Annotated in this window: 48 protein-coding genes and 1 pseudogene (1 of these 49 running past the window's edge); 19 read left to right on the top strand and 30 right to left on the bottom strand. The window is 67.5% G+C overall.

Going from position 1 to position 57,671, the window contains the following annotated elements:
- The 7 genes from ASG88_RS21670 to ASG88_RS21640 all read right to left on the bottom strand — a co-directional run.
- Nucleotides 1-244, bottom strand: the 5' end (the start) of a protein-coding gene (locus tag ASG88_RS21670) for a DoxX family protein (RefSeq protein ID WP_056889545.1). 293 nt of this gene lie to the left of the window's left edge; 244 of the gene's 537 nt are visible here — the first part of the coding sequence; its start codon is at nucleotides 242-244; its stop codon lies off the left edge, out of view.
- 3 nt (nucleotides 245-247) lie between these two features.
- The gene (locus tag ASG88_RS21665; protein WP_082600893.1) at nucleotides 248-1,414 is read right to left on the bottom strand and encodes an acyl-CoA dehydrogenase family protein; all 1,167 of its coding nucleotides are present in this window, start codon (nucleotides 1,412-1,414) and stop codon (nucleotides 248-250) included.
- Between the two features lie 28 nt (nucleotides 1,415-1,442).
- A complete protein-coding gene (locus ASG88_RS21660) occupies nucleotides 1,443-2,549 on the bottom strand; it encodes an acyl-CoA dehydrogenase family protein (RefSeq protein ID WP_056889544.1) in 1,107 nt (368 codons plus the stop codon).
- Between the two features lie 2 nt (nucleotides 2,550-2,551).
- On the bottom strand, nucleotides 2,552-3,538 hold the full coding sequence (locus tag ASG88_RS21655; protein WP_082600892.1) for a DUF2889 domain-containing protein: 987 nt from the start codon (nucleotides 3,536-3,538) through the stop codon (nucleotides 2,552-2,554).
- 97 nt (nucleotides 3,539-3,635) lie between these two features.
- Complete coding sequence (locus ASG88_RS21650) at nucleotides 3,636-4,967, bottom strand: amidohydrolase family protein (RefSeq protein ID WP_056889542.1); 1,332 nt, start codon at nucleotides 4,965-4,967, stop codon at nucleotides 3,636-3,638.
- Nucleotides 4,964-5,830, bottom strand: coding sequence for a CoA transferase (locus ASG88_RS21645; RefSeq protein ID WP_162259887.1), 867 nt, complete (start codon nucleotides 5,828-5,830; stop codon nucleotides 4,964-4,966). The genes ASG88_RS21650 and ASG88_RS21645 overlap by 4 nt, the downstream gene beginning before the upstream one ends.
- Before the next feature lie 419 nt (nucleotides 5,831-6,249).
- The gene (locus ASG88_RS21640; protein WP_200956548.1) at nucleotides 6,250-7,236 is read right to left on the bottom strand and encodes an enoyl-CoA hydratase/isomerase family protein; all 987 of its coding nucleotides are present in this window, start codon (nucleotides 7,234-7,236) and stop codon (nucleotides 6,250-6,252) included.
- A gap of 239 nt (nucleotides 7,237-7,475) precedes the next feature.
- On the opposite strand from ASG88_RS21640, the gene ASG88_RS21635 reads away from it, so the two are divergent.
- The 3 genes from ASG88_RS21635 (at nucleotide 7,476) to ASG88_RS21625 (ending at nucleotide 10,178) form a co-directional block, all read left to right on the top strand.
- Entirely contained in the window at nucleotides 7,476-7,772 is a 297-nt protein-coding gene (locus ASG88_RS21635) for a hypothetical protein (protein ID WP_056889540.1), read from the top strand.
- A gap of 12 nt (nucleotides 7,773-7,784) precedes the next feature.
- Nucleotides 7,785-9,287 (top strand): class I adenylate-forming enzyme family protein, encoded by a 1,503-nt coding sequence (locus ASG88_RS21630; RefSeq protein WP_056889539.1) that lies wholly within the window; start codon nucleotides 7,785-7,787, stop codon nucleotides 9,285-9,287.
- A gap of 126 nt (nucleotides 9,288-9,413) precedes the next feature.
- Nucleotides 9,414-10,178 (top strand): TetR/AcrR family transcriptional regulator, encoded by a 765-nt coding sequence (locus ASG88_RS21625; protein ID WP_056889538.1) that lies wholly within the window; start codon nucleotides 9,414-9,416, stop codon nucleotides 10,176-10,178.
- A 10-nt stretch (nucleotides 10,179-10,188) separates the two neighbouring features.
- Here the strand turns inward: ASG88_RS21625 and ASG88_RS21620 are convergent, their stop codons facing one another.
- From ASG88_RS21620 to ASG88_RS21610, 3 genes are all read right to left on the bottom strand, one after another.
- On the bottom strand, nucleotides 10,189-11,142 hold the full coding sequence (locus ASG88_RS21620) for an MBL fold metallo-hydrolase (protein WP_200956547.1): 954 nt from the start codon (nucleotides 11,140-11,142) through the stop codon (nucleotides 10,189-10,191).
- 86 nt (nucleotides 11,143-11,228) lie between these two features.
- Nucleotides 11,229-12,485 (bottom strand): acyl-CoA dehydrogenase family protein, encoded by a 1,257-nt coding sequence (locus tag ASG88_RS21615; RefSeq protein ID WP_056889536.1) that lies wholly within the window; start codon nucleotides 12,483-12,485, stop codon nucleotides 11,229-11,231.
- Between the two features lie 15 nt (nucleotides 12,486-12,500).
- Nucleotides 12,501-13,631 (bottom strand): acyl-CoA dehydrogenase family protein, encoded by a 1,131-nt coding sequence (locus tag ASG88_RS21610; RefSeq protein ID WP_056889535.1) that lies wholly within the window; start codon nucleotides 13,629-13,631, stop codon nucleotides 12,501-12,503.
- Nucleotides 13,632-13,770: 139 nt separating this feature from the next.
- Between ASG88_RS21610 and ASG88_RS21605 the strand changes: the two genes are divergently transcribed.
- The 5 genes from ASG88_RS21605 to ASG88_RS21585 are packed head-to-tail and all read left to right on the top strand — an operon-like array spanning nucleotide 13,771 to nucleotide 17,822.
- Complete coding sequence (locus ASG88_RS21605; RefSeq protein WP_235534961.1) at nucleotides 13,771-14,661, top strand: AAA family ATPase; 891 nt, start codon at nucleotides 13,771-13,773, stop codon at nucleotides 14,659-14,661.
- The gene (locus ASG88_RS21600; protein ID WP_082600886.1) at nucleotides 14,658-15,398 is read left to right on the top strand and encodes an alpha/beta fold hydrolase; all 741 of its coding nucleotides are present in this window, start codon (nucleotides 14,658-14,660) and stop codon (nucleotides 15,396-15,398) included. Before ASG88_RS21605 ends, ASG88_RS21600 begins: the two co-directional genes overlap by 4 nt.
- Entirely contained in the window at nucleotides 15,392-16,813 is a 1,422-nt protein-coding gene (locus ASG88_RS21595; protein ID WP_056889533.1) for a vWA domain-containing protein, read from the top strand. Before ASG88_RS21600 ends, ASG88_RS21595 begins: the two co-directional genes overlap by 7 nt.
- 50 nt (nucleotides 16,814-16,863) lie before the next feature.
- Nucleotides 16,864-17,388, top strand: coding sequence for an FAS1-like dehydratase domain-containing protein (locus ASG88_RS21590; protein WP_056889532.1), 525 nt, complete (start codon nucleotides 16,864-16,866; stop codon nucleotides 17,386-17,388).
- A gap of 14 nt (nucleotides 17,389-17,402) precedes the next feature.
- Entirely contained in the window at nucleotides 17,403-17,822 is a 420-nt protein-coding gene (locus ASG88_RS21585) for a MaoC/PaaZ C-terminal domain-containing protein (protein ID WP_056889531.1), read from the top strand.
- 78 nt (nucleotides 17,823-17,900) lie between these two features.
- On the opposite strand, the gene ASG88_RS21580 is transcribed toward ASG88_RS21585, so the two are convergent.
- The 5 genes from ASG88_RS21580 to ASG88_RS21560 form a co-directional block, all read right to left on the bottom strand.
- Complete coding sequence (locus tag ASG88_RS21580; RefSeq protein ID WP_056889530.1) at nucleotides 17,901-18,836, bottom strand: VOC family protein; 936 nt, start codon at nucleotides 18,834-18,836, stop codon at nucleotides 17,901-17,903.
- A 40-nt stretch (nucleotides 18,837-18,876) separates the two neighbouring features.
- Entirely contained in the window at nucleotides 18,877-19,221 is a 345-nt protein-coding gene (locus ASG88_RS21575; RefSeq protein WP_157559890.1) for a DUF4286 family protein, read from the bottom strand.
- 14 nt (nucleotides 19,222-19,235) lie between these two features.
- Nucleotides 19,236-20,681: a carboxyl transferase domain-containing protein gene (locus tag ASG88_RS21570; protein ID WP_082600884.1), complete on the bottom strand. Its 1,446-nt coding sequence runs from the start codon at nucleotides 20,679-20,681 to the stop codon at nucleotides 19,236-19,238.
- Nucleotides 20,671-21,525 carry a 3-hydroxyacyl-CoA dehydrogenase family protein gene (locus tag ASG88_RS21565; RefSeq protein WP_056889527.1) on the bottom strand — a complete coding sequence of 285 codons (855 nt, stop codon included), beginning with the start codon at nucleotides 21,523-21,525 and terminating at the stop codon, nucleotides 20,671-20,673. The genes ASG88_RS21570 and ASG88_RS21565 overlap by 11 nt, the downstream gene beginning before the upstream one ends.
- Before the next feature lie 152 nt (nucleotides 21,526-21,677).
- Entirely contained in the window at nucleotides 21,678-22,850 is a 1,173-nt protein-coding gene (locus tag ASG88_RS21560; protein ID WP_056889526.1) for a thiolase family protein, read from the bottom strand.
- Between the two features lie 164 nt (nucleotides 22,851-23,014).
- On the opposite strand from ASG88_RS21560, the gene ASG88_RS21555 reads away from it, so the two are divergent.
- Complete coding sequence (locus tag ASG88_RS21555; protein ID WP_056889525.1) at nucleotides 23,015-23,782, top strand: SDR family NAD(P)-dependent oxidoreductase; 768 nt, start codon at nucleotides 23,015-23,017, stop codon at nucleotides 23,780-23,782.
- Between the two features lie 60 nt (nucleotides 23,783-23,842).
- Here ASG88_RS21555 and ASG88_RS21550 read toward each other — a convergent pair whose 3' ends face one another.
- Complete coding sequence (locus ASG88_RS21550) at nucleotides 23,843-24,685, bottom strand: crotonase/enoyl-CoA hydratase family protein (RefSeq protein WP_235534960.1); 843 nt, start codon at nucleotides 24,683-24,685, stop codon at nucleotides 23,843-23,845.
- A gap of 109 nt (nucleotides 24,686-24,794) precedes the next feature.
- Here ASG88_RS21550 and ASG88_RS21545 point away from each other — a divergent pair, with 109 nt between their 5' ends.
- The gene (locus tag ASG88_RS21545) at nucleotides 24,795-26,828 is read left to right on the top strand and encodes an MFS transporter (protein ID WP_082600880.1); all 2,034 of its coding nucleotides are present in this window, start codon (nucleotides 24,795-24,797) and stop codon (nucleotides 26,826-26,828) included.
- Here ASG88_RS21545 and ASG88_RS21540 read toward each other — a convergent pair.
- The 5 genes from ASG88_RS21540 to ASG88_RS21520 are packed head-to-tail and all read right to left on the bottom strand — an operon-like array spanning nucleotide 26,812 to nucleotide 31,584.
- Complete coding sequence (locus ASG88_RS21540) at nucleotides 26,812-27,639, bottom strand: alpha/beta fold hydrolase (protein ID WP_082600879.1); 828 nt, start codon at nucleotides 27,637-27,639, stop codon at nucleotides 26,812-26,814. The two genes, ASG88_RS21545 and ASG88_RS21540, sit on opposite strands and share 17 nt — an antisense overlap.
- Before the next feature lie 3 nt (nucleotides 27,640-27,642).
- Nucleotides 27,643-28,410, bottom strand: coding sequence for an SDR family NAD(P)-dependent oxidoreductase (locus ASG88_RS21535; RefSeq protein ID WP_056889659.1), 768 nt, complete (start codon nucleotides 28,408-28,410; stop codon nucleotides 27,643-27,645).
- Between the two features lie 11 nt (nucleotides 28,411-28,421).
- Nucleotides 28,422-29,714 (bottom strand): acyl-CoA dehydrogenase family protein, encoded by a 1,293-nt coding sequence (locus ASG88_RS21530; RefSeq protein WP_056889522.1) that lies wholly within the window; start codon nucleotides 29,712-29,714, stop codon nucleotides 28,422-28,424.
- Between the two features lie 51 nt (nucleotides 29,715-29,765).
- Nucleotides 29,766-30,527, bottom strand: coding sequence for an SDR family NAD(P)-dependent oxidoreductase (locus ASG88_RS21525; RefSeq protein ID WP_056889521.1), 762 nt, complete (start codon nucleotides 30,525-30,527; stop codon nucleotides 29,766-29,768).
- Nucleotide 30,528: 1 nt separating this feature from the next.
- A complete protein-coding gene (locus ASG88_RS21520) occupies nucleotides 30,529-31,584 on the bottom strand; it encodes a phosphotransferase family protein (RefSeq protein WP_056889520.1) in 1,056 nt (351 codons plus the stop codon).
- 207 nt (nucleotides 31,585-31,791) lie between these two features.
- On the opposite strand from ASG88_RS21520, the gene ASG88_RS21515 reads away from it, so the two are divergent.
- Nucleotides 31,792-32,421, top strand: a complete 630-nt coding sequence (locus ASG88_RS21515; protein ID WP_056889519.1) for a TetR/AcrR family transcriptional regulator — start codon at nucleotides 31,792-31,794, stop codon at nucleotides 32,419-32,421.
- 3 nt (nucleotides 32,422-32,424) lie between these two features.
- On the opposite strand, the gene ASG88_RS21510 is transcribed toward ASG88_RS21515, so the two are convergent.
- Together ASG88_RS21510 and ASG88_RS21505 are read right to left on the bottom strand one after the other, a co-directional pair.
- A complete protein-coding gene (locus tag ASG88_RS21510; RefSeq protein WP_056889518.1) occupies nucleotides 32,425-33,645 on the bottom strand; it encodes a CaiB/BaiF CoA transferase family protein in 1,221 nt (406 codons plus the stop codon).
- Nucleotides 33,646-33,671: 26 nt separating this feature from the next.
- Entirely contained in the window at nucleotides 33,672-34,814 is a 1,143-nt protein-coding gene (locus ASG88_RS21505) for an amidohydrolase family protein (protein WP_056889517.1), read from the bottom strand.
- Between the two features lie 267 nt (nucleotides 34,815-35,081).
- On the opposite strand from ASG88_RS21505, the gene ASG88_RS21500 reads away from it, so the two are divergent.
- Complete coding sequence (locus ASG88_RS21500; RefSeq protein WP_056889516.1) at nucleotides 35,082-36,746, top strand: thiolase C-terminal domain-containing protein; 1,665 nt, start codon at nucleotides 35,082-35,084, stop codon at nucleotides 36,744-36,746.
- An 81-nt stretch (nucleotides 36,747-36,827) separates the two neighbouring features.
- Here the strand turns inward: ASG88_RS21500 and ASG88_RS21495 are convergent, their stop codons facing one another.
- From ASG88_RS21495 to ASG88_RS21480, 4 genes are all read right to left on the bottom strand, one after another.
- Nucleotides 36,828-37,850 (bottom strand): ABC transporter ATP-binding protein, encoded by a 1,023-nt coding sequence (locus ASG88_RS21495; RefSeq protein ID WP_056889515.1) that lies wholly within the window; start codon nucleotides 37,848-37,850, stop codon nucleotides 36,828-36,830.
- The gene (locus ASG88_RS24155) at nucleotides 37,847-39,883 is read right to left on the bottom strand and encodes a dipeptide/oligopeptide/nickel ABC transporter permease/ATP-binding protein (protein ID WP_056889514.1); all 2,037 of its coding nucleotides are present in this window, start codon (nucleotides 39,881-39,883) and stop codon (nucleotides 37,847-37,849) included. The genes ASG88_RS21495 and ASG88_RS24155 overlap by 4 nt, the downstream gene beginning before the upstream one ends.
- Complete coding sequence (locus ASG88_RS21485) at nucleotides 39,880-40,836, bottom strand: ABC transporter permease (RefSeq protein WP_056889513.1); 957 nt, start codon at nucleotides 40,834-40,836, stop codon at nucleotides 39,880-39,882. Before ASG88_RS21485 ends, ASG88_RS24155 begins: the two co-directional genes overlap by 4 nt.
- Nucleotides 40,837-40,992: 156 nt before the next feature.
- Nucleotides 40,993-42,354 carry an ABC transporter substrate-binding protein gene (locus tag ASG88_RS21480; RefSeq protein WP_162259886.1) on the bottom strand — a complete coding sequence of 454 codons (1,362 nt, stop codon included), beginning with the start codon at nucleotides 42,352-42,354 and terminating at the stop codon, nucleotides 40,993-40,995.
- Nucleotides 42,355-42,843: 489 nt separating this feature from the next.
- Here ASG88_RS21480 and ASG88_RS23260 point away from each other — a divergent pair, with 489 nt between their 5' ends.
- From ASG88_RS23260 to ASG88_RS21460, 5 genes and pseudogenes are all read left to right on the top strand, one after another.
- Nucleotides 42,844-43,008, top strand: a complete 165-nt coding sequence (locus tag ASG88_RS23260; RefSeq protein WP_157559889.1) for a hypothetical protein — start codon at nucleotides 42,844-42,846, stop codon at nucleotides 43,006-43,008.
- A 1,256-nt stretch (nucleotides 43,009-44,264) separates the two neighbouring features.
- Nucleotides 44,265-44,539, top strand: a pseudogene (locus tag ASG88_RS24270) (IS110 family transposase); the annotation flags it as partial.
- 1 nt (nucleotide 44,540) lies between these two features.
- The coding region (locus ASG88_RS21470) for an IS110 family transposase (RefSeq protein WP_235534958.1) at nucleotides 44,541-45,521 on the top strand (981 nt) is incomplete at its 5' end.
- A gap of 166 nt (nucleotides 45,522-45,687) precedes the next feature.
- A complete protein-coding gene (gene mobF, locus ASG88_RS21465; RefSeq protein ID WP_056889509.1) occupies nucleotides 45,688-51,285 on the top strand; it encodes a MobF family relaxase in 5,598 nt (1,865 codons plus the stop codon).
- A 170-nt stretch (nucleotides 51,286-51,455) separates the two neighbouring features.
- Complete coding sequence (locus tag ASG88_RS21460; protein WP_056889508.1) at nucleotides 51,456-52,700, top strand: IS256 family transposase; 1,245 nt, start codon at nucleotides 51,456-51,458, stop codon at nucleotides 52,698-52,700.
- Between the two features lie 145 nt (nucleotides 52,701-52,845).
- On the opposite strand, the gene ASG88_RS21455 is transcribed toward ASG88_RS21460, so the two are convergent.
- Nucleotides 52,846-53,088 (bottom strand): hypothetical protein, encoded by a 243-nt coding sequence (locus ASG88_RS21455; RefSeq protein WP_157559888.1) that lies wholly within the window; start codon nucleotides 53,086-53,088, stop codon nucleotides 52,846-52,848.
- A gap of 826 nt (nucleotides 53,089-53,914) precedes the next feature.
- Between ASG88_RS21455 and ASG88_RS21450 the strand changes: the two genes are divergently transcribed.
- Nucleotides 53,915-54,289 carry a response regulator gene (locus tag ASG88_RS21450; protein WP_321163842.1) on the top strand — a complete coding sequence of 125 codons (375 nt, stop codon included), beginning with the start codon at nucleotides 53,915-53,917 and terminating at the stop codon, nucleotides 54,287-54,289.
- A 183-nt stretch (nucleotides 54,290-54,472) separates the two neighbouring features.
- On the opposite strand, the gene ASG88_RS22815 is transcribed toward ASG88_RS21450, so the two are convergent.
- The gene (locus ASG88_RS22815; protein ID WP_082600920.1) at nucleotides 54,473-54,808 is read right to left on the bottom strand and encodes a histone-like nucleoid-structuring protein Lsr2; all 336 of its coding nucleotides are present in this window, start codon (nucleotides 54,806-54,808) and stop codon (nucleotides 54,473-54,475) included.
- A gap of 1,475 nt (nucleotides 54,809-56,283) precedes the next feature.
- On the opposite strand from ASG88_RS22815, the gene ASG88_RS21445 reads away from it, so the two are divergent.
- The gene (locus ASG88_RS21445) at nucleotides 56,284-56,916 is read left to right on the top strand and encodes a response regulator transcription factor (RefSeq protein ID WP_056889505.1); all 633 of its coding nucleotides are present in this window, start codon (nucleotides 56,284-56,286) and stop codon (nucleotides 56,914-56,916) included.
- Nucleotides 56,917-57,292: 376 nt separating this feature from the next.
- Here the strand turns inward: ASG88_RS21445 and ASG88_RS21440 are convergent, their stop codons facing one another.
- The gene (locus tag ASG88_RS21440) at nucleotides 57,293-57,625 is read right to left on the bottom strand and encodes an ANTAR domain-containing protein (protein WP_157559887.1); all 333 of its coding nucleotides are present in this window, start codon (nucleotides 57,623-57,625) and stop codon (nucleotides 57,293-57,295) included.
- Between the last annotated feature and the right edge of the window lie 46 nt (nucleotides 57,626-57,671).

Raw genomic sequence — 57,671 nt, 5'->3', positions numbered from 1 at the left:
CGCTCACCACGGCGGCGCACGCCAACGGCGTGAGCAGTCCTACGATCAGGAGCGCACCCGCGCCGATCTCTGTCACCACACTGGCCCAAGCCTGGAGCCGTCCATGGCGCAACCCCAGTCCCTCGAACCAGCCCGCCGTACCAGCGATCTTTCCTCCGCCGATCCAGTGGTTCAGCCCGTGCGCGATCATGGTCGCACCGAGAGTCAGGCGCACGATCAGCAGCGCGAAGTCCTGTGCGTCCATCGGTCAGACCCCCACCCGCTGATCGAGGACCACGGCGCCTGCGATCGAGACGACTTCGGCGCCTGCGGTCAGCCCCAAGAGCCCGCCCAGGTTCTGGCGGTGCCGAGCAGAGTCACCGAACAGCATCTCGCCGGCCTTGGCCTTGCGCAGGTAGAGGTGAGCTGGGTGTTCCCACGTGTACCCGATGCCACCGTGTATCTGGATGTTCTTCTCAGCCGCCTCGGCACAGGCCTGGCTGGCGTAGGCCTTCGCGAGGCTGGCCGCTAGGGCCAGCGACGCGGGCTCGTCGCTGGCCATACGGGCAGCGTGACGGGCCACCGCGGTTGCCGACTCCGCGGTGCAGAAGATCTCGGCACACAGGTGCTTGACCGCCTGGAATGACCCGATCGGCACCCCGAACTGCTCGCGCAGCTTCGCGTAGTCCACCGCCATCTCCAGCACTCGTTGGGTGACTCCCGCCAGCTCGGCTGCGAGGCCGGCCGCGGCAAGCGACAGCACGTGCCGCTGTGCTTCCGCGAAGTTCCTGCCCACGCACCGTGCGACGACGTCGGTGAGCTCGACGCGGCCGGCCTGGCGCGTTTGGTCCAGCGTCCGGAGCGGCGTTATCGAGACGCCGTGTTCGCTCGCCGGCACCGTGAACAGGCCGACGTCCCGTCCGGTGCGGGCCACGACAAGCAGCACGTCGACCGCCTGGGCGTCGAGCACGATGTCGATCTGCCCGTCGAGCACCCACGAGGAGTCAGCCTCACGGGCGACGACGGTCGACTCATCGGGTCGACCCGTCACACCCTCGCTGAACGCCACCGTGGCAACTCGCTGCCCGGAGGCCAGCTCGCCCAGGAGCTCGCGTGCTGCTGCGTCGTCGGTGGCCAGCAGGGCACTGGTGGCCAGCACGGCACTGGAGAAGAACGGACCCGGCAACAGGGAACGACCCAGCTCCTCGAGAACGACGGAGACCTCGACGAACGAGCTTCCCTGTCCGCCCAGCTCCTCGGGCACCAGCAGGCCCTGGAGGCCGAGCTGGACTGCCATCTGCTGCCACACGTCGTCGTCGCGGCCCATGCCAGTTTCGATGACGCGCCGCACGTCGCTCTCCGACGACTTGCGTTCCAGGAATGCCCGCACCATGTCACGCAGGGTGTTGGCCTCGGGTGAGAGGTCGTGGTCCATCAGTGCTCCTTGAGGTGGTGGTGACGGGTCATGCCGGAAGGCCCAGTACGCGCTGAGCGAGGATGTTCTTCATCACCTCGGTAGTACCTCCGGCGATGGTCGATGAGCGCGCCTGGAGGTAGCCATGGACGAGGTCACCGTCGTCACCGGCGATTGCGTCCACACCACCGAGCGCGAGCCGAGTACGAGCGAGTCGTTGACCGAACAGGCTCCACTCGAGCTTGATGATCGATTGCTCGGCACCGGGCTGGCCCGTTGCCTTGATGGACTCGAGGGATCGTTGGCCGAGCACGCCGACGACGCGGCCCTCGACATATCGCTGCACGAGCTCGTCACACAGCTCGGGGCTGAGCTCCTGACCAGTGTTGGCAAAGCTCAACGACTCGACCAGCTCCTCCACCTCGCGCTGGACCTTCGAGGCATGGGTGACCACACCACTGCGCTCGTGCCCGAGGGTGGTCATGGTCACCTGCCACCCCTGGTTGATCGGCCCCAACAGGCAGCTGCGCGGAACCCGAACGCCGGTGAAGAACACTTCGGCGAAGTCGGAGTCACCCGTGATCTGCGTGATCGGGTTGCGCTCGACGCCTGGGGTGTCCAGCGGGATCAGCAGGGCCGAGATCCCTTTGTGCTTCGGCGCATCGGGGTCGGTTCGCACCAGGAGCTGCATGTAGTCGGCCCGAGCACCGTCGGAGGTCCAGATCTTCTGACCATCGATGACGAACTCGTCACCGTCCAGGACGGCGCGAGTCTGGAGTCCGGCCAGGTCGGAGCCGGTGCCCGGCTCGCTGAACCCCTGGCACCAGATCTCGGTCCCTTCGAGGATCCCGGTCAGGTGCGACCGCTGTTCCTCGCTGCCCCACTGGGCGATGGTGGGCCCCACGTTGGCGACCCCGTAGATGCCGGCCGTGCTCGGTGCGCCGTACTCCGCGAGAATCTCGCTGCAGGCCAGGGCGGTGACCACGTCCAGCCCGCGCCCGCCGTGCTCCTCCGCCCACTGGGGTGCCACCCAGCGTCCCGACTGGAGGATCCCCTGCCAGGCCAGTCGTGCTTCGAACGGCGGGTCGTCCCCCCATTCAGCCTGGAAGACCGGCAGGTGATCGTCGAGGAACCGACGCAGCTCGTCTGTCGTCACGTTCACGGTGTGGTCTCCTTCTGTGCTCCGCTTCGCTCTTGACGCGCCATGCGGAAGGTTTCGGTGAGGGGCTCGACCAGGCGAAGGGTTCGCAACAGGTCATTCAGGTGTGTGCAGCCCTGTGGGCCGGTGAGCATCCTGCGGACGGTGGCCTCGAAACCGTCCAGGCGGACGCCGCGGAGCCGGAGCACGCCGGGGGCTGCGCCCGGACAGTCGGGCAGCGGCAGGGCACCGGGGCGCGCTTCGAGGTCAAGCACGGCGATCGGGGTCCCGCCCACGCGAGCGTCCACCTCGTACTCGTGCACGATCACTTCGGATCCGGCCGCGTCCGTGTAGGTGTCGCGGAAGTAGGCGTACACCCAGGTCTCCGGACCAGGCGTGATCTCCACCAGGCGGCGCCTCCTCATGCTGGAGTGCGGCGGCGACGGATCCTGGTGCCACACGCGGTCGTCCTGTCCGACCAGATCTCCCGCCGCAGGTCGGTCGGACAGCATGTCGACGACGGCACCCGAGTGCGACGCGGCGTAGCCGTCGGCCTTCCAGCCGGTGCACACCCCGAGCCCGGGCCCACTGCGCGGCATTGGTCTGTCCGAGGACAGCTCGTGCACCTGCGCGTACCCGGAAATGATCTGCATGCCAGGCATCTCGTCGAGCAGTGCGGCCTCCAGACCGCCCGCCTCACCGGTCCGCTCGAGGTGTTCGCCCAAGGCCCGGCGGAAGCCTTGTCGGGCCGTGACGCCCGCCAGCCCGGCCGGGACCGTGGGAGCTCCCGTGGTGGAGTCGGGGAGCAGCCTGCCGCGAGAGTCGACCCGCGCAACGAGCTCCCGGGTGGCGTGCGACCAGCTGGAGCCATCGGCATCGGTCATCAGGTCGCGTCCCCGGCCCGTCAAGCGGACTCCGTGCTGCCACGTGCCATCGGCGCACGCGTCGACGGTGGTGGTTCGTCGCAGGGAAGATGAACCCGATGCGGCGAGTCGGTCGATGGTCATGTCACCCCCCAGAGGACGATCCGTAGGGATCGGACGCTGACGCTCAGCGAGTCACCACAATCATATACCTCTTTGAGTTGATTGCCCAGAAAGGGCTTCACTCCATGAAGGCCACCTCGCCGTGCGCGACCGTGCACCGGACAACCACTGACAGCGGGTCCTCGACGGCGGCCGCGAGAGGCCGGTCCAGGACACAAAGGTCAGCGACGTCCCCTTCCAGGAGACGGCGCGGTGCACCGCCAGGGTCCAGCGGGTGCGTCTGCATCGCCTCCAGCGCAACGATCGGAGCCACTGACTCCTCCTCACCCAGCACCGCACCGCCCGTGGTGAGACGTGTGGCCGCAGCCCACACCGTTCGCCAGGGATCGGGGTCGCCGTACGGCGCGTCACTGCTCAGCGCCACGCGGACCCCGGCGTCCAGCAGCCCGCGATGCCTCCACAGAAGGGGCCGATCCGCGAGGTCGCAATCAGACAAGTAGTCGTCACCTCGTCGGTGGACCAGCGACGGCTGGGTGACCACGACGACTCCCAGTTCGGCCAGGTCGGAGGCCATGGCGTCATCGCAGACGGCAGCGTGCTCCACCCGATCGCCGGTCAACGCACCCGCCGTCTTGAGCGCGACGACTGCGAGCACCAACGATTCCCGAGTGACACAGTGCAGCGCCACTCCGCGTCCGGCGCGGTGCACGGCGTCGAACGTCGCGACAAGGTCGGCGAGGGACGGCAACGCGTGGTCCCCCAGCACCACCTTCCTCGGCGCTGGGCCTGCATCGGTGCCGAGGGCGACAACGCGTTGCGGCAGCTGGTCCCGCAGCAGAGCCAGGGACTGCTCGCTCATCGTCGGCGTGGCGTCGACCACCGTCGTCACACCGCGGGCGGCAAGCCGGCGCCCGAGCGCCGCCACATCTGGCGGGTCAGCGGTCGGCACCATCGCACGTAGTCGCTCGTCGGCCCGCCAGAGCTGGCCTGTGCGGCGCTCCAGGGGCGAGAGTCCGCCGACGTTGGACGGATCCGATGCAGCTCGGTCGAGCTCGGCGATCGCAGCCGAGTTCAGGGTCCACAGCGCGCCGCTTCGATGCTGCACCCGTACCGGTCGTTCCGGAGCGTGCGCATCCAGATCAGATCGGCTCAGCTCCGTCGCGGCGCCAATCACGCGCAACCAGCCGCCGCCGGACTCACGTCCGATCCTCGCCAGCCCGTCGCCACCAGAGACGTCGACGGACTGGTCCGCAGCAGCGGTGGCGAAGAGATGGATGTGGTGGTCGACGAGGCCGGTCAGCACGGCACCCCCTCGAGCATCGACGACCCGCGCACCGACTGGCGCCTCCAGGTCGGCACCGATCCGGAGGATCTGGCCACCCACGATGACCACGTCGACGATTCGCCCGCCGACCTCGCCGCGCCGGACGACCAGGGCCCCCGAGGTCACCGGTGTCCTGCACCTTCGAGCTCGCCCAGGACTGCCGTGGTGTGCCGACCGAAGTCGGCCGAGCGCCCCATCGGTCGACGGGCACAGGGCTGAGCTATCGGCACACCACCGACCGCGGCCGACCACCACTCCCCCTCACGCCAGGTGGCCGCCCTGGCCACCGGCGTGCAGTGTCGTCCGACCGCCTCGGCGGTGACCCTCGACATGGCCGCGTCGAGGAACCAGCGACCGCCACCGTGCCGGGCTTCCAGCACGGCCCTCGCGGCGTGCAGACCGGTCAGCGGGTCGGCCACCGCATCGCAGGATGGGACCGGCATCGCGGTGGCCGGGTCGACCACCCACGCCCCGGATCCGGCCGCCACGTCGTCGCCGAAGCCGACCAGGCGGGCTTCGTTACCCGATCTGCCGTGCGCAGTGATGCCCAGCCAGACGCCGCCGGGGCGCAGAAGGGGCTCGGGGGTGATGCCGAGCCCGCGCAGAGCACGTGGGCGGGATGCCTCGATGACCACGTCGGCACGAGCCAGCAGCAGGCGCAGACTTCTGAGGCCGGCGTCGGTCGTGAAGTCCAGGACGACGGATTCGTGCCCGGCGTGAAGGAGGTCGAAGAACGCCGGACTGCCGCGCCGCGCGCCGTCTGGCCGGTCTGCCGATTCCACCTTGACCACGCGGTAGCCGGCCAGGCCCAGCACGTGGGCGCACAGGGGCCCCGCCCACAGGGACGACAGGTCGACCACCAAGGGCCGCGGGTCCGACCGCTCGGCTCCGACAAGATCGGGAGCACCGTCGAGTCGTCTCGCAACGATCCCTTCCGTGCTGTGCTGCTCCGCGCCGCTGGCCGGGATGGCTGAGGCGGGGATCTCCAACAACCTGATCCGGGCGACCGCCTCGTCCGTGGCTCGACGAGCGACCCAGCCCTCCAACGCCCTCCACGGATCGGTGATCGCGTCGTCGCCCACGACAGCGGGCACCGACTCGAGGTCCGACTCCCGAGACAACGAGACTGCCAGCCAGCCATCGACGGCCCGGAGGGCACGGCATCGTCCGCCGACGGACCAAGGTGCACTGCGACTCAGGCCCTCCGAGGCGGCGCGCTCACCCAGGAGAGCAGGCCCGTCGAGGCGTACGGCGCCGAGCGAGAGCCCGCGGATCGCGTCCGCCGCCCTTTGGGCCGAGAGGACGACACCGTCCGGGACGCTCAGCGGCGCACCGCCGGCCGTCCCGGTGAGCGCCATCACACCACAGCGCGCCGCCACCTCACGCGCACGCGATTGGTCCGGAGACGTCATGGGGTGATCTCGTCGACGAGGCCCCACTGCTCTGCCCGCACTGCACCGATGGTCGCGCCGCTCAACCCCAGGTAGGCGGTGCGCCAGCGGCCGATACGGCGCGTGACACTGACCGTGCCTCCTGCCCCCGGGATCAGCCCCATCGCGAGCTCGGGCAGTCGGAAAGTCGTACCCGGGTCGGCCTCGACGCGGGCGGCGAACGCTGCGAGCTCGACGCCCGCCCCTATGCACGCCCCGTGGACCCGTACCTCGAGCCTCGGCCGGAGCACCTCGAGCGTGCCCGCCGCACCGGCCGTCGTTCGCACGAGGTGCGCGAAGACCGGATCAGATGTCGTACCGAACTCGTCGAGGTCGCCGCCGGCACAGAAGCCCGGGCCATCCCCGTGCAGCGTGACCCGGGTGACGGACGGGTCGGCGACCGCGATCCGGAGCGACTCGTGGAGCTGGTCTCGCAGTCGCGCGCTGTATGCGTTGCGTCGCTCCGGGTGGGTCAACGCAATGTCGAGCCAGCCGTCGTGACGCTGGACGCGAACAAGGTCGTGACCTGGCGGCGGAACGATCCTGCGCCCGCGCGCGCCCAACCAGGCCGCGAACTCCGGCCCGGCCAGCAACATCGAATACGCATAGGACTCCGCCAGCAGCCCTTGGTCGCCGTCGAGCCCGGAGTTCAGCCTCAGCAACGAACGCAGGGTCAGCGCAGCCATCGGGTGCGCCGCCACAGCCTCGAGGAGGTCCTGCGCTGCGATGCTGGGATCCGGAACCGGGACCACTGAGGGGGGGAGGTCGGCGGCCCCCTCAGGAGCGAAGGTGAGGTCCAGCCTCTCCGCCACCGCCTGCTCGGCAGGGCTGAGCGGTGCTCGGGCCACGCCGACCAAGAGCCTGGAACCCTGATCGAGCAGCTCCAGGACGTCGGGTCCCATGCCGGCGAGGTCGACCACGTCCCACGCAACCGCCGGTTGGTCGAGAGACCCGTCGGAGCCCACCAGAGCACGGTGCGCAAGGTCGTTCGGCGACACAGCGCTGCTGGTCTCGCGACCTGCCCTGGTCCTCATGGCGATCCCTCCTTGCCCACCGATTCGAGTGCGAGTACATTTAGTTAGATGAATTGCCTAGATAGGTCTTCCCTATCGAATGGGTTACCGCATACCCTATGACAAGGCCGGGTGTGACGGCCACCACATCATCGGACGGGTTTGCCGTCCCGCCCAGGAGGAGGGTTCCCATGTCACTTACCACCGGCGCACACCTGCGTACCGCATCGTCGCCGTGCGAGGTCGTCGTCGTGCGCGCGCCCAGTGCGACCGGCTCTGTGCTGTGCGCGGGGCAGGCCATGACGGTTGATGCCTCCCTCGACACGGGCAGTGCGACCGACGGCCCCATGGTCGCCCTCGGCAAGAGGTACACGCACGAGGCCTCAGGTCTCGAGCTGCTCTGCGTCAAGCCCGGCCCTGGGCCCTTGACGTTTGCCGGCGAAGAGCTGGTGCTCAAGTCCGCCAAACCACTGCCCGCCTCGGACTGACCGGAGACTTCGATGGACCTGCTCACCCTCTTGGACATGGTCGGCGCCGGCATGGGCGATCGCGTCCTCATCGGCAGCCGCTCGGGCGGACTCACCGCCGCCGAGCTTCGCGCACGTGCCGCAACCGGCGGCGCCTTGTTGCGTGACCTGGACGTCTCCACGGTTGTCTACCTCGGTGGCAACAACTCCACGTTCCCGGTGGCCCTGTTCTCGGCAGCAGCGGCGCACGTGCCGTTCCTGCCGGTGAACTACCGGCTCAGCGATAATCAGCTGGGCGAGATTCTCGGGCGTCAGACGTCGGCCCTCGTGATCACCGACGACCCGGCCCGGGTCGCCGCGACGAACCCCGACCTCGCGCAGATCTCCCTCGAGGAGTTCATGGCCCGCACCGTCCCCTCCGCGGCCGACAACGAGCTCGTGCCGGCCGACGCGGAGTCGGTCGCGATCCTGCTCATGACGAGCGGGACCACGGCCGCGCCGAAGAGTGCCGTGCTGCGACACCACCACCTCACGTCGTACATCCTGGGGTCTGTGGAGTTCGCCTCCGCCGAGGACGCCGACGCCACCATCGTCAGCGTGCCGCCGTACCACATTGCCGCCGTGGCCAACCTGCTCTCAAACCTGTACGCCGGGAGGCGAATCGTCTACCTCGACCACTTCACGGCGGCCCAGTGGCTCGACGTGGTGCGCGAGGAGCGGATCACCAACGGCATGGTCGTGCCCACGATGCTGTCCCGAATCATCCAGGAGCTCAAGGACACAGGGACACCCGCTCCCCCGTCCCTGAGGTCCTTGTCGTACGGCGGCGCCAAGGTGGCGGCGAGCGTCATCGCGGATGCCCTGACGCTCTTCCCTGACACGGGGTTCGTCAACGCCTACGGCCTCACGGAGACATCGTCGTCCATCGCCGTGCTCGGCCCGGAGGACCACCGTGAGGCCGCCGCAAGCGCGGACCCGTTCGTCCGCGCCCGTCTCGGCTCGGTCGGCAGGGCCCTGCCGCATGTCACGATCGAGATCCACGACTTCGACGGCGCGCCCTGCGATCCCGGCATCGTCGGCGACATCATGGTCCGCGGGCCACAGATCGCCGGCGAATACCTCGAGGGCGGAAGCCGACTGTCTGCTGACGGCTGGTTCCCCACACGCGACCGCGGATTCCTCGACGAGGACGGCTACATCTTCGTCCAGGGCCGCGCCGACGACACCATCATCCGTGGCGGGGAGAACATCGCACCGGCCGAGATCGAGGACGTCATCATCAGCCACGAGGCGGTGCGCGAGTGCGCAGTCGCCGGCATCCCTGACGACGAGTGGGGCCAGCGCATCGCCGCGTTCGTCGTGCTCCACGACGGCCACGACCTCACGGTGGAGGAGATGCGGGCCTACGTCCGGTCCCGCCTGCGAGGATCCAAGACACCGGACATGGTCAGCTTCCTCTCCGACCTTCCTGTCACGGCCACCGGCAAGGTGTTGCGTCGCGAGCTGGTTGCCGGGCACCTCGTACCCCAAGGCTGAGCCGCCTGCCAGGGGGCTGCCACAACCTCACGTCGCGGGCTCCGCGGCAAGGGCCAGCCACCTGATACCGTCTTGTCGTAACGCTTACGGTGATAGGACCGAGAACGACAGGACGGACGCACTGACATGACCGCTCGGGTGAATGGCGCGAAGGCAAAGCCACGGACGACCCGAAACCCCCGCGGCTCACTGAGCAGCGAGGCAATCCTCGCCGCGGCCTTCGAGCTCGCGGAGGAGGCGTCCGTCGAGAAGCTCAGCATGCCCAAGCTCGCCAAGCGTCTCGATGTCGGGGTGACGAGCCTCTATTGGTACTTCCGCTCCAAGGAGGACCTCCTCGACGCAATGATCGCGCAGTCGGCCGATGACTATCTCTCCCTCCTCTCGGACCATCCGGACACACCGTGGGACAAGCACTTCAGGCTCTACTTCCGCGAGATGAAGCAGATCTTTCATGACAACCCGGTGATGTGCGACTTCCTGGTGTTCCGCCGCTCCGCCGCAACCGTCACTCCCCGCCTCCGCTTCCTCGACCGGATCAACCACGAGGTGACCGTGCTCATCGACGCCGGTTTCGATCCGGAGACTGCGGCTCGTGGCTACCAGGCGATGTCGGTCTACACCCAGGGTGTCGTCCACAAGCAGCGACTCTTCCATCTCTCCGACCAGACCGACGATCGGTTCATGATGATCGATTCGCGGCGGATCTGGGCCGTGGAGCCCAACGGCCAGCCTGCGGCCTACCCGGGCCTGGAGGCTTCCCTGGACTACTGGAGTGCAAGCTTCGCGTCTGACGAAGAGTTCGAGGCAGGGCTGGACTTCATCATCGAGGGTCTCCGCAGCAAGCTGCCCACGACCGACCAGAGGGCCGCACGCAAGGCACGCACCAGCTGATGGCGGCGTGTCAGCTGCCGTAACGAACGACGCCAGCATGGATCGCGCTGCGGAGCCGACCTTGGTGCACCAGCAGGTCCAGGTGCGCGGCGGTCTCCGAGGTCGCCAGCATCTGATCGCCGGGCCCGAGGTCCGTGAAGTGCCGCTCGCGCCGAGTCCAGCGGAGCACGCGGGCCACGTCGGAGGCGGTGCATCCTTGGCTGACGGCCAGCAACGACTGCTGCAGACGCATGTCGTGGTGCTCGAGCAACTGGTCGATGCGCGCGTGCGCGCTTGGCGTCACATCGCCGTGGGCGGGCAACAGCATGCGGTCGGGCATCGCGCGCACGAGTCGTAGCGAGTCCATGTAGTCGCGCAGTGCCAAGCGCTGAGGAGCAGGCTCGACGGCGATCGAGGGAGTGATGGACGGCAGGACGTGGTCACCCGCGAAGAGCAGGTCATGCTTGTCGTCGACGAAGACCATGTGGCCACGCGTGTGTCCAGGCGTCGCAACCGCCTCCAGCCCGCGGCCTCCGGCCCGAACGACGGTGCGGTCCGTGAGCCAGCGGTCCGGCGCCTCCCACGTGCCGGGTGGCGCGTCCGGCAGGGGCAACAGGGGCAGCAGCTCCTCAGCTCCCAATCGAGTCAGGTGCTCGAGGCGGTCCTGCGCCCCGCCATCCTCGTCGCCGGCCATGATGGCATCGATCGTGGGCTTCTCCCCCGCGCCAAGCGAGATGTGCGTTCCGACCAGGCGGCGTAGATGCACCGCTTGGGTGTAGTGGTCGCGATGGGCATGGGTGACCAGGATGCGGTCGACGTCTCCGAACTCCGCACCCAGCTCGGCAAGCCCCGACCTGAGCTGCGTCAGTGCGACGTCGAGCGCCCAGCCCGGGTCGACCAAGGCGAGAGACTCTCCATCGGTGATCGCGTAGACGTTGACCGCCCGCAAGCCGTCGTTCGGCAGCGGCAAGGGGATCCGGTGCACCCCGGGCGCCACCGGGTGAACACCGGCCCGGGTCCAGTCCGACACCTCGTCCGGGGCCGGCAGCGCAGGACCGGCCTCGACACCGGTCAGCTCGGCCCCCGCTTGACCTGGTTGAACGGGACGTCCCGGTCGGCGGCGAACTCGCGAGGCATCCCCAGGATTCGCTCACTGATGATGTTCCGCGACATCTCAGAGCTACCGCCGCCGAGACTTGCGCCCTGACGCATGAGGTAGTTGACCGCGACGCGTCCGCCGACTCCGGGGTCACTCGGGTCGCCGCTCACCCCGGTCACTCCCGCGGCGCCGGCAATCGAGACGGCATAGTCGTCGACAAGCCAGTCCGTCTCGGCATGGAAGAGTCGCATGATCGAGGCGGCGGGAGGCGGCATTGCGCCGGAGGTGATGCCCCGAGTGACCCGACGAATGAGCTGCTCCTGCACCCTCTCCTTGGCGTGGGCCTCGCCGACCAGCTCGCGCACGCCCGATTCGCCGTTGCGGCCGGTCGCCCTGGCTACCTCCACGAGGTCGGTCTTGGGAGTGGCCACGCGTCCGGTGCCGCGTCCGCTGACGTAGGGCGAACCTCCACCCACGGCGGTCCGTTCATGGAACAGCTGTCGGGACGCGACCGCCCAGCCGCCGTTGACCTCACCCACGACAGCGCTCCCGGGGAGTACGACGTCGTCGAAGAACTCCTCGCAGAACTCCGTCGACCCGTTGACCTGGGTGATCCTGCGCATGGTGATACCGGGTGTGTCCGTCGGCATCAGGAACATCGTCAGACCGCGGTGCTTGGGAGCGTTCCAGTCGGTGCGCGCGAGGCAGAGGGCGTAGTCCGCGGCGTACGCCGAGGTACTCCATGTCTTCGCACCGTTGATCACCCAGGTGTCGCCGTCGCGGTCGGCGCGGGTGATCAGGCCGGCAAGGTCCGACCCGCCACTGGGCTCCGACAGGAACTGGACGAGGACCTCGTCGCCGCGGATCGCGGCTGAGATCCGCTCCCGCTTCTGATCCTCCGACCCCATGTCGAGGATGGTGGGAGCACAGATGCTGAAGGTCGGGACGTTGAGCAGGAGGGGCATCTGATACCCCTCCGCCTCCTGCGTGAAGGCCTCCTGGAACTCGCTACCGAGTCCGAGACCGCCGTACTCGCGGGGGAAGCAGATGCCTGCGAAGCCGCCCCCGTGCAGGAGCTTCTGCAGCTCACGGGCCTTGGCCCACTCCTCGTCGTCGTCACCCGGCGGCGGGGGTGCGGCATCCGGGTCGACCTTGGGCATGTTGTCGGCCAGCCAGGTCCGGGCACGAAGTCGGAAAGTCTCGACGTCCTCGACGGTGGTGTCAGTCATGAGTTGGTGCCTCTCTCAGAGCGCGATGATGTCGGCGATACGGCGGTGGTGGTCCTCAGGCGTTCCGTAGAGAGCCCGGTCTACCGTGGCCCGTCGCAGGTACAGGTGCAGGTCGTGCTCCCAGGTGACCCCGATGCCGCCGTGGATCTGCACGCAGTCCTGCAAGATCTCGACAGCGCGATTGGCCACGTACGACTTGGCGACGCTGACCAACTCAGCGGCGTCGTCGCCGTGGTCCTGGACTGCGGATATGGCGGCTGCAGTGGTCGCGTGGCAAGCCTCGAGCCAGGTCTTCATGTCGGCGAAACGGTGCTTGAGCGCCTGGTACGACGCGAGTGGGCGCCCGAACGAGTATCGGTCGAAGGCCCACTGTGTGGTGAACTCGAAGACCCTCTCGAGCCCTCCGCACATCTCGGCGCACTGGAGGACCAGCGCGACCTGCTGCTGGCGCTCGATGATCCTCGCTGCCTGACCGGGGCGGCCTACCACTGCGGACTCCGGCACTTCCACGCTTTCCAGGTCGACCAGAGCGAATCGCCGCACCGTGTCAAGGCTCCAGGTCAGCTCGATGGTGAGGCCTGGCAGGTCGACCGGGACCAGGAACTGGGTGAGCCCTTGGTCGGTCGTGGCCGTGATCAGGATCAGGTCCGCCTGGTCGGCGAGCTCGACGCGGTCCTTGGAGCCGTCGAGGACGTAGACGCCGTCGTGCAGCTTGGCAGTCACCCGCGGCTCCTGCGGAGTCCACTGCTCGCCGGCCTCGTAGACCGCCCAGGTGGCAATGCTCTCACCGGAGACCAGCGACTCGATCGCCTCGGAGTGGTCAGGGCCGTCGCCCGCTGCCTCGACCAGCCCGGCGAGCACGATGTTCGTGGCCAGCAGAGCACCCGGCGCCACTCCAGCGCCGAGCTCCTCGGCCACGATGGCGAGGTCCTTGAGGCCCTCTCCGGACACCGTTCCGCCGCCCTGCTCCTCGGGGACCAGCATCGCGGCCCAACCCAGTTCAGCGCCGCGAGCCCACCAGGCGCGGTCGAAACCAACGGCGGCCTCGGAAAGCTCCCGCACCTTGGTGAGCGGCATCTCCTTCTCGAGGAAGCTCTTCGTGGTGGCGCGGAAGAGCTTCTGATCAGCGGAGAGTTCGAGCTCCATGAGTACTCCCTCGGTCGGCGCCTCCGGGGGCGCAGCTTGGTGGCACGACCCAGCAGATCACCATCAGGACATCTTGTCAAATGATCTACCTATATGGGTTACTTGGGTTCCTACACCTAATTGACCCCGGAGGCAGACGGTGAGCTTCACCATCCCCACACCAGCATCGGACCTCACGTTCGAGTCGGCTCGCGAGGTGTCCGACCGGCTGGCATCGGTGGACTACCTGCCCAGCACAGCCATCAGCTCGACCATCTACTTGGCCAGTCAGCTCGGCAAGCCCGTGCTCGTCGAGGGACCCGCCGGCACCGGCAAGACCGAGCTCGCCAAGGCATTGAGCCGAACGACGGGCGCGCGCCTGATCCGGATGCAGTGCTACGAGGGGCTTGACGAGTCGAAGGTGCTCTACGAGTGGGACTACCGCAAACAGCTGTTGCGGATCCAGGCCGGGGAAGGCACGTGGGCGACGGTCGAGGACGACATCTTTAGCGAGGACTACCTCCTCACTCGTCCGCTGCTCGAGGCCATTCGTGCCGACGAGGACGTCATCTTGCTGATCGACGAGGTCGACCGACTCGATGTTGAGACCGAGGCCCTACTCCTCGAGGTGCTCTCCGACTTCCAGGTCTCCATCCCGGAGCTGGGGACGGTCACTGCCCGCCGTCGTCCCTTGGTGCTCCTCACCTCCAACAACAGTCGCGACCTCTCCGAGGCGCTGAAACGCCGCTGCCTGTATCTCCACGTCGGCTACCCCTCCCCCGAGCGGGAGCGGGAGATCGTGCTGGCGTCCGTGCCCGGCATCTCCGAGCAGCTGGCAACCCAGCTCACCGAGGTCGTGGAGTCGTTGCGAGCGATGGACCTCAAGAAGCGGCCATCCGTCTCGGAGACTCTCGACTGGGCGCGCACCTTGGTGCTTCTGGACACCACGGAGCTGGACGCGGAGACGGTGCAGGACCATCTCGCGATCCTGCTCAAGCACCAGACCGACATCGAACGCGCCCACGCCGACCTGGCGGAACGCTCGGCATGAACGCGGCGCCGGACCGAGCCCCGGTCGTCCTCGTCCACGGAATGGGTTCGACGTTCGACCACAACTGGCGTCAGTCAGGCTGGGTAGACCTGCTCCAGGGCGAGGGATGCGAAGTCTTGCCCTTCCTCCTGCCGGGGCACGGAGGGTCGCCGGCACTGAGCGGCCCCACCGACTCGGCGCAACGCAGACTGCTCATGGCGGTCGACGCCCTCAAAGGCCCGGTGGACGTCGTCGGGTTCTCGGCCGGAGCCGTCGCCACACTGGCAGCGGTCATCGAGCGGCCCCACTTGTTCCGACGTGCAGTGCTGCTCGGCATCGGCGACGCGATGCTGGACCGACGCACCGTCGGCGTCACGTTCCTGGCCGACGCGCTCGACGAGCCGGCGGAGAACCCTCCAGCATCGACGTTGGTGCGCCTGATCCGCCAGATGGTGCGGGTCGCCGGCAACGACCTGTCGGAAGTCGCCGCCTATGCCCGAGCCATGCCGCCCCCACCGACCTGGCTGCAGATCGCGAATATCGACGTCCCCATGCTGGTGGGTGTCGGGGACCGCGACGAGGTGGGGCCCGCCGACCGGTTGGCGAGCACGCTTCCATGCGGCCGGCTGGTCACCCTGCGAGGCGTCGACCACTTCACCACGACCTCCAGCTTTGCCTCTCAGGACGCCGTCCTGCGGTTCCTTGCGGACGTCACGCCGGGAGCGGAGCCAGCCGCCTCCGGGACGCTGACATGCTGAGCACGCTGGAGGGCCTCATTGCCGAGCTCCGAGCGATCGGCGTCCCCGTCTCGACCACGGAGACCATCGACGCTGCACACGCCATGCAACACATCGACGTGCTCGACAGGGCCGAGCTCAAGTCAATGCTGGCCTCGACCCTGGTGAAGAACCATGAGCACCAGCTCGCGTTCGACACGGTCTTCGACTTGTTCTTCTCTCGCGCGAGCGCATCTGCCCGGCCCCTCGCCCCGGCAGATGGGATCCAGGACGATCTCGGCCGCTCGGGAGGTCCCCCCGGCAGCACGACCAAGTCGCACCTCGCGGCGCTGGGAGATCTGGCGCTTCGCGAGCTGCTGATCACCGTCCTTGGCGCCAACGACGAGCTCGCCCTGCATCCGCTGGTCGTCGAACTGGTCGACAGACACACCCGGATCGAGCCGGGACAGCCGGTCGCCGGGACGTTCCACGTCTTCCGGACGTTTCGCGCCGTCGACCCGGGCGACCTGCGCGAGCGGCTCACGCGGCCAGTCGGCCCTGGTCCGCAGTCGTCCCTGACTCTGTTGAAGCGGCGCCTGAGCTCCGAGAAGGCCGATCAGAAGGTCGAGCGCCTGCGCCAGGCCATCGAGTCCGAGGTTCGCCGCCGCCTCGTCCTCGACCGAGGCGCGGCCGCGGTGGCACGATCACTACGCCAGGCCCTTCCCGAGGACGTCGACTTCCTCACCGGCTCCGCCACGGAGGTAGAGGCCCTGCAGGCGATTCTCGCTCCCCTCCCTGGACAGCTGGCCGGGAAGCTGGCCGAGCGGCGGCGGCGTGGGCGCAACGGACACCTCGACTTCCGACGTACTGTCCGAGCCTCGATGTCTACCGGGGGCGTCCCGGTGCGTCCGATCTTCCGCCGGCCACACCCCAACAAGCCCGAGCTCATCGTGCTCGCCGACATCTCAGGGTCGGTGGCCACCTTCGCGCGGTTCACGCTTCAGCTGGCCCACGCCATGCGCACGCAGTTCCGGTCCGTGCGCAGCTTCGTCTTCATCGACGGCATCGACGAGGTCACCGCCGTGCTCGCGGACTCCGACAACATCGTCGAGGCTGCCGAGCGGATCGACGCCCGCAGGAGTGGGATCTGGCTCGACGGCCGCTCCGACTACGGCCACGCGCTGAGCACGTTCCGACGCGAGTGGGGCGACCAGGTCAGTAGCCGAAGCATCGTGCTCGTGCTCGGCGACGCCCGCTCGAACTACCGTGCTGCGTCACCCGAGAACCTCGAAGCGATCCATCAGCGCGCCTCACGCGTCTACTGGCTCAACCCCGAGCACATTGCGGCATGGGACGACGGCGACTCGGTCATGAGCCAGTACGCAGCCCACTGCGACGGCGTCTTCGAGTGCCGCAACGTCCGCCAGCTCAAGAAGTTCATCGAGCAGCTGGACTGACCCACCGGGGTCAGTCCCCGTCACGACCATCCGGTCCGGAAGGAAGCACCATGCCTGACAGCAACGTCTCGGAGGCGATGAACGCCGCCGTCGGCACCGAGCTCACCCGCCAGGTGAGCCATTCGGTGAGCAAGTCCGACATCCGCCGATGGGCGCTCGCCGTCTACTGGCCGGAGGAGGCACCGGCGCTCTTCATGGATGAGGACCTTGCGCGCACCACCACCCACGGTGGTGTCGTCGCGCCGGAGGAGTTCAATCCGTTCGCCTGGGCGGTCGCATCGAGCGTCTCGAACCGCCCGGACGCCACCCCTGAGCCGAACAACCCCGACAACACCGAGATCCAGGCCGGCGTGCCGGGACCTGGTCTGAAGTTCCAGCTGAACGGCGGGATGGAGACCGAGTACGGCGCACGCATGCGCCCCGGCGACATCATCACCAGCGTCCGGCGCCTCGGCCCGTACAGCGAGCGCGAGGGACGACTGGGCCTGATGCTCTTCAGCACGACCGAGGACACCTGGACCAACCAGGACGGCGAGCTCGTCAAGCGCACCGTCACCACGCTCATCCGGTACTGAGAGGACGCACAGTCATGACGACATCGACCATTCATCAGGTAAAGATCGGCGAGGAGATCCCTGCCTTCACCCGCGAGACAGGATTCGCGAACTGGAACCGGTACGCGGCCGTGAACGACGAGTTCGTGCCGATCCACATGGACGACGAGGCAGGTCGCGCCGCGGGATACGTCACCGCATTCGGAATGGGCAACCTGCAGTGGTCCTACTTGCACAACGCACTGCGTGCGTGGATGCCCGCCGGCGCGCGGATCGCGCGCCTGTCGTGCCAGTTCCGCGGCCCCAACACCAAGGGCATGACGGTCACCGCACGAGGAACCGTCACAGGTGTGGACACTGTGGACGGCGTGCTGACTGCCACGGTCACCCTGTGGACCGAGGACCAGGACGGCAACAAGCTCGCTCCGGCAACGGCGATCGTGGAGCTCGGTTGACCGCTTGATCAACGCACGAGGATGCCCCCGCGAACCATCGCGGGGGCATCCTTGCGTCTCATCCGTCGTGCGTCGCGATCATCCGGCGAACGGGTCCCCCGGGATCTCCTCGGTGGTGAAGAAGATCGGCACACCGTGCGAGTCCTCGACGCGGGTCATCAGGAGGTCGCCGCGGAGCTTGTCGGTGCCGATGCCCTGCTTGGTCAGCCAGGCTTCAGCAGAGTCGAGGTCGAGCACCTTGAAGCGGAGGCTGTAGATCATGTTGCCCCACTTCTCCACGTGGCGACCGAGGTCGGAGTCCGGTTCCAGCGGTTCGGCCAGCTGGAGCAGGCAGTCACCCAGCTGGACAGTCTGGAACTTGGCCTGCGTCACCTCGTCCACGCCCTCCTGGATCGGTACCGCCTGCATCACGTCGACGTACGTCTTCACCGCGGACTCGAGGTCCTTGACGCCGAGGGTGACGTAGGAGAAGCGCTCGATCGTGAGCGGGTGCGAGCGCCACATCTTGACCTGTGACGACCAGGTCTCGAGGTCGCGCGGGTCGTTCGGCATGTCCATGCGGCACATCTCGACCATGAGGCCGGCGGTGTCGCGGGGGCTCGGGTAGAAATACAGCGTCTCGGGGTCGAGCTTCTCGATCTTTCCGCCACCGGGGGCACCGATGTAGATGCCGCGCTCGAGCAGCCGGTCAGCCAGCCCCTCTAGGTCGTCGACCTTGTAGCCAACAGAGTGCAGGTGCTCGCCGTACTTGCTGTAGAACTTGCCGACGGGCTTGGTCGCATCGACCGGCTGGGCAGGTGCCATCGTCTCGATGCAGACGTCGCTCACCATCCAGAGACCGGCATACCGGTCCTCGATGGGTAGGTAGTTCGGCTCGTCGACGCCGAGGTAGCACAAGCCACCGAATACGTCCTCGTAGAACCGGTTCAGCTTTTCGACGTCATCGGTCATGTGGATCACGTGGATCATCTGGCCGATGCCGTAGTCACCGGTCTTCTTCACGATCTTCTGCATTCGAGCACTCCTGTCGAGGATGGTGGGTCGGGCGACCCGGTCAGGCTTGGGCGGGGTCCGCCGGGTGCTGGCGGTACCACTGGAGCTGGGGCGGGGCGTTGACGAGGTCGAGCGACTCCGACATCTGTATCCGGCCCGAGCTGACGCCGTCACCGAGCGCCGCGGACGCGGCAGGGATGTCGTCGTCGTCCATCTCGTAGACGGCCAGGAAACGGCCCTGACCGCCGGCCTCGGGGTCCACCAGTGCGTAGCGTGAGACCGAGCCGATCGATGGAACGGCAACGCGCACCTGTGGGATGTGGGTGTTCAGGTACCACTGCTCGAACTCGGCGTTGCTCTCCTGCGACGCCGGGCTGGCCCAAGCCAGCAACATTGCTTTCGCCATCTCGTTGCTCTCCTTCAGTTGGTGGGCGTGACGGTTCGGGTCGTGGACCTGGCGGTGACTGCGTCGATGCGCTGGTCGCGCTGGCCCGGGACGGCCGTGGCCAGAGCGCCGACGACGGCACGGCGTACGGCGGCGACGTCCTCGGCGACGACGGCGTCGACCACGCCAATGTGCTGCAGGTCTGCCGCGGTCATGCGTAGGTCGCGGGTGAGCTCCGGCGCACGCTCCGCGTCGCGGTAGAGGATCGCGGCGCCGGCCTCGGGGCCGATGACCGAGAAGACCGCTCCCTCCGTCATCAGCAGCCGGTCGGAGTGGGCCAGCGCGATCGCGCCTCCGCTGCCACCTTCCCCCACGACGAGGCCGACACTGGGGGACCTCAGTCGGGCCATCGCGAGTAGCGTGCGGGCGATCTCACCAGCGATGCCGGCCGCCTCGGAGGCTGGGGAGGGGTCGGCGCCCGGGGTGTCGATCAACGTGAGCACGGGAAGCCGGAGTCGGTCGGCGAGGGTGAGCGCACGCTGAGCCAACCGAAACGCATCGGGAGTGGGATGCTGGGCACCGTCACGTCCCCCGAACCGGTCCATCGCAACCACGACCACACGTTGCCCGGAGACAGTGGCCAGCCCCGCCCGGAAGGAAGGATCGGCGCCGCGCAGCTCGACCCAGGAGTCGGTGAGCCAGGCGGCCCACTCGAGGCCGGACGGTCGAGCGTGCGAGCGGCAGCGCACCAACAGTTCGTAAGGGTCGGCGGGTACGGTGCTGCGATCAGGCTGGTGGGCCCTGCCTCCGGGCGGGACGAGTGGACACGCGGTAGCGGCGCCGACTGCGGAGGCGAGCCATTCCCACCGGCCCTCCACCGGGACGACTGCGTCGACGAGCCCGTGCTCGAGTGCGGACTCCGCCCTGTGCGACGTGGGAGGCGGGAACTGGCCGGTGACCTGAGCGACGACTCGTGGTCCACCGAATCCGATGGTGGCTCCGGGCTCCGCGGCGCGCACGTCGGCCAGCGACGCCCAGGACGCGAAGACGCCGCCGGTGCAGGGGGAGTGCAGGTACGCCGCCGTCATCAGGCCCGCTTCGGCATGGCGGGCGGCTGCGGATGCCGCACGCGCCATCTGGACCAGGGAGACCATCCCCTCCTGGAGACGCGCGCCTCCGCTCGAGACGGTCTGCACGACAGGCAGCCCGCGATCGGTTGCGCGATCGAAGGCCTGCACGATCCTGTCCCCTGCGACCGAGCCCATGGTTCCGCCCTGTCGAGCGAACGCGCAGTCGATCCACACTGCCTCCCGAGATGCCAGCGACACCAGCGCGGTGCGCACGGACTCGTCCTCGGCGGCCGGTGGGACATAGTCCCGGAAGCCGAGTGGGTCAGCCGAGTGGTGGTCCTCGTCCCACCGCTCAAGGACGATGGGATCCGTGACCACGTCGGGCGGGGAAGTGAGCACGTCAGTCGTCATAGCTGTAGAAGCCTCGTCCCGACTTGCGTCCCAGCCATCCGAGCCGGACGTACTGCTTGAGCAGCGGCGGCGGGAAGTACTTCGGGTCCTTGTACTCCTCGTACATCGAGGCGGCCATGTCGTGCACGATGTCGAGGCCGATCAGGTCACTGAGCCGGAACGGGCCCATCTTGTGGTTGAACCCAAGGGAGATGACGCTGTCGATCGACTCCATGTCCGCCACACCGCGCTCGTAGGCCCGGATCGCATCGAGCAGGTAGGGAACGATCAGCAGGTTGCCCACGAAACCGGGCACGTCGTTGACGACGACCGGGCTCTTGCCCATCGCGATCGCGAGCTCACGCATGCTCTCCACGTGCTCGGGAAGGGTGACCGGGGTCTTGATCACCTCGACCAGCTTCATGGCCGGCACCGGGTTGAAGAAGTGCAGCCCGACGACGCGCTCCGGACGGCTGGTCGCCGCGGCCAGGATCACGAGCGGAATCGTGGACGTGTTCGACGCGATGAACGTCTCGGGGCCGACGAGCCCGTCGATCTCGGCCAGGATGCGGTTCTTCAGATCGACGTCCTCGAAGACCGCCTCGACAACGATGTCCGCGTCGACGATCGCGTTCATGTCTGTGGTGATCGTGTAGCGGGTGGCGGCCTCCGCGGCATCCGCGGACGTGATCTTGCCGCGGGCAAGTGTGGCGTCCAGCCCCGCTCGGATCCGCTCCCTGGCGACCTCGGCACCGGCCTCGGTCGTCTCCACTCCGACGATCTCAATGCCCACTTGCGAGGCCACCTGGATGATGCCGGTGCCCATCGTTCCGCAGCCGACGACTGCCATCCTCTTGATCTGCATTGGAGCTCCCATGTGTGATCCGTGTGCCTCATCAACCGTCGACCACGTACACGGCCTCGGGATGATTAGTTGGACATTTCGCCATCGGGCGGTTGGAGAACGTCGCTCCCGAGGGGTGTGGCCCCTTGGGAGCGACGTTGCTCTGGGTGAGGTCAGGAGACCTCGATGACGACAGCGCCACCCTGGCCACCGCCGGCGCACATGGCGGCGATCCCGATGCCACCGCCACGGCGGCGCAGCTCGTGTGTGAGGGTGGTCAGCATCCGGGCACCGGATGCTGAGACGGGGTGCCCGAGACTGCAGCCACTGCCGTAGATGTTCACCAGCTCCTCGTCGATCCCGAGCATCTTGCACGCGGCGACCGGGACCGAGGCAAATGCCTCATTGATCTCCCAGAGGTGCACGTCGGACACGCCGAGGCCGGCCCGCGAGAGCACCTTGGAGATCGACTCGAGGGCGCCCATGCCGGTGAGTCGGGGCTCCACACCGACGGCGGCCCAGGCGCGCACGACACCCAGTGAGTTCAGTCCTTCGGCAGCCGCCAGCTCGTCGCTGGTCAGCGTGAGTGCGGCCGCGGCGTCGTTGATGCCGGAGGCGTTGCCGGCGGTGATCGAAAAGCCATCGATCTCGGGATGGAGGGGCTGAAGGGTGGCTAGCTTCTCCAGAGAAGACGTACGCCGAGGGTGCTCATCGACGGCGAACTCGGTGACAGAGCCATCCTTCAGCGTGACCTTCATCGGGGTGATCTCGTCGTCGAAGACTCCCGCGTCGATCGCACCAACGGCCCGGTGGTGGGAGCGGACGGCCCACGCATCCATCTCCTCGCGGCTGACGTCGGCCGCCTGCGCGACATTCCAGCCAACGCTCAGCGTGACGTCGTCGTTCGCGCCGTCCGAATAGGGAAACGTCGGCGCCATCCGAGTCTCGATCTCGCCCTCGGTGCCAGGGACGCGCCACGACGTCGCGGGCGACAGCGAGGAGGACTGCACGCCACCAGCGATCACGGCCGTGTCCATCCCCGCTCGAATCGACGCCGCCGCATTGCCGACGGTGGTCAGGCTCCCCGCACAGTGACGGTTGACCGCCTGTCCCGGAACTGTCGTCATCCCGGCGGCGACGGCTGCATAGCGAGCGAGGTCGCCGCCGCCGTACAGAGACTCCGCCAGCATGACGTCGTCGAACCGCTCGGGCGCCAGGCCCGATCGCTGGACCGACTCCGTGACGATGTGAGTGGCGAGCTCCTCTGCGGGCGTCTCGCTCAGCGACCCCTTGCGGGCGGTCCCGATCGCGGTACGGACAGCACTGACGATCACTGCTTCAGGCATGTGACACCTCATCGGTAGGACTTGGACGCTCACAGCCCTGGGGCGGCGTCGCGAGCGAGTGTGGATGAGAGTCTAGAACAATCAGTACAACTGTGTAAACTAGTTAGATGAATAGCCGTGACGCGGCTTCCAGACCGCCGGAGGCGGACGACACAGGAGGAACCATGGATCTGTCAGGTGCATCAGCGATCGTGACCGGCGGCGCAGGCGGCTTCGGCGAGGCAACCGTGCGCCGACTGGTGGCCGCAGGAGCCAGGGTCGTCATCGCGGATCTGGCCGAGGAGAAGGGCAAGCTGCTCGCCGACGACCTCGGCGAGAGCGCGATCTTCGTCTCCACCGACGTCACCAGTGACGACTCCGTCGATGCGGCCATCCGGGCGGCCGAGGACCTCGGCACACTGCGAGTGGCCGTCGTCGTGCATGGCGGCCCAGCCGCGGGCAAGCGCATCGTCAACCGCGAGGGCAAGGCGTACCCGGCCGCGACTTTCGCGCGCACCATCGACATCTTCCTCACCGGGACGTATCGGGTGCTGAGCAAGTCTGCCGCGGCAATGTCGCAGAACGAGCCGCTCGATTCCGGTCAGCGCGGCGTCGTCATCACCACTGCGAGCATCGCGGGGTACGAGGGTCAGGTCGGCCAGTCCGACTACTCCGCCGCGAAGGGCGGCGTCATCGGCCTCAACCTCACAGCGGCGCGTGACCTCGCACCCGTCGGCGTCCGCGTGATGTGCATCGCGCCCGGGACATTCTTCACGCCTGCCTACGGCTTGGCCGAGGAGGAGGCCCAGGCCAAGTGGGGCCCGGGCGTGCCCAACCCCAAGCGCATGGGCCACGCCGACGAGTACGCCAGCCTCGCGCTCCAGATCGTGCAGAACGACTACCTGAACGGCGAGACGATCCGGATCGACGGAGCGCAGCGGTTCAACATCTGACCCCCATCGACAAGGAGGGCCGGTCCGCTGTCGCGGACCGGCCCTTTCCTGCTGGTGCGGTCAGCACCCCTTCCAGACCGGTGCTCGCTTCTCGGCGAACGCGCGAGGACCTTCCCTGGCATCCTCCGATCCACTCACGCTGAGCATCTGCCGCGAGGTCTGCTCCCAGAGCGGGACCTCCGCCGGGTTGTCACCGTCGACGTGCCCCAGAGCGATGCGCTTCGTGGCCTGCACGGAAAGCGGCGCGTTGGACGCGATCTTTCCGGCGAGTGCCAGCGCGGCGTCCAAAAGCCCGTCGGCAGGCACCACCTGGTTCACCAGGTGCAGCTCCAGGGCCCTGTGGGCGGTGATCGGGTCACCGGTGAGGAGCATCTCCATGCCGACGCGCAACGGCACCTGCTTGGTGAGTCGAAACGCCCCTCCGGCACCAGCGACCAGGCCGCGCTGCACCTCAGGCAGACCGAACGTCGCGGTGTCCGCAGCCACCACCAGGTCGGCCGCGAGCGCGATCTCGGTGCCACCCCCAATGGCGGGCCCGTTGACGGCGACGATCGTCGGCTTCCCGATGTAGTGCCCCACGAAACCGGCCAGCCCCCACTTCTCCCGCTCAGCTCCCTCGGGGATGATCCGTTCGCCGCGCATGATGGCCTTGAGGTCGGCTCCCGCACAGAACGCCTTGTTCCCGGCGCCGGTGAGCACGACGACGCGCACGTCGTCATCGGCATCTGCCTCGGCCAAGGCGTCACCGACCTCCAGGCACACCGCCTCGTTGACGGCGTTGCGTGCCGCCGGGCGGTTGATCGTCACCAACATGACGTGCCCGCGTCGCTCGACGAGGACTTCTCTCTGGTCTTCGACGGAGCCCACCCGATCGGCGGAATCCATCACCTCTAGCTCGGTCATCTGCTGCTCCTACCGCTCGGTGGCCCTCGAACAGGCAGCGATGTCTACCCACCCAGACCCTCATCGTCTAAACTATGTATAAAGGTAACCTATTAAACGGATTACATGAATGGCTGAGAAGACATGCTCTTCTCCGGACCTGGAGGACGTCGTGAACCGTCAGGCCCGTTCAGCGCCGGAGGCGAGTCGAGGTCGGACCGCACTCACGGTCGCGACGCTGTCGATGTGCGGGACGGTGGTCGCTCTCCAGCAGACCCTTGTCGTTCCCCTGCTCCACGACCTTCCCAGGCTGTTGGACACCACGGTCGACAACGCTTCCTGGCTGATCACTGCCACGCTGCTCAGCGGCACGGTCGCGACGCCGGTGGTCTCCCGGCTGGCGGACATGTTCGGCAAGCGGCTGATGATGATCGTGTGCCTGGCGGTGATGACGACAGGGTCGGTCATCGGCGCGTTCAGCGATTCCTTGCCGGGCGCCGTCGCGGCACGCGGCCTGCAGGGTGTCGGCATGGCTCTGGTCCCGGTCGGCATCGCGATCATGCGCGACGAGCTGCCACGCGACAAGGTGCCACTGGGGGTGGCCTTGATGAGCGCGACACTTGCGATCGGCGCAGGCGCCGGACTTCCGCTGGCCGGGGTGATCGCTGAACACATGGACTGGCACGCGATCTTCTGGATCACCGGAGGTGCCGGCGCCGTCATGCTGGTGGCCATCCGCCTTGTCATCCCCGAATCGCCGGTGCGCACGCGCGGAGCCTTCGACTACAGGGGGGCGGTGGTCCTCTGCGCCGGCCTGACCGCAGTCCTGCTGGCGTTGTCCAAAGGTGGCCTGTGGGGTTGGGGCTCGGTGTCGACGATCGGGTTGGCCATCCTCGGCCTGACTCTTCTGGTGGCCTGGGTTCCCCTCGAGCTCACCGCACCCAATCCCTTGGTCGATGTCCGCACTGCAGCCCGCCCGTCGGTGCTTCTGGTCAACGTCTCCTCCGTGCTGGTCGGCTTTGCGATGTTTGCCAACCTTCTTGTCACCACACTGCTGCTCCAACTGCCCGAGAGCACCGGCTTCGGACTCGGCCTCGGCATGCTCGAGACCGGACTTTGGATGGCGCCATCGGCCATGGTGTTCGGGGTCCTGGCGCCGGTTGCCGCGTGGCTGACTAGACGATTCAGCCCCCAGTTCACCCTCGTCTTCGGAGCTGGCGCGATGTCCGTCGCCTACGTCAGCCGGGTGTACCTGAGCGGCTCACTGTCCCAGATCGTCCTCGGATCCATGTTGGTCGCCGTGGGCACGTCGCTGGCCTACGCAGCGATGCCCACGCTGATCATGCGGGCCGTCCCCGTGACCGAAACCGCATCTGCGAACGGGCTCAACACGCTGCTCCGCTCACTAGGGTCCTCGACGTCGAGCGCGACGGTCGCGGCCGTCGTCAGCATGGGAGCGGTGGCGTCGGGCGTCGATCCCGTTCCCACCTTCGGCGCCCTGAGCCTGATCTTCTGGCTGGCGGCGGCCTCGTCCGCGGCGGCCGTGGCGGTCGCCCTCCCGCTCTTCCGCCTCACCCCGACCCAGGATGATGAGCCGCTCACCTCCCCCGAGGGGCAGCTGATGATCGCCCGAGGGGTCGTGCTCACGGACAAGGGGCGACCTGTGGGCAGCGCCGTGGTGACGATCCTTGGCGACCGCGGGCAGCACGTCGACTGGAACCGCGCCGACGCCTCCGGGAAGTTCACCCTGGCCGTACGTGGGGATGGCAAGTACCTGGTGGTCGTCGCGGCCGAGGGGTGGGCGCCGCACTCCCGCCTGGTACGGGTCGGTGCCGGGTCGATGATGCGACCCATCGTGCTCCAGGAGCGACTGACCGTCTCGGGGAGGATCACCGACTACGAGGGGCGTCCCGTTGAACGGGCTGGAGTAGTGCTGACGCGACACTCCGGTGAAGTCGTCTCCTCGGCTGCCTCCTCGCAGGATGGCCGTTTCTCACTGCCGACACCTCGCGAGGGGCGCTACGTCCTCACCGCCATCAACCGCGCGCAGGGGACCGTTGCGACTCACGCTCTGACGCTCACCGGCGACGCTCACGTGATCGACGTGGAGATCCCGGGCCTCCCCCGCACACCCGCGGTCAACGGTGTCACAGCGCGGCGGTGAAGTCGGCGACCAGTCGAGCACACTCGTCAGGAACCTCGAGAACCAGGTGGTGGTGCGTGCCAGGCAAGCAATGGACGGCGACCGGTGCCGGTAATCCGGATTGCACGTGGCACAGGACCGACCCGTCCACCGCGTGGCTGTGCTCCGCATGGACGAACGCGATCCGACAGTCCAGTCGCAGCGCGGCCTCCCCCACCTCCCGATCGTCCAGGATGGGCACCGAGTGGCGGTCGTGCTTCCAGGTCCAGCCGGCCGCATCGCGCCGTACCGAACCTGCCGCGATTGCAGCCAGCACTCCCGCCGGAGGGTCGGGTTGTGGCGGTGTCAACACGAACCTCTCGATGAGTTCTTGTCTGCTCGGATAGCGCCTCTGCCGTCCCTCCATGGTGGGCGGCCGCCGCCGCCATCGTGCGGGCGGGGGCAGCCCGACATCGAAGAGGACGAGACCGGCGACAAGGTCCGGCCTGGCAGCAGCAGTCACGACGCAGACCTTGCCTCCCATGCTGTGACCCACCAAGGTGGCGGGGCCCGCCCCTGCGTGTAGAAGCACGGACACCAACTCGCCCACCCACCCGGCCAAGGAGTACGCGGAGCGATGCTCGCTCTCGCCATGACCGGAGAGGTCTATCTCGATGACACGGTGCCCGACCCGCAGGCCGGGCAGCATCGCTTGCCACCACAGGTGGTTGGCGCCGCTGCCATGCACCAGCAGGATCGGCGGCCCATCCAGCTGACCGCTGACGCGACACCAGACCCGCGCTCCGTCAACGGCGACGGGGCATGGATCTGGTTCGCGTGCGACGTTGTTCACCTGTCAGCGCACCATCGTTCCCCCGCCGTCGATGGCGAAGACCTGACCAGTCATGAACCGTGCCCCTCCACTGGCCAGGAACGCCATCACCGGCACGAAGTCGAGCTCGACATCGCCGAGTCTTCCTCCCAGTGGGATCGACCTCGCCATGCCCTCGTCGTGGACGACCAGCTGCTCTGGGGTCATGGCCGCACGGGTCGTGTCATACATCGGCGTCCAGATCGCGGGGGCAATGGCATTCACGGTGATGCCGAACTGCGCCCACTCGACGGCGATCGATCGGACCCACCCGAGGACCGCCCCCTTGGCGGCAGCGTATGCCGCCTTGCCGGGATAGCCCCCCATTCCGGCTGCGGAAGCGAAGTCGATGATCGCCCCGCCGCCCTCCTTCATGTGCGGGAACACCGCTTGGTTGGTGAGGAATGTGCCGGTCGCGTTGATGTCCATCGCTGACCGCCAGTGGTCCAGACTCATCTCCGCGGCCGGGGAACCAGGTGCGACGCCGGCTGCGTGGATCAGCACGTCCAGGCCCCCGAGCTGTGTGACCGCCTCCGAGACAGCGGTCTCCACCGACACCGGGTCCGTCACGTCACAGGTCGCAAAGCCGGCTCCGGCCTCCCCCGCGATGGTTGATCCGACCTCGGCGTTCAGGTCGAGCGAGACCACCGAGGCCCCCATCGCGGGCAAGGCCCGGACGAGTCCTGCGCCCATCCCGCTGGCTCCACCGGTGACAATGATCCGGCGTCCGGTCAGGTCCTGCATGGTCGTCATGATCCCCACCCTCAGGCGTCGTCGCCGAGGAACTCGGCGCGAGCCGCATCACGACGGGTCGGGATGTGCATGGTGGGCCACATGCCATCGGTGGGCTTGTACTCACGCAGCAGCTGTCGGGCGACCGTGGTCTGGTGGACCTCGGTGGGCCCGTCGGCAAGTGCCAGCGTCAGGCCGCTCATGAACAGCTTGATCAACGGCAGGTCGTACGTCGTGCCTAGCGCACCGTGGATCTGGATTGCCCGCTTCGCCACCGCCTCCATGACCCGGGGAGTCTGAACCTTGATCGCGGCGATGTCCTTTCGGACGCGCTGGTAGTCGTTGTACTTGTCGATCTGCCAGGCGGTGTACATCACCAGCAAGCGGAACTGCGTGATCTCGATGTACGAGTCGGCCAGCATGCCCTGGATGAACTGCTTCTTGGCCAGCTGCTCGCCCTTGGTGAACCGGGAGAGGGCACGCTCGGCCATCATGTCCAGTGCCATCTGGGCGTTCCCGACCGTGCGCATCGCGTGATGGATCCGGCCACCGCCCAGCCGGGTCTGGGCCACACCGAAGGCGTCACCCTCGTCGCCGAGGAGGGCCGAATGTGGGACGCGTACGTCGTGGTAGCTGATCAGCGCCTCGGAGCCGCGGTCCTCGGGTTCGCCCATGTGCGCGAGATTGCGGTCGATGACGATGCCGGGAGTGTCCGCAGGCACCAGGAGCATCGACATGCGGTTGACAAGAGGAGCATCAGGATCGGTCACGGCCATCACGATGAAGAACGATGCCCATCGCGCGTTGGACGAGAAGAACTTCTGACCGTTGATCACCCAGTCGTCTCCGTCGCGCACGGCCTGCGTGGTGAACACACCCGGGTCGGCCCCACCCTGGAGCTCGGTCATCGAGAAGCAGGACACGACGTCACCGTTGAGCAGTGGCTGCAGGTAACGAGCCTTCTGGTCCTCCGTCCCGTAATGGGCGATGATCTCGGCGTTGCCCGTGTCGGGGGCCTGCGTGCCGAAGATGCGAGGACCCCAGGCCGACCTTCCGAGGATCTCGTTGATCATGGCCAGCTTGAGCTGGCCGTAGCCCTTGCCGCCGAGCTCGACGCCCAGGTGGCAGGCCCACAGGCCCTTGTCCCTGACCTCTTGCTTCATCGGCCCGATGACCGATCGCTGCTTCTCAGTCAGGTCCGCGGTCGGCAGGTAGACGTCATGTGGCCACAACAGGTCGAGGTTGGACACCTTGTTGTCGACGAAGGAGCTCGTCCAGTCGAGCAGCTCCTGGAACTCGGGTTCGACAGAAAAATCCCATGCCATGGTGGCACTCCTTAGGAAGACGTGGTCAGTGGAGGAAGGAAGCGGTGTGGGTCACGGGATGCCGCCGTCGACACGGATCGTCGCGCCGGTGGTGTAGGACGAAGCGTCCGAGGCGAGGTAGAGCGCCGCGCCCACAATTTCGTGCGGCTCGCCGCCGCGCTCCAGTGCGATCCGCTTGATCGACTTGTTGAAGGACTGCATGTCCCAAGCCTTCGAGACGTCGGTGAACATGGTCCCGGACATCAGCGTGTTGACCCGGACTGCCGGACCGAAGGCCTGCGCCATCCCGTCGGTCATGGAGTTGAGGGCGGCCTTGGCGCCGGCGTAGGGGATGATGCTTTTGGACGAGCGGATCGAGCCCGACGAGCTGACGTTGATGATGGAGCCCCGTCCGGCCGCCACCATCCGCTCGCCGATCAAGGCCGCCAGCCGGAACGGACCCTTGAAGTTCAGGTTGACGACGCTGTCGAAGAGCTGCTCCGTGACATCGGTCAGCTCCTCGTAGAGCGGCGACATGCCGGCGTTGTTGATCAGGACGTCGACCTTGCCGAAGCGTTCATACGTCGCGTCGACCAGCCCATCGAGCTGGTCCCAGCGCCCTACGTGGACGCCGTACGGCAGAGCCTGACGTCCGGTGGTCTCCTCGACCTCCTTGGCGACCATTTGGCACGTCTCGAGATTGCGGCTGGCGACCACCACGTCCGCGCCGGCCCTGGCGCATGCCACGACCATCTCCTTGCCGAGACCGCGGCTCCCGCCAGTGACGAGTACGACCTTGCCGGTGAGGTTGAAGACCTCGTCCAGGTACGCCATCTCAGCTTGCCCTGGTGGTCAGAGCACGGGACAGCTCGGCCGCCTTGCGGATCAGCTCGAGCACGAGGTTGCCGAAGCTCTCGGTGCTGGGGTTCGCGGCCGCGCCCGAGGCGAACCTCGCGTAGCTCATCTCGAGCACGATGCCGAGCTTCCACCGAGCAAGAACGAGGTAGTAGTTGAAGTCCTCGGTGGACCGGCCGCTGATCGTCTCGTAGTGCTCGAGCAGGTCGTCGAGGGACGGCATCTCGTCAAGGTCCAGATAGCGCGCGAACGTCATGTCGTCGCCCTCGGGGCCCCAAGCCAGCAGGGCCCAGGCCAGGTCGAGCAGGGGGTCGCCGATCGTGGTCATCTCCCAGTCGATCACCGCGGCCAGGTCGGTCGGCACTCGGTTGCTGAACATCACGTTCGCGAACTGGTAGTCGCCGTGCATGATGCCCGGCTCCCAGTGCCGAGGGCGGTTGTTGCGCAACCAGGCGGAGGCCTCATCCAGTCCCGGGAGGTCGCGGAACTTGTAGTTGCTCAGGAACGAGAGCCAGCGGTCGACCTGACGATCGTGGAAGTTGTCGGGCCGGCCGAAGCCCTCGAGCCCTCGTCCCTTCCAATCGACGCGCGACAGCTTGGCAGCGCCCTCGACCAGGCCGAAGGCCAGCGGAGCTCGCTCGGTCAGTCTGGTGGCGTACGGCTCCGGCCAGCCGTCGGCGCCGGACGGAGACCATCCGTCGACGACCTCCATCAGGTAGAACGGCATGCCAAGCACGTCGGCCTCGACGCATCCCGCGACGAGCTCGGCGTGGGGGACGTCGGCGCCCTTCAGTGCCGACAGCAGCGTCAGCTCGCGACGGAGCCCGTCCTGGCGCTTGGCATCGGCAGACGGTGGTGGCATCCGGAGTGCGCTGCATTTCCCGCCTCGGGAGACCAGGAACAGCTCGTTCTGAGAGCCGCCGGTCAGCTGGGTGATGTCGGGGGTCTCACCCTCACCCGCCAGCCCCTGTCGGTCCATCCACCGCGCGAGGCGGGTCACATCCAGGGTGGTCTTCACTTCCAGAACTTCGCTCATGCAAACGAGAATGCCATTCTCGTCCTACGGAATCAAGTGTTTGATCTACCCAATTCCATCATCGGGTGCGCGCTTCCTGGGGCCAGCCCAGGAGGCTTCCGCGCAGACGACAGGCCATGAGAGCCCGGACGCGAATTCTCGCGATTGAGAACTCAGGCCAAGGCGCGCCGAATCCCCGCCGCGTCTGGGGTGCCTCATACTGGCCACATGACGATCAACGGGGGCCGCGACTCCGTCACATCAGCGGTCGACCGAGCACTGGCAAAGCAGCGCGCGGACGCGACCCAGGAGGTCGAGGCAATCCTCGACGCAGCACTGCGCGTCGCTGAGCGTTCTGCGCCGGCCGCCCCGAGGGTGGCCGACATCGTGGCCGAGGCCAAGTCCTCCAACCAGGCGTTCTACCGATACTTCAACGGCAAGGACGACCTGATGCTGGCGGTGATGGAGCGGGGTCTGCTGCGGGTTCAGACCTATGTCGCTCATCTGATGGAGAAGGAGTCCGACCCGCTGGAGAAGGTCGCAGCCTGGATCAGGGGCATCCTCACGCAGGTGACCGACGAGACGGCGGCACGGCAGAGCGTCGCCGTGAGCATGCAGCTCGGTTGGCGAAGTCGCCACACGTTGGGTGAACCGCTGGTATCCGAGCTCGGCTCCCTGCTCATCGAACCCATCCGACAAGCAGGAAGCGAGACCGCGGAGCTGGATGCCCAGGTGATCGACGAGGCGGTCATGGGAACCATGAATCGCCACATGCGCCATGGCACCGCGCCGGATGCCGACGCGTGCGATCACCTGGTCAGCTTCTGTCTCCGCGGTCTCGCACTGGGACGTCGCTGACGCTCAGAGGATGGCGCCGGCCGCCTTGGCCTGTGCGATCTCGTCCCACGTGGCGCCGGACTCGACGAGCAGGATCTCGGTGTGCTCGCCGTACTCGGGCGCCCGTCCGGACTGCGGAGGGGTCTCGTCGTACTGCACCGGGTTGGCCACCACGTGGTACCCCCGACCCTCGTCGTCCTTGTTCGGCACGAGGTACTCGTTGGCGATGACCTGCGGGTCGGTGAGCACCTCGAGGGGGCTGGCGATGACGGCCCAGACACCCTTCTCGTCGGAAAGCGTCTGCTTCCAGTGCGCGAGATCCTCGCCGGCGAAGACCTCACGCAGGATCTTGATCGCATCCTCGGCATTGGCGATCAGATTCCCGGCCGGGACGAACCGACCGTCGGTCGACAGGTCCGGGCGTCCGATGCGCACGCAGAAGTCCGACCAGAAACGGTCGGGCTGCAGGAAGACCAACTGGATCCACCTGTCGTCCTTCGTGCGGTACTTGTTCGTCACGGGATTGATGGCCGAACCGGGCTCGGCCACCGGGATGCGGTCGACACCGAAGAGGTCGGCAGCAAGAATGTCCGGCGCCATGGTCCACATCGCCTGCGCAAGCAGGGAGACGTCCACGATGCGCGCCTCTCCCGTGCGCTCACGATGGAAGAGCGCGCCCGCGATGCCACCGGCGAGCGACATGCCGCTGGGCAGGTCGCCGAAGGCCGCACCTTGACCGATGGGGATGTCGACACCGGGGGGCGTCAACGCATAGGCGACGCCACCTCGCGAGGTGTAGCTCGCTGAGTCGAATCCGCCACGGTCGGCGTCCGGGCCGCGTGTCCCCTGGCCGGATCCACGGGCGATGATGATATTTGGGTTCATCAGGCGAATGTCGTCGACATCGAGGTTGGCTCGCCGTCGAGGGCCCGGCAGCCAGTTGGTGAGGAAGACGTCGGCCGACGCCACGAGCTTGGCGAACATCTCGCGGCCGATCTCGGACTTGAGGTCGATGCTCACGCTGCGCTTGCCGCGGTTGTTCATCTCGAGCATGAAGTCGGCATCGGCGGAGGCCTTGTCCTTGGTCAGCCCGCCGATGACCAGACTGCGCGCCGGATCTCCACCGCGCGTGTCCTCCACCTTGATCACGTCTGCCCCCCAGTCGGCGAGCACTGCGCCCGCCGCCGGCACGAAGGCCCACGAGGCCAGCTCGATGACCCGGACGCCGTCCAGAATTCCAGTCATTTCTTCGTCCTCAGTGCGTTCGCGGGTCAGGAGGTGCGGGGGAAGTTGTAGAACTTGCGTGCGTTGTCCTCGCACATCAGCCGCGCCTCGTCGTCCGGCACGTCGGCCAGGGCCTCGACCAGCATCTTGCGGGTGTGCGGCCAGTTGCTGTCCGAGTGCGGGTAGTCGCTCTCGAACATGATCTTGTCGACGCCGATCGTGTGGCGGGCCTCGATGCCGGCGGCATCCGAGATGAAGCAGCCGCCGAGGTGGCCGCGATCCCACAGCTCCCTGGGGCTGACGTCCTGGTGGACGTCGTTGTAGAAGCGGTGACGCGTCCACACCTCCTGAGTGCGCTCGAGCATGTAGGGAAGCCAGCCGATGCCACCCTCGGACAGCGCCATCCGCAGGTTCGGGAACTTGTGGAAGACGGGCGACAGGAGGAGCTCGGCGAAGGTGATCATCGAGCTGGTCGCGAAGGCGGCGATCGTCACGGTGAAGTTCGTGCTCATACCCTCCGAGGAGACCGGCGGCATACCGCCCGATCCGAAGTGCAGCGACAGCGGGATGTCCGCTTCGGCGCACCGTGCGAGCAGCGGGTCCCAGTGGTCGGTGTGCCAGGAGGGGAGATCGTTGCGGTTGGGCACCTCGGGGAAGGTGTAGGACCGCGCGCCGAGCGGCGCGGTGCGCTCGAACTCGGCGATGGATGCCTCCAGGTCCCAGTAGGGAAGGGTCAGCAGCGGGATCTGGCGCTCCGGGTCGTGGCCGCACCATTCCTCGAGGATGAAGTCGTTGTACGCACGAGTGCACTCCAGCGCGAGCTCGTTGTCCTTGGACGCCGAGAACGTTCGGCCGGCGAAGCCGGCGAAGTTCGGGAAGCAGAGCTGAGCCCAGACGCCTTCGATGTCCATGTCGCTGATGCGATCCTCGATCTTGTAGCAGCCGGGGAGCATGTCGTCGTAGGAGCGGGGGTCGAGCCCGAAGTCCTTCGGGTGCTTGCCGGCCACCGCATTCAGGGCGAAGTTCCCAGCCTTCTCCCCCTCGTAGATCCACCAGTCGTTGCCGTCGTCGGCCCGCTCGATGCGGGGTGCCGAGTCCTTGAACTTGGCGGCCACCCGGTCGGTCCACACCGTGGGGTGCTCGATGACATGGTCATCGACGGAAACGATCTGAACGTCGTCGCGCAGCATGTGGGGCTCCTTTGAAGGCAGGTGGTTCAGCCAGTCGAAGTGCATCTCGTAGCGGTTACGATACAGACCACTATGACGTCCGTCACTACCTAGGGGCGAATTAGTTTAATAATTATTGCCAACCTGTCACGAGCGACACTCAGCGGCTTGCGCGGCCCCGCGCGACTCTGGACCCCGCGGCCTCATTCGTCGTATTATATAACTATTCAGCCCATCACCAGATGCGTCGTGCTCGTGTGCGGCGTCGTCGAACAGGAGCCCGGTTCCATGGATGCCATCGACACATCGAGGACCGTACGACCACTGCCCCAGCCGAGCCTCGCGACCAAGGGCTTCTGGGCCTCCGGCGCGGACGGAAGGCTGCGCGTCTCGGAGTGTCAGGACTGCCGAACGCGGATCCATCCCCCGGTGCCGATCTGTTCGGAGTGCCGCAGTCGCAACGTCGAGCTCACTCCGGTCTCCGGTACCGGCGTCGTGGTCGCCCTCACTGTCAACGTGCAGCAGTGGTTGCCGTCCTTCCCTCCCCCGTACGTCGTCGCGATCGTCGCTCTGGACGATGACCCGCGGGCGCGCCTGACCACGAACATCGTCAACTGCGACGTCGACGAGGTGGTGATCGGAATGCGTGTGCGTGTGGTGTTCGAGGAGGCGGACGGGATCTGGATCCCGCTCTTCGAACCGGATCCCGAGGCCGGCGACGTCCTCGGCCCGGTCCCCGCGCCGGAGGACTACCGATCCCGACTGCGCCCGATGGTCTCGAACCGGAAGTTCGAGGACGACGTGGTGCTCTCCGGGGTCGGTCAGTCGAAGATCGGACGGCGCCTGATGGTGGACCCCCTCTCGCTCACCATGGACGCGTGCCTGGCCGCCATCGAGGATGCCGGCCTCTCGGTGGCCGACATCGATGGCTTGTCCACGTACCCCGGGCCGGGGCTCGAGGGCATGTCAGAGGGTGGCGTGACCGCGGTCGAGAACGCTCTGCAGCTACGGCCGACCTGGGTCAACGGTGGGAGCGAGACACCGGGGCAGACCGGTTCGATCATCGCCGCGATGCTGGCGGTCTCCGCGGGGCTGTGCAAGCACGTGTTGTGCTTCCGCACCGTCTGGCAGGCTTCGATGTCGAGCATGGAGCGCACCGGTGAGTGGCACACCCCCTCAGGTCGCGCCATGGGCATGACCGAGTTTCGCGCCCCTTTCGGTGCTGTCTCGGCCGCCAACTGGATTGCCTGTCAGGCGTCGAACTACATGCACACCTACGGTGTCGGCCGTGAGGCGATGGGCTGGCTCGCGGTGACCGAACGAGAGAACGCGTCCCACAATCCCGAAGCCGTCTACCGGGATCCGATCACGTTCGACGACTACATGTCCGCGCGGATGATCTCCACACCGTTCGGCCTCTACGACTGCGACGTGCCGGTAGACGGTGCCATCGCCGTCATCGTGTCGGCGGCCGAAACGGCCGGTGACCTCGCGCGGCCCCCCGTACGGGTCGAGGCCGTCGGCACACAGATCATGGAGCGACTGTCGTGGGACCAGGGAACCCTCACCCACATGCCCCAGGCACTGGGCCCGGCCGCCCACCTGTGGAGCCGCACCGACCTGCGGCCCGAGGATGTCGACGTCGCGTGCCTGTACGACGGATTCAGCTTCAACGCCGTGTCCTGGCTGGAGGGCCTCGGGTTCTGCGAGTTCGGGGGCGCCGCCGACTTCATGAAGGAAGGTCGAGGGATCTCGGTCGACGGACACCTGCCGATCAACCCGCACGGCGGGCAGCTCAGTGCTGGACGCCTCCACGGGTACGGGTTCGTCCGCGAGGCGATGCTTCAGCTGCGTGGCGAGGCACCAGGGCTCCAGGTGGCCGACCCGCAGGTCGCTGTAGTCACCGCCGGTGGTGGCGTCCCCTCCAGCGCGATGCTGCTGCGCCGCTTCTGAGCCAGTCTTCCCGGTGACGCGACAAAGGACCCGAGCGGCAACGCCGCTCGGGTCCTTTGTGGGGTGACGCGGTTGTGCGGCTCAGACGGGCTGGGTCAGCTCCACGAGCGGAGCGCCAAGAAGCGTTGGGCCTGACGTGTGCAGGTGGCAGGCCACCTGCGAACCATCCGGCGCCGCGAACGGTGCCGGGTCTTCGAGGCTGCAGATCTGCATGGCCAGCGGGCACCGCGTGTGGAAGCGGCAACCGGACGGCGGGTTGGCAGGCGAGGGCGGATCGCCGGCCAGCACGATGCGCTCGCGTGCTCCCCGCTCGTGGGGGTGCGCGATCGGGATCGCCGACAGGAGCGCCTTGGTGTAGGGGTGCTTGGGACGGAAGTAGACCTCGTCGGAGTCCCCCTCCTCCACGATCCGGCCGAGGTACATCACTGCGATGCGGTCGCTGACGTGGCGGACCACCGCGAGGTCGTGTGCAATGAACACGTAGGTCAGCCCGAACTCCGACTGCAGGTCCTGCAGCAGGTTGATGACGTCGGCCTGGATCGATACGTCCAGGCTGCTCACCGGTTCGTCGAGCACGATCAGCTTCGGATTCAGTGCGAGTGCCCGCGCGATGGCGATGCGCTGCAGCTGCCCACCGGAGAACTCGCGTGGGTAGCGGTGACGGTGGTCGGCCCGCAGTCGAACGACCTCGAGCAGCTCGCCCACCTTCTTCTCCCGCTCCTTGGCGGTCATGTCGGTGTGGGTGACCAACGGCTCGGACAGGCCCTCGCCAACGGTCGCCAACGGGTCGAAGGAGGAGTAGGGATCCTGAAAGACCATCTGCATCTCGCGACGCAAGGGACGCCTGCGTCGCTCAGACATTCCGGAGAGCTCCCGACCATCCAACTCCACGGTGCCACCGGTCGGGTCGATCAGCTGGATCAGCAGTCGCCCCAGTGTCGACTTGCCGGAGCCTGACTCACCGACCAGCCCCAGGGTCTGTCCCTGGATGACGTCGACGTCGACGCCGTCGACAGCCTTGACGTGCCCTGTTGTACGCCGCAGCAGGGCACTGTGGATCGGGAAGTGCTTCTTGAGGTCTCTGGCCTCTAGCAGGTTGGTCATCGCACAGACTCCAGGTTCAGCTCATCGGAGCGGACACACCGCGCCTCGTGGTTGACGTCCTGCGGCGACAGGATGATCTCGCCCACGGCGCATGCGTCGGCTGCGTACGAGCAACGGGCTCGGAAGCGGCATCCCTCGGTGACGCTGCCGGGCAGCGGCACCAGCCCCGGGATGGAGACCAGGCGTTCCTTCTGGTCTGCGGTCTGTGGCATCGACGCCAGCAGACCCGCGGTGTAGGGGTGCTTGGGGTGCGAGAACAGCTCGGCGACTGGCGCCGTCTCGACGATCTGCCCGGCGTACATCACGGCAACCCGGTCACAGATCTCGGCTACGACGCCCAGGTCGTGGGTGACGAAGATGACGCCCATGCCGATGTCCTTCTGCAAGCGTCGCAACAGGTCGATGATCTGCGCCTGCACCGTGACGTCGAGCGCGGTGGTCGGCTCGTCGGCGATGAGAAGCTTTGGCTCGTTGGCCAGTGCGATCGCAATCAGTGCACGCTGACGCATCCCGCCGGAGAACTCGTGCGGGAACTGTGCGAGGCGCTTTTGCGGATCAGGGATCCCGACCAGCTCGAGCAGCTCGACCGCTCTTGCGCGCGCCGCGGCCTTCTTGATCTTCCGGTGCAGAAGCACGGCCTCGATCAACTGGTCGCCGATGGTGAACGCCGGATTCAAGCTGGTCATCGGGTCCTGGAACACCATCGCAATGTCGTTGCCACGCACCGAGCGGAGCTCGCGGCGCGACATCTGCAGCACGTCGCGGCCGTCGAAGACGATCTCACCGGACGTGATGCGGCCGGGCGGCGACGGCAGCAACCGCATCAGTGCCAGCGAGGTGACGCTCTTCCCGGAGCCGGACTCCCCTACAAGCCCCAATATCTCGCCCTTGGCCACCGAGAGGTTGATGTCGTTGACGACGGTGGCTTGACCGTGCTCGGTGACGAACTCGACCGAAAGATTGCGAACCTCCAGCATTGCCTGCTCGGTGGCTGGCCGCGCGGGGGACGTTGACCTTGGGGCGATGGATGTGCTGATGCCCAGCTTGCCCTTCACAGCAGCCTTGCCGGTCGCGCGAGTCATGCCGACAGCGTCGCGCACCCCGTCACCGAAGGTGTTGAAGGCAAGGATCGTGACAGCCAGGACAGCGCCAGGGATGTAGACCAACCACGGGTCGGTGAACATGACCGAGCGACCTTGTTGCAACATCGCTCCCCAGCTTGCCGAGGGGGGTTGGACGCCGAAGCCCAGCATGCTCAGTCCGGCTTCCGCGAGCAGCGCAGCGCCCAGTCCGATAGTGGTGGCGACGATCAGGGGCGATGCGACGTTGGGCAGCACCCGCTTGAACAGGATCCGGTAGATCGGTGTGCCCAAGGACTGAGAAGCCTCGATGAAGGTCTCTTGGCGTACGTCCAAGGACTGTGCGCGGACCATTCGCACGAAGCCCGGAACCATCGCGACCGCAATCGCGAAGGCCGCGTTCGTGAGGCTGGGGCCGAGGATCCCCACCACCGCCAGAGCCAGGATCAGCGCCGGAAGACTGGCGATGGCATCCATCACACGCATGATCACGTTGTCGGTGCGGCCACCGTGGTATCCGGCGATGAGCCCGATCGGGACGGCGACGAGGAGCGCGATGGCGATGACCATGCCGCCCACTCCGAGCGACACCCGGGCCGCGAAGATCAGTCTGCTGAGGGTGTCGCGGCCCAGGTCGTCGGTGCCGAGGAGGTGCCCGGGACCCGGACCACTGAACGGCGGTGCGATGCCCTGCGCGCTCGGGTCGTGTGGAGCGACGAACGGCGCAAAGATGGCCGTCAACACCAAGATGACGATGTAGGCCAATGCCACCATCGCTGGGATGTCCTTGCGGAGCCTCCTTGCGTACCGTCGGAACGGAGTCAGTGTCACTTGCCCGGACACCGCTTCGGGACCCACCGTCGTCACTACCTCGACCCGAGGCTCCACGACATGATGCTCGGCCGCAGACACGTCGACCGGGTCCTGCGCCAGCGTTGAGGGTTCGTTCGTCATGACACGCGCACCTTCGGGTTGATGTATCCGTAGACGATGTCGACGGCGAGGTTGATGACGACGTAGATCAACACGAACATCAGCGCTACGCCCTGGATGGCCGGGATGTCCTGCTTGAGCAACGCTGTGATGAGGTAGGTCCCCATCCCCGGCAGGGAGAAGATCTGCTCGATGATGACGGCCCCGCCCAGCAGAGTCCCCAGCTGGAGAGCAATGACCGTGACCGTGGGCATGGCGGCGTTCTTGAGTGCGTGCTTTCCGACGACCCTGGCAGGAGAACCGCCCTTGGCCCAGGCCGTACGCACATAGTTGGACTGGAGGACGTCGATCAGGGAGGCGCGGAGCTGGCGCGCGATGGACGCTGCCGCGAACAAGCCGAGGGCCATGCCTGGCAAGATCAAGGACTTGAGCCAGGCGGAGGGCGACTCCGTGAAGTGTGTGTAGCCGACAGCGGGGAACCAGCCCGCCTTGACGGCCAGCAACTGGATCAGGATCAGGCCGATCCAGAAGTTCGGCAGGGCGATGCCAAGGCTCGTACCGGCCACGCTGACCCGGTCAAGTGCGGTGCCGGCGCGCATGCCGGCGATGGTGCCGAGCGGCAGGCCGATCACGAGCGCGATGCAGAGGGCGGTCAGCGCCAGGCTGAAGGTCACTGGCATCCGCATGACGATGTCGTCGACCACGGAGGGGCCACCAGTGGTGCCGTAGAGCGACTGGCCGAAGTCGAGTCGCACCGCGTCACCCAGCCACTCGGCATACCGGACGATCAGCGGAGAGTCGAGGTTGAGCGATTCCCGGACAGCCGCGATCCGGTCCGGCGAGGCATCTGGGCCGCCCGCGATAGTGACGGCGGGGTCCCCCGGCACCAGCCCAGTGAGCATGAACACTCCCAGGGACACCAACAACATCAAGGGCAGCAGCGCAAGCAGCCGCCGAGCGATCATGGGCAACATCAGTGCCTCCAACAGGCCGGCCTGGGCCGTCGACAGTGACGGCTGGTGTCATCCGTGGTCGGGCCACGGTTCCGGGTCGGGGTGTGCAGCCGGACTCCGGCTGCACACCCCCAGGCCGTCCCGGCGCTCGTGCGAGACGCGCCGGGACGGGCGTGGCTACTTCAGAGTCGTGCGGGCGACGTCGACGTTCAGCTGTCCGAGCGAATCCGGCGTGTAGACCAGTTCGTCTACGGTGTTCTTGTTCCAGGCGGAGTTCTCGACACCGAAGTACAGATACACCGCTGTGCCCTGCTCGATGGTGCGTTCGGTGATCTCCTTCCAAGCAGCGGCGTACTCGTCACTGTCCGACTCGAGTCCTTGGGCCTCGGCCACGACCGCGTTCAGGTCCGGGTCGTCCCAGCCGCAGACGTTTCCGACCGTCCCGGGCATGAGGGTTCGTGAGATCTTGTCGAGGCCCTTGCGGCCAGAGTTGAACAGACCGGCAGGCTGGACATGCTCGATGAAGAACTCCTCGATCAGGTTGGCGGGCTGCACCAGCTTGACCTGGATCCCAGCTTCGGCGAGCTGGGACTGCAGGACCTCGGCGGGGCGACGCATGTCCGGCGAGATGGCGATCTCGAAGCTCAGATCACTCTGGCCGGCCTCCGCGAGAAGGGCCTTCGCCTTGTCGATGTCGCGCTCGAAGAAGCCGTCCATGGCAGGGTCGTGCAGGGGGTCGCCCTCAGGGAAGTAGTCCCACATGGGGAGGCCCTGGCCCTGCGCACCGGTGTCGATCAGCGCCTGGCGATCGACAGCGTAGTTGAGCGCCTGACGGACCCGGACGTCATCGAAGGGTTCCTGGCTCTTGCAGAGCGACATCTGCGCCCACCGTGCCGAGCTCGTCACGGTGCGAGTGCCCACGCCACCGTTCTCGAGTGCCTTGAGGTTGTCCGGCACCAGCTTGGTGTCCCCACTCACCGCGTCGACCTCGTTGGAGAGAAGCAGGTTGGCCGCCGCCTGTGGCTCGCCCATGGCTACGTGTGTGTACTCGACCCGGTCCACCGAGACATCGTCGGCGTGCACGTAGTTTGGGTTCTTGACGAGGACGTACGACTGCTCCGGCGAGAAGGAGTCGACCATGAAGGGGCCAGCACCCACCGGGTTGCTGTTGAGGTTGACACCGTCGTCCACGGCCTTCTTGGAGACGATGGCCGTCTCCTGCTGAGCGAGGAGATTCATGAAGTAGCCGGCGATCGGAGTCTTGAGGTGGAGGGTGACCTCGGTCGGGCTGACGATCTCGACCTCCTCCAGCTCCTGGATCGCGACGCGCATGGCCAACTGGTTGTCAGCCTTCTTCGTACGCTCCAGACCCCACTTGACTGCCTCGGCGTCGAACGGCGACCCGTCGCTGAACTTCTGACCCTCATGGAGCTCGACACTGATGGTCTGGGGATCAACGATCTCGACTGCCTTGGCGAGGTCGGGCTCGTACGTGCCGTCCTCGTTCTCGTGCAGGAACGAGCCGTAGACCGGGCTCATCAGCTGGAACGGGTTGGGCTGCGCCGTGTCGACGGGGTCGAGCGATGTGTAGTCGGGTGCGAGGTTGGCAGCCAACCGGAGGGTGCCGTCCCCGGAGGAGGTGGCGCTAGACCCGCCTCCGCATGCGGTGAGGGCCACGAGTGCGAGTCCCGCCATGGCGGCTGTGATGCCGTACCGGCGGCGCCGCAGGCGGCGATCGGAACAGTGATTCGACATACGAACCCTCCTGAGAGGTGCTTGTGGGGCAGGCCTGTGATCTGGGCTACATCGTGCAATTATCTACCTGATATGTCGGTAAGGTAACAGGGGTCACATGTTTTCCGGAAGGGGATACGGCAAGGTCTTCGACGCTCGGACGGGCGCGGGTCGCGGCGTCCGAAATCCGGAGAGCCAAGGTCGGTCGGGTGCTGCATCGCCCGCGGATCCTGTCGACCTGCCCTTCCCGTCAGCAGGGAGTTTCGCCTCAGCCGTCGTTCGAGAGGGAACCAGATGGAGACACCGCACCAGACCGCCGCTGAGCCGGACGAGGCCGGAGAGGCGCTCGCTCGCGAGGCGGCTCTCACCGCCCGCCGGTCTCGCAACCGGATTGCCGATCGCTTGCAGGATGAGGGCGAACCGACCTTGGCCTGGCTCTACCGCAGCACCTTCGTCTAGCCCCACCGTGACAGGACCTCCAGCCCAGCCCCAACCGTCACCGGCGTTGCCATCTTCAGAATCCCAGGAGGAAGAATGACCGAGCTCTACGAGAAGGTCGCTCATCACCAGACGTGGTTGATCAGCACGCCCTACGGTCAGAGCCCTCGATTCTCGACCGCGCCCTCGGGAGTCGTCCACGCTCGAATCGACAGCGAACTGTCTACGGCTTGTGGACTGCTCGCCGTCGACTGGCGCGTCTTCTGGACGAGGCAATTCGACGTGCGAGACGAGGACGCGTGCACCCGATGCTCCACCGTCGTCGAATCGCGACCTAGTTGACCGACATGGCCCTGGGGTTCGAGTTGTATTTCGATAGCTCCGCGACCGTTGACAGCCTGACCCAGGCGTCCGCACGCATCAGCCCTGACCTCATCCGTCTCGCGGGTCCCGTCGTATACGACTGGACCTGATGGCGGACCGGCATCCGCAACCGTCGGATCATCCTGGGCGGCACGAACGGCGGTCTCAGCAACCCGACGACGCACATACGCGATGCAGTTCGCATCCCGCCCGCCGGGCTTGCGCCCCGGCACCACCTTCCTGTGAGCCGCGTTCAGCATCCAGACCCGCATCAAACCCAGCGAACTCGTCGTGGTCTTCGAACGTCCGCGTCTTCCGATGCCGACCGCGACTGCACCCGGGTGGCGACACACACCGTCAACGGCGCCTTGCTGATGTCCACCCCCCGACTCTCGTAGAGCACTTCCGATCAGCTCGCTCACCAGACCGGCGGGCCCGCCCCGGCCCGCCCGGCCGGGTGTCGCTCGGAAGGTGTCCTCGGCCGGGATTCGGACCGTCCTGCTCTCCGCGACGATCCAAGACACTCCCAAGCACCCTGCGCCCTACACCTGGACGGGCTCGCCCCGCACCGGATGTACCGGCGTTCGCCAAGCGACCCCCCGATTCTCATCCCCCAACGCAGCGACGAAGTCGCAAGCCTGCACACCTCATGCACTTCTGGAACAGTCCCTGTCGTCCGTACGAAATTCCGGACCGCAAACGTCGCCGGGAAGGCCCGACCTCATGCTGCCCATCCACGCCGTGTCGGCGCGGGTGAGGCTCTCAGAGTGGATGCCTCCCGGCGGCGTCCGGTGGTCGGCGGTGACGCTCAATAGAGGCATGGGAATCCGTCAACTGAAGCTCGAACCCCGGTCCCCAGAAGTGCATGCGCGTCGCCGACCCCCGCTGCTCCGGACCCGCAAAAGGAGACCAGCTTGTTCGCCGGCATCGACACCCACAAAGACACCCTCGCGGTCGCCGTCATCGACCCCACCGGCCGACAGTTGGCCCACCGCGAAGTCCCCAACACCGAACCCGGATTCGGTGACCTGACTCGACTCCTCGACACCCACCAGGTGACCCGGGTCGGCATCGAGGGGTCCGGCAACTTCGGTCGCGCCATCGCCGTCCACCTGGCCATCGAATGGCACCCCGGACGGGACACGGTCGTCGTCGAGGTGCCGACGCTGATGACCTCACGCGAGCGACGNGGTCGCGCCATCGCCGTCCACCTGGCCATCGAATGGCACCCCGGACGGGACACGGTCGTCGTCGAGGTGCCGACGCTGATGACCTCACGCGAGCGACGGGCCCAGCCCGGCAAGGGCAAGACCGACCCCGTCGACGCACTTGCGATCGCCAGGATCACCGCCCGCGAAACCCAGCTGCCACCGGTCCGGCTCGCCATCGGTCCCGCCGCGGACCTGCGTGCCCTCCTGGACTACCGCGACGACCTGATCGCCGAACGCACCGCCCTGGTCAACCGGGTCCACGCCGACCTGACCGGCCTGGCCCCCGGCTACCAGGCCCAGGTCACCAACCTCACCACCCGCACCCGGGTCCGCACCGTCCTTGCCCTGCTCGAGCCCGACCGCAGCGTCCGCGCCGGCCTGTGCCGACGACGACTCGAACGGGTCACCGCGATCGACACCGAAGCAGCCCAACTCAAACGTCAGATCGCCGCCCTCGTCGAAGCCAGCGGCACCACCCTCACCGACGAGTACGGCATCGGCCCGCTCGTCGCCGCCCGGTTCCTCGCCGAGGTCGTCGACGCACGCCGCTACCCCAACCGGAACACCTTCGCGGCGAGCAACGGCACCGCTCCCCTACCCGCCTCCTCAGGCAGAACCGTGCGGCATCGATTCAACCCCGGCGGCAACCGCCAGCTCAACCGTGCGCTGTACACGATCGCGATCACCCAGATCCGCGCCGACACCGAAGGTCGCGCCTACTACGACCGCAAACGAGCCGAGGGCAAGAGCAGCCGCGAAGCGATCCGCTGCCTCAAACGCCGGCTCTCCGACATCATCTACCGCACCATGCGCACCGACGCCGAGAAGGCCTCCGCATTCGCCTCACCAGCTGGCTCACCACACGCCTCACCAGTGCACCGACCACGACCAACCGTCGCCGGTGGACAACCATTGGCGGTGGGTGCGGACGACGCAAACGAGGCGCGACTAACGGCCTAAAGGCCAGCAGCACGGCAGAACTCTCAGCCTCGGATCCTGCTCTTCGCTGAGGCGTTCGCACCGCACCCACCTGCCCGGCAGGCTACTCCGGACCCCGGCCCGGAATCGACAGTGGACATAGAGGCCCACTGCCGGCCTCACCAGCGACGGTCTTCTGGGTCGTGTGATGGGTCTGCACAAGCTGACGGCCGGGGACGGGTACACGTACCTGACCCGGCAGGTCGCGGCCCACGACGCGACCGATCGTGGGCACGCCGGGTTGGCGGACTACTACTCGGAGAAGGGCGAGTCCCCCGGCCGCTGGTGGGGTGCAGGCCTGGCGGGACTTGGCATGGAGAGTGCGGCGACGGTCACCGAGGCCCAGATGAAGAACCTGTTCGGCCAGGGTCGGCACCCGGACGCCGAGCTGCTCGAGCGTGCGGCGCTCGGAGCGGGGCGTCCACCGCGAGAGGCGGCGAGGGCCGGCGGCCTGGGGCGGGCGTTCGCGGTCTACGAGGGCGCCGCCCCGTTCCAGCGGGCGGTGGCCAGACGCCTCGCCGACTACAACAGCGAGCGCGGGCAGCATTGGCAGAAGCCCGTGCCCCCCGAGGTGCGGGCCCGGATCCGTACCGCAGTGGCCGACGAGATGTTCACGACCGAGCACGGCCGGGCTCCGCTGGACGACCGTGAGCGGTCGGGCTTCCTGGCCCGGGCGTCGCGTCAGCAGACCACCGCGGTCGCCGGCTACGACCTCACCTTCACACCCGTGAAGTCGGTGTCCGTGCTGTGGGCGCTAGCCGAACGGAACATCGCGGACCAGGTCGAGGCCGCGCACCACGCCGCGGTTGAGGAGACCCTGGCCTACCTCGAACGCGAGGTGCTGTTCACCCGCCGCGGCCGGGGTGGCGTGCAGCAGGTGAAGGCGGCAGGTCTGATCGCCGCGTCGTTCACGCACCGCGACGCCCGCTCCGGGGACCCCAATCTGCACACACACGTCGCTATCAGCAACAAGACCCAGGACGCCACCGGCGCGTGGCTGGCCATCGACGGGCGAATGCTGTTCAAAGCCAACGTCACCCTCTCGGAGCGGTACAACACCCGCCTCGAGGGCGAGCTGGTCGCGCGTCTCGGCGTCCAGTTCGCACCCCGCGAAGAACAACCCGACACCGAGGGCAAGCGTGCGGTCCGCGAAGTCGTGGGCGTCGACCCGCGGCTATCGCACGCGTGGTCGAGCCGGTCCATCGCGATCGAGGGACGCCGCCGCGAGCTCGCGCTCGACTTCCAGGCCAAGCACGGCCGGCCCCCGACCGCGGTGGAGTCCTATGCCCTGGCCCAGCAGGCCACCCTCGAGACCCGACAGGCCAAACACGCCCCGCGCAGCGAGGACGACCAGCGCGCCGTCTGGCACGCCGAGGCGGTCAGGGTCCTCGGCTCCCCCGCCCAGATCGACCGGATGGTCGAGGTCGCTGTCGGCCACCGCACCGCCCACCAGCGCGTCACCGGCACGTGGGTGCGGCAGGTCGCCGAGCAGGTCGTCGACACCGTGCAGGCCGAGCGCGCCACCTGGCAGGTGTGGCACCTGCGCGCCGAGGCCCACCGACGCATCCGAGCCGCGGGCATCGACCTCAGCGACGTCGACCGCGCCGCCGAACGGATCGTCGACCGCGCCATCACACACCACTCGATCGCGTTCACCGACCCCGACCCCCTCACCCGCCCCTACCCCAGCCCAGCCCCCTCACCAGCACCGTCAGTTCCGCCGGCACTGACCCGCGACGACGGCGAGTCGGTCTACACCGTCCACGCCTCCCAGCGGCTCACGTCCCAGACGATCATGGAGGCTGAACAGCGCCTTGTGGCGACCGCACGGCCCCCCGCGCACGGCCGCGGCGGACGCCGGATCAGCGACGTCCGCGTCGGCATCGCCCTGGCCCACGCCGCCACCACCGGAACCGTCCTCAACGCGGCCCAGACGGCCCTCGTGCGGGAGCTGGCAACCTCAGGGCACCGGCTGCAGCTCGCGCTCGCACCCGCCGGGACCGGGAAGACCACCGCCCTGCGAGTCCTGGCCGCGGTGTGGCGCGGCGGCGGCGGCACCGTCGTCGGGCTCGCCCCCTCCGCCGTTGCCGCCCGCGAGCTGCGCGACGCCCTCAACCCCGACGACGCATCCGCCAGTCCGTGCGACACCCTCAGCAAACTGGTGTGGTCCCTCGACGCCGCCCACCAACCGCCCGCCTGGGTGGCCGGTATCGGCCCCCGGACGCTGGTGATCATCGACGAGGCCGGCATGGCCTCCACCCCCGACCTCGACCAGGTGGTCGCGTACATCATCGGACGCGGCGGCAGCGTCCGCCTCGTCGGCGACGATCGGCAGCTCGCGTCCGTCGCCGCCGGCGGGGTGCTCCGCGACATCGCCACCACCGTCGGGGCAGTCACCCTCACCGAGGTGGTCCGGTTCACGAATCCCGACGGGAGCCGCAACCACGCCGAGGCCGCCGCCACCCTCGCCGTCCGCGACGGCGACCCCGCCGCGCTCGGCTACTACGCCGACCACCGTCGGATCCACGTCGGCGACCTCGCCAGCGCGACCGACCAGGCCTACCGCGCCTGGGCCGCCGACCGCGCCGCCGGCCACGACAGCCTCCTCCTCGCGCCCACCCGCGAACTCGTCGCCGAGCTCAACACCCGCGCCCGCACCGACCGCCTCGCCACGGCCCCTTCCGACGACCCGACCATCGGTCACTCCCCCGCCGATTCCCCGAAGGAACCCCGCGACAAGGAGTCCGCGCTCCGCCTCGCCGACGGCACCCTCGCCTCCGCCGGCGACACCATCGTCACCCGCCGCAACGACCGCACCCTGCGGATCAGCCCCACCGACTGGGTCAAGAACGGGGACCGGTGGACCATCCGCGCGGTCCACCCCGACGGATCGCTCACCGTCATCCACCACAAGCTGCGCCACACCCTGAGGCTCCCGCGGGACTACGTCGCGGCCGGACACGTCCGGCTCGGTTACGCCACCACCATCCACGGCGCCCAAGGCACCACCGTCGACACCACCCACACCGTCCTGACCGGCGAGGAGGACCGCAGGCTCCTGTACGTCGCGCTGTCCCGCGGCCGCACCAGCAACCACCTCTACCTCAACGTCGGCACCGACGGCGACCCCCACACCCTGATCCGCCCCGACGCCGTCCTGCCGCCCACCGCCCTCGAGCGGATCGCCGGCGTCCTGGCCCGCGACGAGGCACCGGTCTCGGCGAGCACCACGCTCGCCACCCACACCGGCGTTGCTGCCCAACTGCGTGACGCGGCCGCCCGCTACCTCGACGCTGTCACCTTCGCAGCCGAGCAGACCCTCGGCGAGTCCGCGCTGCAGCACCTGAACGAGGTCGCCGACACGCTCGTCGTGGACCTCACCGAGGCTCCCGCCTGGCCCACCCTGCGCTCCCACCTCGCCCTGCGCTCCCTCGACGGACACGACCCCACCCACCTGCTGCGCAACGCGCTCCAGAAGGGGGGTCTGCGCGACGCCGTCGACCCCGCTGCGGTCCTCGACACCCGCCTCGACACGGGGCTGGCCTCCGGGCCCCTGCCGTGGCTCCCCGCCATCCCCCACGCCCTGGCCACCGACCCGGACTGGGGCCCGTACCTCACCGCCCGCAGCGCCCGCGTCGTCGACCTCACCCACCTGCTCGGCCGCGACGCCACGGCGTGGACCCCGGCCACCGCACCCGACTGGGCGCAGCCCCTCCTGGATCCCGACACCGAGTCGCTGCGGACCGCGCTCGCCATCTGGCGGGCCGTTCACGACGTCCCCGACACCGACCTACGTCCCACCGGCCACCCCCAGGTCGGCGCCCCCGGCGACCACCAGGCCGGTCTCGACCGTGCCGTCCGGGCCACCAGACCGACGTACCCGTACCGCCAACGGAGCTGGTACCAGAGCCTCCCCGACGGGGTCACCCGCGACCCGTGGAACGCAACGCTGTGCCAGCGCCTTTCCCGCCTCGATCGGGCGGGGCTCCCTCTCGACGCCCTGCTACGCGACGCCCTCGCCGCATCGCCGCTGCCAGACGGTCACCCCGCTGCCGCGCTCTGGTGGCGCCTCCTCCCCCACCTCGGCCCCGCCACCCTGCACGGCGGCCACCGCTCCACCGACCTGCTGCGCCCCGACTGGCTGCCCACCCTCACCCGCCACGTACCGGGAGACCTGGGCCGGAGTCTGCCCGACACCCCCGCGTGGCCCGCCCTAGTCGCCGCCATCGACGAAGCCAGCACCCGCCACCACTGGACCCCGGATGCCCTCCTCCGAAGTGCCCTTCACCCCTTGCTCACCGACCTCCCCGCCCACGAGTTCGCCGATGCTCTCGTCTTCCGCATCGCTACCCTCACCGACCCACCCGAGGAACCCGACGACCCGGAGCCGCCACTGCTCGAACGCGACGACCCCGCGTGCACCGCGTCCGTCGACCGACGCGACCCCGAGGTAGGCAGCGCGCGGACAACAGCGTCGAAAGGCCGACCCGACCTCGCCGCCACGCCACCTGGTGACACGCAGCACCTGGCACCGCTGAAGTGGCCACCGGACATACACCCGTTCACGCGATCTCGGGTAGTGCAGCTCTACGAGGCCGCCGTCGACTACTACTCCCGCTGCTATCCGAAGTCGTGGGCGCCCGCCTACCTGCGCGACCGACTCCGCACCGACCTCGCCGACCACCCGCACCTGATGGTCGGGTACGCACCCCCCGGCCCCACCAGCCTGCTCCGGCACCTGACCGCCAACCTAGGGGCCACACCCGATGAGCTCGAAGCCGCGGGACTGGCCAGACGCCACGAGGGCGGGCACTTCGTCGACGTCTTCCGCGACCGCGTCGTGTTTCCCATCCGCGACAGCCACGGTGGCCCGATTGCCTTCGTCGGGCGACGGAACCCCCGCAAGGGCGACCATGACCACGCCGGCCCGAAGTACCTCAACACCCGCACCACGCCGGCGTTCACCAAGGGCCACGCGCTGTTCGGGCTCGCCGAAAACATCAGCGCACTCGAGTCCGGAGCACTCCCGGTGCTCGTTGAAGGACCCCTCGACGCCCTCGCCCTCACCCTCTCCAGCGACGGCGCCGCCATCGGGATCACCGCCCTCGGCACGGCACTGACCGCGCACCAGCTCGGCCTGCTCCGCCCCTACTACCGGGACGACCCCACCCACATCACCCTCGCCACCGATGCCGACCACGCCGGCTGGACCGCCGCACGACGCGCCTACTGGCACCTCACGACCCGGGGTGCCGACCCCACCTACCTGACACTTCCGCCGGGCCTCGACCCCGCCCAGCTCCTCCAGCAGCACGGACCCGCGCATCTCCAGCACGCCATCGCGGATCGGCGGCCTCTCGCTGAGGTTATGGTCGACCAGCTCCTGCTCGACCACCCCGACTGGAGCAACCCCGCCACCCGGCTCACCCTCACCCGCGAGACCGGACGCATCATCTCGGCCCGCCCGCCGCTGGCCTGGCCCCCCGCCATCGACCGAGTCACCCAGCGCCTGCACCTCTCCCATGGCATCCTGCATCTCGAAGTACTCGACCAGAACGAGGCACGGCTCAAAGATCCGGACGCCTATCTAGCCGATCGCCTCGCTGACATCCGAGGCGCGCTGCAGACACGCCCCACAGCCGCTACAGCGTCCGCCGCTCGACTCCTTCCCGTCCTGGCCAGCCACTCAGGAACGGACAGAACTACGTCCGAACCGCTGCCTACGTTCGGGCCGCCCATTCCCTAAAGCTCCCCAAGCGCAGGCCCTACTAGGCCACACGATTGCCAGTGCGGCGAGCGAGTTGAGTCCAGCAGAGTGGTGTACGACGTGGTGACGGCCCGGGCGTAGACGCTGGCGCGGTCACCGCGTGATTCTTCGAGGAATCTCCTACAACCCACTCGAAGAGAGGCACAGCGATGACCGCTGGTCCCAGTATCGACCCCACCGAGTTCCTGCACGAGCACCTGGCACAGGCCAGTCCCGACCTGCTGCGTGAGCTGATGCAGGGCTTCATCAACACGCTGCTGTCCGCCGACGCTGACAGCGTCTGCGGTGCCGCCTACGGCACCCGTGACCCCGAGCGGTCCAACCGCCGCAACGGCTACCGGCACCGCGACCTCGACACCCGCATCGGAACCCTCGACGTCGCGATCCCCAAGCTCCGCGAGGGCTCCTACTTCCCCGAGTGGCTCCTCGAGCGACGCCGCCGTGCCGAAGCCGCGCTCACCTCGGTGGTCGCGACCTGCTACCTGCTCGGTGTCTCGACTCGACGCATGGACCGGCTCGTGCAGTCGCTGGGCATCACCGGGCTCTCGAAGTCCCAGGTCAGTGTGATGGCACGCGATCTCGACGAGCTGGTCCGCGACTTCCGCGAACGGCCCCTCGACGCCGGCCCGTACACGTTCGTGGCCGCGGACGCGTTGACGATGAAGGTCCGCGAAGGCGGGCGGGTCATCAAGATCGCGGTCATGGTCGCCACCGGCGTCAACGCCGACGGGTTCCGCGAGATCCTCGGCGTCGCCACCTCCACCGCCGAATCCGGTGCCGGGTGGAACACCTTCTTCAAGGACCTCGTCGCCCGCGGTCTCAACGGCGTCGCGCTGGTCACCTCCGATGCGCACGCCGGACTGGTCGACGCGATCGGGGCCGCACTGCCCGGAGCATCGTGGCAACGGTGCCGCACCCACTACACGTTCAACCTGATGTCGATCTGTCCCAAGCACGCCTGGGGCGGCGTCAAAGCGATGCTGCACAGCGTGTTCGACCAGATCGACGCCGACGCCGTGCAGCACCAGTACGACAAGCTGCTGGACCAGATCGAGACGTCCCTGCCCGAGGTCCACGCCCACCTCGACGAACACCGCGCCGACGTCCTCGCGTTCACCGCCTTCCCGAAAGCCGTGTGGCGTCAGATCTGGTCCAACAACCCCAACGAACGCCTCAACCGCGAGATCCGCCGTCGCACCGACGTCGTCGGGATCTTCCCCGACCGCAACTCCATCATCCGCCTCGTCGGCGCAGTCCTGGCCGAGCAGAACGACGAATGGGCAGACGGACGCCGCTACCTCGGACTCGACGTCCTCGCCAAGAGCCGACTCACCCTCATCACCACCGACCAGACCGAGGAGGACACCAACACCGCCGGCGCGATCAGCGCCTGAACACCATCAACGACGAATCACCGTCGTACACCACCCCACGGGACTTGACCGGCGAGCGTCCCGAAGGCGGCGGAGTGACCGTCCCTATCGTCTTGCAACGCCACGTCGCGCCGACGGACAACCCAGCGCCGAGTAGCGGGCCGGATCAGCCGCGACGACCAAACCGTTGGTACGCGTTGCTCCTGGTCGTCCCGAGGGCCACAGCGATGTCCCCCCATGAGGTGCCCGCCTCCCGGGCAACCTCCACTGCTGTGCGGAGCTCGATCTCTGCGTCGACGACGCCCTGTTTCGCGGCCATCAAGCGCTTGAGGGTTCGAATGTCGCCCACTTCATTCAAGCGCAGGAGGTCAATCCCGCGGACTTCGTCCATTCGCGTCACGTCATCCATCGCAGTCATCGTCGAGCACATGGCCCACATCGGGCACGGGTTGTCGGTCCTCGGCAAACTAATTGGGAACCGGGTCTCAAGATCCGCCGTCTCCAGAACGCGACCCTCTCTGTGCTGGGGCGCCCCATGCCATGCGGGTCCACACGGGGTTCGACTCCCGCCGGTCACCTCGGGAGAGTTCCTGGAACTTCTGTGCGGGACGACAGGCCGATCGGTTGACGATTGGATTAGGAACGCCGCACGGCGGACCGTCCGCTATCACGGGCGCAGGAGGCAACTGACGGGGATGCCTGTGTGCAGCAGTGTCCCTCGCCAGTCCCCAATTTCGGGATCGCCAACCAGAGCGCCCTCTGACCACCAAAACGGCACCCTGGGCTGTTGCCAGTTGCGTTAAACGCCCTCTGTCATGTCCATGGAGTGAGCGGAGTCACAACAAATGACCGATGAGTACGCCATACCGTTCGGGGACTACCGACCAACCGCCAGCACAGCCCACCGCCCGGCCCCGCCGGAACGGGAAACCGCGCTCAGACATTCACGAGATCGAGGTCGTCATGCCAACCGAGGAACTCATCATTCACTCGGCCCGGCCCCTGCACCCGCTCCTAACCGCAGTCGAGCATGCCGGTGGGAGCGCCTTCCTCCTCGAACGGGGCGGGCGTCGGGCGCGGCTCGCACGACTCGTTCTGCCCGACGACCCCGAGCGCGCCGCGAGATGCCGCGAACTGATCGATGACTGGTCGACAGCAGGAGCATGGCCACTGGGACATCCACGACATCGTTTCGACCAGGAGCGTGTCTCGTGACGCCAAGGCGCTTCCTGGTCGTGGACGACACTGACGATCTCCGCGCCCTGATGGTTCGCATGGTCGAACGAGCCGGGCACGTGGCCGAGGAAGCCACGGACGGAACGGAGGCAGTCGAGTTGCTGACCGCACATCGCTATGACGTGATGCTGCTCGACCTCGCGATGCCCCGAATGAGTGGCGTCGAAGTGGTCTCCTGGCTCAACGCGAACCCAGACCGAGCAGAAGGCCTGCATACCGTGGTGGTAAGCGCGTGGACGGGCGAATCACGCGCCACCCTGCAAGAACTCGGCGTCGCGTCGTTCCTGACGAAACCCTTTCGTCTACACCAGCTCGCCGAGTTGATCGCTGACCTCACAGTCCAGGACCGATACCGCTTGACCGACAACCGATAGACGGATGCATCACGCAGGCCGGCACTACCTCGACAAAAGTAGTAGCTGCGGGGCCGACGAAGTGCCGGAGTGCCGCGCCGCCACTTCGTAAGTCAGACAGAGACACCCGGAGCGCCACTCGCCGCCATGTGAAGGCGTCCGTCACCCCGGCTCGGGCGTCGACTCCGTGAGAGCTCTGCGCCTTCACCGAGTCGCGGAGTAGGCATCGAGGACGCTCTTCGGCAGCCGACCACGATCCGACACCTGATGACCGTTCTCCTTGGCCCACGCCCGCACGGCAGCCAGTTCGGATGCGTCGCTCGCAGACTTGGTCCGAGTTGAACGACCGGACCTTGCGGATCGCCCAGACACTTTGCGTCCTGCCTCGACGTACGGCCGGAGGACCTTCTCGAGAGCCTTGCGGTTCTTCGAACTGAGGTCGATCGAGTACTCGGTCCCTTCAAATCCGAACCGGACCTCGCTTGCATTTGCAGACCCATCGAGATCGTCGCTGATCTGCACAATCGTGGTTCTTGCCATAGTAAGGATGGTCGCGCCTCGAATCGCGAAAGTCCAACTCCACATCGATCTGAGACAGCTCGGCATCCACGATGGTCCCTTACCGATTTGGAGTTGCCATTCGCTCTTCGAGTGCTTGTCATGATCACCGGGCGGTCACCAAGCAAGTCCACACATACGGCGGATTGACCCACTTCATTGGGCGTGCGCCTGCCACTGGCAGAGGGAATCGCGACGTTTGCTCATCGGTTCCGATGCCGCCGAGGAACCGCGACGGAAGTTGGTCGACACGTGTCACGCCCGAAACGCGAGCCATCGAGCCTCTGCGACCGGCACCTCGACGGCCGTAGGCTGACCAAACTCGCGCGGCACGGAGTCACACCACGCGTTTGGTCGTTCGCCGTCGAAACCCCCTGACTGGGATGCCCGCGGTGCTGGGTCTAACATCGACGGCGCCGGTCCGTCGCGTCAACATTCCCCCGTGTGTGCCGCGGCGGGCCGGTCTCGCATTGCGTCATACAAGAACAAGGCGCCGCCCACATGACCCCAGTACACCTGGGCGACGCCCGACAACTGTGAGCATGCCACCCGGCTGCCCCATGATGCGAGAGCGGCTCCGAGACAGGTGACAACCCCCAAATTTCGAGCGTCGTTGGTCATTCGCACCCACAGCGATCCGTCCTCACCCTAGGCTCCGGATGGCCTCCTGGGAGGGAGTCCGCACTGCCCCCTCCCAGCGGATCACGACTAGCGAGCGCGGGTGGCTTCGGCCCGACCCGCGCCCCGGCCAGCAACGTGAGCACAACCACCGCGGCGTCGGAGCCCACCCCATGGGGCTCCGACGCCGCGGCCCGGTTTGCATGCCCGGTACTGGCTTGGTGTCCGACTCATGCCCCCTGACAGTGGGACCTCAATGCCCGTCAGAAGGTGTGTGCCTTGAGTCATCAGGATGCGATCGAATCGGCGTCCCGTCCTTCGCTCCATGACAGGACGGGGCGTTGCCGGTCGCGGGCGAGGCCCGACGGATCAGGTAGACCGTGACGGTGCTGCTAGATACCCGATGGAGGAGGCGCTGCTCCGCCGGCGCACCCGCCCCCTCTCGGTGCGTTCAGCCAGCGACACCACTCGTGAATTGTGCGCCGGCACGGTGGCTCGGGTCGCCGAGATCACACCACGCCCAGGCCTGCCCTCGGCTACGCTGGGCCCGCCCTTTGGGGCTACGCGTGTCCTCTTGTCTCGGTACAGGCCGGACGCGCAAAGGTTGGCGAGTGTGGGTGGCGACAGCCCGACCCGCACCCTGGCCAAGAGCGTGGTATCACCTCGCCGCGTCGGCGGAGCCATGGCGATGGCTCCGTCGACGGGGCCCACGTGTCCGCGCCAGATACGACCGCCGTCCCCCCTCTTGGGTTCGCATCACGGACGCAGTATCTTTTCTTCGCTTCAGCCAAGAGGCGTCCGTGTTGCCAGCGTGTGGCTCACCCCGAGAGGTGTCGTCCATGACCATCCGCGTAGCGATCGTGAACGACGAAGAACTCGTGATGCGCGGCCTCGCCGCCATGCTCAATCCGCGCGACGAGTTCGACCTCGTCCCCGACCTGGCGGCCCGGCCCGCGGTCGACATTGTCCTGTTCGACCCGCTCGTATCGGGCCCACGCGACCGCACGCTCGAGGGCCTCGTGGCAGACCCGCACATCGCCCATGTCGTCGTCTACACCTGGAACTTCCAACCCTGGTCGGCCGGCGAGTGGATCCGCCAGGGAGCCACCGGCTACCTGTCCAAGGGACTCCCCTCGGCGACCCTGGTGGAGGCACTGAGAGCGATCAACGCCGGACGCGTCATCGTCGCGCCCGGTCGTCATGGCGCAGCCCTGTCATCGGACTGGGCCGGTCAGGACCAGGGCCTCACCGAGCGCGAGGCCCAGGTGCTCTCCCTCATCGCCTCCGGGATGACCAACCTCGAGGTGGCCGAACACATCAACTTGTCGGTGAACTCGGTGAAGTCCTACATCAGGTCCTGCTACCGCAAGATCGACGTCGACAGCCGATCCCAGGCCGTGTTGTGGGCAGTGGCGCACGGACTCGGTGGCGGGCATCACGTAGTCCCCCTACCTGCTTCCGCATCGGCTTAAGGGGCACCCCGAGTCTGGGCGACCCGAACTGAAGTCACCTCACTTGGTCGAGACCCGGGGGCTCAGCTCCGACCGCCGATGTACGGCTCGACGAGAGCGATGGCGACCCCCCTGGGAGCGCGCGCCGTAGGGTCAGTGCCCGGCGTCAGGCTCCGCCGTTCTCTCCCCCGAGCGAGCCAGGATCGCCCTCGATAACTTGATGATTCGACCTTGCCCCTCGACAGGGTGAGCGGCCGCAGTGAGGTCCGATGCGTTTCGCAGGGCACCGACGGCGCTAACACCAACCGCGACGGCGCGCCTGCACGCGGCGATAAGACGCACCTGCGTGTCAGCCAGGTCGCGGATGATGAGAACGTCCGTCGTGCTGCGGGCCCACCTACTTGGTGTTTGCCTCGGACACGAGTTCTTGTGCAACGGCGCGGAGTTTGATGTTCGTATGCGACGAGGCCCGGACCAGGAAGGCGAACGCGCGGTCTTCGTTCATCTCGTAGCGCTCCATGAGAATGCCGATAGCCGCCCCGATGGTCTTGCGCGTCTGCAAACCCTCCTTGAAGGCCTCGCGCTCCTGGGCATGCCCCAGGGCAATGGCTGCATGGGTGGCGAACAGCCGAGCGAGGACTTGAGCGTCGTCGCTMACGTCATCGGAGCTCGTGGAGTAGAAGTTGATACCGCCCAASGTGCCCTCGCCCAGGTACAGCTTGACCGCCATCTGCGACCGCACGCCCGCAGCCCGCGCTTAACGGGCCAGGAGGGCC

The sequence above is a fragment of the Nocardioides sp. Soil777 genome, from assembly GCF_001428425.1.
In the GTDB taxonomy this organism is placed as follows: domain Bacteria; phylum Actinomycetota; class Actinomycetes; order Propionibacteriales; family Nocardioidaceae; genus Nocardioides; species Nocardioides terrigena.
Note: the sequence above shows the minus strand (reverse complement) of the source record. Positions and strands in the feature narration are given on the sequence as shown.

What these genes read in the sequence shown, in the direction of transcription:
- ASG88_RS21665 (WP_082600893.1), bottom strand. Translation starts at nt 1,414, where the DNA reads ATGGACCACGACCTCTCACCCGAGGCCAACACCCTGCGTGACATGGTG.
- ASG88_RS21655 (WP_082600892.1), bottom strand. Translation starts at nt 3,538, where the DNA reads ATGACCATCGACCGACTCGCCGCATCGGGTTCATCTTCCCTGCGACGA.
- ASG88_RS21635 (WP_056889540.1), top strand. Translation starts at nt 7,476, where the DNA reads ATGTCACTTACCACCGGCGCACACCTGCGTACCGCATCGTCGCCGTGC.
- ASG88_RS21630 (WP_056889539.1), top strand. Translation starts at nt 7,785, where the DNA reads ATGGACCTGCTCACCCTCTTGGACATGGTCGGCGCCGGCATGGGCGAT.
- ASG88_RS21625 (WP_056889538.1), top strand. Translation starts at nt 9,414, where the DNA reads ATGACCGCTCGGGTGAATGGCGCGAAGGCAAAGCCACGGACGACCCGA.
- ASG88_RS21615 (WP_056889536.1), bottom strand. Translation starts at nt 12,485, where the DNA reads ATGACTGACACCACCGTCGAGGACGTCGAGACTTTCCGACTTCGTGCC.
- ASG88_RS21610 (WP_056889535.1), bottom strand. Translation starts at nt 13,631, where the DNA reads ATGGAGCTCGAACTCTCCGCTGATCAGAAGCTCTTCCGCGCCACCACG.
- ASG88_RS21600 (WP_082600886.1), top strand. Translation starts at nt 14,658, where the DNA reads ATGAACGCGGCGCCGGACCGAGCCCCGGTCGTCCTCGTCCACGGAATG.
- ASG88_RS21595 (WP_056889533.1), top strand. Translation starts at nt 15,392, where the DNA reads ATGCTGAGCACGCTGGAGGGCCTCATTGCCGAGCTCCGAGCGATCGGC.
- ASG88_RS21590 (WP_056889532.1), top strand. Translation starts at nt 16,864, where the DNA reads ATGCCTGACAGCAACGTCTCGGAGGCGATGAACGCCGCCGTCGGCACC.
- ASG88_RS21585 (WP_056889531.1), top strand. Translation starts at nt 17,403, where the DNA reads ATGACGACATCGACCATTCATCAGGTAAAGATCGGCGAGGAGATCCCT.
- ASG88_RS21580 (WP_056889530.1), bottom strand. Translation starts at nt 18,836, where the DNA reads ATGCAGAAGATCGTGAAGAAGACCGGTGACTACGGCATCGGCCAGATG.
- ASG88_RS21575 (WP_157559890.1), bottom strand. Translation starts at nt 19,221, where the DNA reads ATGGCGAAAGCAATGTTGCTGGCTTGGGCCAGCCCGGCGTCGCAGGAG.
- ASG88_RS21570 (WP_082600884.1), bottom strand. Translation starts at nt 20,681, where the DNA reads ATGACGACTGACGTGCTCACTTCCCCGCCCGACGTGGTCACGGATCCC.
- ASG88_RS21565 (WP_056889527.1), bottom strand. Translation starts at nt 21,525, where the DNA reads ATGCAGATCAAGAGGATGGCAGTCGTCGGCTGCGGAACGATGGGCACC.
- ASG88_RS21560 (WP_056889526.1), bottom strand. Translation starts at nt 22,850, where the DNA reads ATGCCTGAAGCAGTGATCGTCAGTGCTGTCCGTACCGCGATCGGGACC.
- ASG88_RS21555 (WP_056889525.1), top strand. Translation starts at nt 23,015, where the DNA reads ATGGATCTGTCAGGTGCATCAGCGATCGTGACCGGCGGCGCAGGCGGC.
- ASG88_RS21550 (WP_235534960.1), bottom strand. Translation starts at nt 24,685, where the DNA reads ATGACCGAGCTAGAGGTGATGGATTCCGCCGATCGGGTGGGCTCCGTC.
- ASG88_RS21545 (WP_082600880.1), top strand. Translation starts at nt 24,795, where the DNA reads ATGGCTGAGAAGACATGCTCTTCTCCGGACCTGGAGGACGTCGTGAAC.
- ASG88_RS21535 (WP_056889659.1), bottom strand. Translation starts at nt 28,410, where the DNA reads ATGACGACCATGCAGGACCTGACCGGACGCCGGATCATTGTCACCGGT.
- ASG88_RS21530 (WP_056889522.1), bottom strand. Translation starts at nt 29,714, where the DNA reads ATGGCATGGGATTTTTCTGTCGAACCCGAGTTCCAGGAGCTGCTCGAC.
- ASG88_RS21525 (WP_056889521.1), bottom strand. Translation starts at nt 30,527, where the DNA reads ATGGCGTACCTGGACGAGGTCTTCAACCTCACCGGCAAGGTCGTACTC.
- ASG88_RS21520 (WP_056889520.1), bottom strand. Translation starts at nt 31,584, where the DNA reads ATGAGCGAAGTTCTGGAAGTGAAGACCACCCTGGATGTGACCCGCCTC.
- ASG88_RS21515 (WP_056889519.1), top strand. Translation starts at nt 31,792, where the DNA reads ATGACGATCAACGGGGGCCGCGACTCCGTCACATCAGCGGTCGACCGA.
- ASG88_RS21510 (WP_056889518.1), bottom strand. Translation starts at nt 33,645, where the DNA reads ATGACTGGAATTCTGGACGGCGTCCGGGTCATCGAGCTGGCCTCGTGG.
- ASG88_RS21505 (WP_056889517.1), bottom strand. Translation starts at nt 34,814, where the DNA reads ATGCTGCGCGACGACGTTCAGATCGTTTCCGTCGATGACCATGTCATC.
- ASG88_RS21500 (WP_056889516.1), top strand. Translation starts at nt 35,082, where the DNA reads ATGGATGCCATCGACACATCGAGGACCGTACGACCACTGCCCCAGCCG.
- ASG88_RS21495 (WP_056889515.1), bottom strand. Translation starts at nt 37,850, where the DNA reads ATGACCAACCTGCTAGAGGCCAGAGACCTCAAGAAGCACTTCCCGATC.
- ASG88_RS24155 (WP_056889514.1), bottom strand. Translation starts at nt 39,883, where the DNA reads ATGACGAACGAACCCTCAACGCTGGCGCAGGACCCGGTCGACGTGTCT.
- ASG88_RS21485 (WP_056889513.1), bottom strand. Translation starts at nt 40,836, where the DNA reads ATGTTGCCCATGATCGCTCGGCGGCTGCTTGCGCTGCTGCCCTTGATG.
- ASG88_RS21480 (WP_162259886.1), bottom strand. Translation starts at nt 42,354, where the DNA reads ATGAGCCCGGTCTACGGCTCGTTCCTGCACGAGAACGAGGACGGCACG.
- ASG88_RS23260 (WP_157559889.1), top strand. Translation starts at nt 42,844, where the DNA reads ATGGAGACACCGCACCAGACCGCCGCTGAGCCGGACGAGGCCGGAGAG.
- mobF (WP_056889509.1), top strand. Translation starts at nt 45,688, where the DNA reads ATGGGTCTGCACAAGCTGACGGCCGGGGACGGGTACACGTACCTGACC.
- ASG88_RS21460 (WP_056889508.1), top strand. Translation starts at nt 51,456, where the DNA reads ATGACCGCTGGTCCCAGTATCGACCCCACCGAGTTCCTGCACGAGCAC.
- ASG88_RS21455 (WP_157559888.1), bottom strand. Translation starts at nt 53,088, where the DNA reads ATGGATGACGTGACGCGAATGGACGAAGTCCGCGGGATTGACCTCCTG.
- ASG88_RS22815 (WP_082600920.1), bottom strand. Translation starts at nt 54,808, where the DNA reads ATGGCAAGAACCACGATTGTGCAGATCAGCGACGATCTCGATGGGTCT.
- ASG88_RS21445 (WP_056889505.1), top strand. Translation starts at nt 56,284, where the DNA reads ATGACCATCCGCGTAGCGATCGTGAACGACGAAGAACTCGTGATGCGC.